Origin of the sequence: Clostridium thermobutyricum, from assembly GCF_000371465.1 — a bacterium.
In the GTDB taxonomy this organism is placed as follows: domain Bacteria; phylum Bacillota; class Clostridia; order Clostridiales; family Clostridiaceae; genus Clostridium; species Clostridium thermobutyricum.
Map to the genome: position 1 here is coordinate 2,255,884 of NZ_KB850956.1, position 57,671 is coordinate 2,313,554.

Annotated in this window: 55 protein-coding genes, 4 tRNA genes, 1 pseudogene and 1 riboswitch (2 of these 61 only partly in view); of the genes and pseudogenes, 6 read left to right on the plus strand and 54 right to left on the minus strand. The window is 27.6% G+C overall.

All coding sequences use genetic code 11. From position 1 onward, the window contains the following. The 6 genes from metK to HMPREF1092_RS10525 all read right to left on the minus strand — a co-directional run. A protein-coding gene (gene metK / locus HMPREF1092_RS10500) for a methionine adenosyltransferase (RefSeq protein ID WP_002598656.1) crosses the window boundary here: on the minus strand, nucleotides 1-813 show its 5' portion. It extends 366 nt beyond the left edge of the window; the window shows 813 of its 1,179 coding nt (coding positions 1-813); its start codon is at nucleotides 811-813; its stop codon lies beyond the left edge, outside the window. A gap of 82 nt (nucleotides 814-895) precedes the next feature. Then, a riboswitch (SAM riboswitch) is annotated at nucleotides 896-1,011 on the minus strand. Nucleotides 1,012-1,333: 322 nt separating this feature from the next. After that, nucleotides 1,334-1,418: transfer RNA gene (locus HMPREF1092_RS10505), tRNA-Tyr, on the minus strand. A gap of 5 nt (nucleotides 1,419-1,423) precedes the next feature. After that, nucleotides 1,424-1,498 (minus strand) — tRNA-Thr (locus HMPREF1092_RS10510). A gap of 23 nt (nucleotides 1,499-1,521) precedes the next feature. Beyond that, nucleotides 1,522-1,597 (minus strand) — tRNA-Val (locus tag HMPREF1092_RS10515). Between the two features lie 9 nt (nucleotides 1,598-1,606). Continuing rightward, nucleotides 1,607-1,691: transfer RNA gene (locus tag HMPREF1092_RS10520), tRNA-Tyr, on the minus strand. Between the two features lie 169 nt (nucleotides 1,692-1,860). Next, on the minus strand, nucleotides 1,861-2,367 hold the full coding sequence (locus tag HMPREF1092_RS10525; protein WP_002598657.1) for a hypothetical protein: 507 nt from the start codon (nucleotides 2,365-2,367) through the stop codon (nucleotides 1,861-1,863). A 105-nt stretch (nucleotides 2,368-2,472) separates the two neighbouring features. Here HMPREF1092_RS10525 and yyaC point away from each other — a divergent pair, with 105 nt between their 5' ends. Then, a complete protein-coding gene (yyaC, locus tag HMPREF1092_RS10530; RefSeq protein ID WP_423219191.1) occupies nucleotides 2,473-3,033 on the plus strand; it encodes a spore protease YyaC in 561 nt (186 codons plus the stop codon). 304 nt (nucleotides 3,034-3,337) lie between these two features. On the opposite strand, the gene mreB is transcribed toward yyaC, so the two are convergent. From mreB to wecB, 8 genes are all read right to left on the minus strand, one after another. After that, nucleotides 3,338-4,378: a rod shape-determining protein MreB gene (gene mreB, locus HMPREF1092_RS10535; RefSeq protein WP_002598659.1), complete on the minus strand. Its 1,041-nt coding sequence runs from the start codon at nucleotides 4,376-4,378 to the stop codon at nucleotides 3,338-3,340. Between the two features lie 91 nt (nucleotides 4,379-4,469). Next, nucleotides 4,470-4,721 (minus strand): sporulation transcriptional regulator SpoIIID, encoded by a 252-nt coding sequence (gene spoIIID / locus HMPREF1092_RS10540; protein WP_002598660.1) that lies wholly within the window; start codon nucleotides 4,719-4,721, stop codon nucleotides 4,470-4,472. 86 nt (nucleotides 4,722-4,807) lie between these two features. Further along, nucleotides 4,808-5,536 carry a M23 family metallopeptidase gene (locus tag HMPREF1092_RS10545; RefSeq protein WP_002598661.1) on the minus strand — a complete coding sequence of 243 codons (729 nt, stop codon included), beginning with the start codon at nucleotides 5,534-5,536 and terminating at the stop codon, nucleotides 4,808-4,810. Nucleotides 5,537-5,667: 131 nt separating this feature from the next. Then, on the minus strand, nucleotides 5,668-6,699 hold the full coding sequence (gene spoIID, locus HMPREF1092_RS10550) for a stage II sporulation protein D (RefSeq protein ID WP_002598662.1): 1,032 nt from the start codon (nucleotides 6,697-6,699) through the stop codon (nucleotides 5,668-5,670). A gap of 122 nt (nucleotides 6,700-6,821) precedes the next feature. Further along, complete coding sequence (murA, locus tag HMPREF1092_RS10555; protein WP_002598663.1) at nucleotides 6,822-8,081, minus strand: UDP-N-acetylglucosamine 1-carboxyvinyltransferase; 1,260 nt, start codon at nucleotides 8,079-8,081, stop codon at nucleotides 6,822-6,824. Between the two features lie 21 nt (nucleotides 8,082-8,102). Then, nucleotides 8,103-8,705 carry a hypothetical protein gene (locus HMPREF1092_RS16550; protein WP_002598664.1) on the minus strand — a complete coding sequence of 201 codons (603 nt, stop codon included), beginning with the start codon at nucleotides 8,703-8,705 and terminating at the stop codon, nucleotides 8,103-8,105. Nucleotides 8,706-8,912: 207 nt separating this feature from the next. Next, complete coding sequence (locus HMPREF1092_RS10565; RefSeq protein WP_002598665.1) at nucleotides 8,913-10,091, minus strand: acetyl-CoA C-acetyltransferase; 1,179 nt, start codon at nucleotides 10,089-10,091, stop codon at nucleotides 8,913-8,915. A 129-nt stretch (nucleotides 10,092-10,220) separates the two neighbouring features. Continuing rightward, nucleotides 10,221-11,366, minus strand: coding sequence for a non-hydrolyzing UDP-N-acetylglucosamine 2-epimerase (wecB, locus tag HMPREF1092_RS10570; protein ID WP_002598666.1), 1,146 nt, complete (start codon nucleotides 11,364-11,366; stop codon nucleotides 10,221-10,223). A gap of 141 nt (nucleotides 11,367-11,507) precedes the next feature. On the opposite strand from wecB, the gene HMPREF1092_RS10575 reads away from it, so the two are divergent. Continuing rightward, nucleotides 11,508-12,002, plus strand: coding sequence for a deoxycytidylate deaminase (locus HMPREF1092_RS10575; protein WP_002598667.1), 495 nt, complete (start codon nucleotides 11,508-11,510; stop codon nucleotides 12,000-12,002). 113 nt (nucleotides 12,003-12,115) lie between these two features. Here the strand turns inward: HMPREF1092_RS10575 and HMPREF1092_RS10580 are convergent, their stop codons facing one another. The 14 genes and pseudogenes from HMPREF1092_RS10580 to HMPREF1092_RS10645 all read right to left on the minus strand — a co-directional run bounded on the left by HMPREF1092_RS10580 (nucleotide 12,116) and on the right by HMPREF1092_RS10645 (nucleotide 25,773). Beyond that, entirely contained in the window at nucleotides 12,116-13,060 is a 945-nt protein-coding gene (locus HMPREF1092_RS10580) for an ABC transporter ATP-binding protein (protein ID WP_002598668.1), read from the minus strand. Between the two features lie 12 nt (nucleotides 13,061-13,072). Next, nucleotides 13,073-14,065: pseudogene (locus HMPREF1092_RS10585) on the minus strand (ABC transporter ATP-binding protein). An 8-nt stretch (nucleotides 14,066-14,073) separates the two neighbouring features. Beyond that, entirely contained in the window at nucleotides 14,074-14,991 is a 918-nt protein-coding gene (locus HMPREF1092_RS10590; protein WP_002598671.1) for an ABC transporter permease, read from the minus strand. An 11-nt stretch (nucleotides 14,992-15,002) separates the two neighbouring features. Further along, nucleotides 15,003-15,950: an ABC transporter permease gene (locus HMPREF1092_RS10595; RefSeq protein ID WP_002598672.1), complete on the minus strand. Its 948-nt coding sequence runs from the start codon at nucleotides 15,948-15,950 to the stop codon at nucleotides 15,003-15,005. A gap of 49 nt (nucleotides 15,951-15,999) precedes the next feature. Continuing rightward, nucleotides 16,000-17,637, minus strand: a complete 1,638-nt coding sequence (locus tag HMPREF1092_RS10600; RefSeq protein ID WP_002598673.1) for a peptide ABC transporter substrate-binding protein — start codon at nucleotides 17,635-17,637, stop codon at nucleotides 16,000-16,002. 385 nt (nucleotides 17,638-18,022) lie between these two features. After that, nucleotides 18,023-18,586: a recombinase family protein gene (locus tag HMPREF1092_RS10605; RefSeq protein WP_002598674.1), complete on the minus strand. Its 564-nt coding sequence runs from the start codon at nucleotides 18,584-18,586 to the stop codon at nucleotides 18,023-18,025. A 270-nt stretch (nucleotides 18,587-18,856) separates the two neighbouring features. Next, a complete protein-coding gene (gene upp / locus HMPREF1092_RS10610; protein ID WP_002598675.1) occupies nucleotides 18,857-19,486 on the minus strand; it encodes a uracil phosphoribosyltransferase in 630 nt (209 codons plus the stop codon). A 20-nt stretch (nucleotides 19,487-19,506) separates the two neighbouring features. Further along, entirely contained in the window at nucleotides 19,507-19,956 is a 450-nt protein-coding gene (rpiB, locus tag HMPREF1092_RS10615; RefSeq protein WP_002598676.1) for a ribose 5-phosphate isomerase B, read from the minus strand. A 62-nt stretch (nucleotides 19,957-20,018) separates the two neighbouring features. Further along, nucleotides 20,019-20,471 (minus strand): low molecular weight protein arginine phosphatase, encoded by a 453-nt coding sequence (locus HMPREF1092_RS10620; RefSeq protein ID WP_002598677.1) that lies wholly within the window; start codon nucleotides 20,469-20,471, stop codon nucleotides 20,019-20,021. 14 nt (nucleotides 20,472-20,485) lie between these two features. After that, on the minus strand, nucleotides 20,486-21,529 hold the full coding sequence (locus tag HMPREF1092_RS10625; protein ID WP_002598678.1) for an L-threonylcarbamoyladenylate synthase: 1,044 nt from the start codon (nucleotides 21,527-21,529) through the stop codon (nucleotides 20,486-20,488). Nucleotides 21,530-21,546: 17 nt separating this feature from the next. Further along, nucleotides 21,547-22,134, minus strand: a complete 588-nt coding sequence (locus HMPREF1092_RS10630; protein WP_002598679.1) for a hypothetical protein — start codon at nucleotides 22,132-22,134, stop codon at nucleotides 21,547-21,549. Nucleotides 22,135-22,263: 129 nt separating this feature from the next. Further along, entirely contained in the window at nucleotides 22,264-23,346 is a 1,083-nt protein-coding gene (prfA, locus tag HMPREF1092_RS10635) for a peptide chain release factor 1 (RefSeq protein ID WP_002598680.1), read from the minus strand. Nucleotides 23,347-23,385: 39 nt separating this feature from the next. Then, entirely contained in the window at nucleotides 23,386-25,167 is a 1,782-nt protein-coding gene (gene prmC / locus HMPREF1092_RS10640; RefSeq protein ID WP_002598681.1) for a peptide chain release factor N(5)-glutamine methyltransferase, read from the minus strand. 18 nt (nucleotides 25,168-25,185) lie between these two features. Beyond that, nucleotides 25,186-25,773, minus strand: coding sequence for a thymidine kinase (locus tag HMPREF1092_RS10645; RefSeq protein WP_002598682.1), 588 nt, complete (start codon nucleotides 25,771-25,773; stop codon nucleotides 25,186-25,188). Between the two features lie 166 nt (nucleotides 25,774-25,939). Between HMPREF1092_RS10645 and rpmE the strand changes: the two genes are divergently transcribed. Next, on the plus strand, nucleotides 25,940-26,146 hold the full coding sequence (gene rpmE, locus HMPREF1092_RS10650; RefSeq protein ID WP_002598683.1) for a 50S ribosomal protein L31: 207 nt from the start codon (nucleotides 25,940-25,942) through the stop codon (nucleotides 26,144-26,146). Nucleotides 26,147-26,261: 115 nt separating this feature from the next. Further along, nucleotides 26,262-27,359 (plus strand): MGDG synthase family glycosyltransferase, encoded by a 1,098-nt coding sequence (locus HMPREF1092_RS10655; RefSeq protein WP_002598684.1) that lies wholly within the window; start codon nucleotides 26,262-26,264, stop codon nucleotides 27,357-27,359. A 32-nt stretch (nucleotides 27,360-27,391) separates the two neighbouring features. Here HMPREF1092_RS10655 and rho read toward each other — a convergent pair whose 3' ends face one another. From rho to HMPREF1092_RS10715, 12 genes are all read right to left on the minus strand, one after another. Further along, nucleotides 27,392-28,813: a transcription termination factor Rho gene (gene rho / locus HMPREF1092_RS10660; protein ID WP_002598685.1), complete on the minus strand. Its 1,422-nt coding sequence runs from the start codon at nucleotides 28,811-28,813 to the stop codon at nucleotides 27,392-27,394. 171 nt (nucleotides 28,814-28,984) lie between these two features. After that, nucleotides 28,985-30,595: a CTP synthase gene (locus HMPREF1092_RS10665; protein ID WP_002598686.1), complete on the minus strand. Its 1,611-nt coding sequence runs from the start codon at nucleotides 30,593-30,595 to the stop codon at nucleotides 28,985-28,987. A gap of 400 nt (nucleotides 30,596-30,995) precedes the next feature. Further along, nucleotides 30,996-31,412, minus strand: a complete 417-nt coding sequence (locus tag HMPREF1092_RS10670; RefSeq protein ID WP_002598687.1) for a YwiB family protein — start codon at nucleotides 31,410-31,412, stop codon at nucleotides 30,996-30,998. An 11-nt stretch (nucleotides 31,413-31,423) separates the two neighbouring features. Then, nucleotides 31,424-32,413, minus strand: a complete 990-nt coding sequence (locus tag HMPREF1092_RS10675) for a DUF814 domain-containing protein (RefSeq protein WP_002598688.1) — start codon at nucleotides 32,411-32,413, stop codon at nucleotides 31,424-31,426. Between the two features lie 113 nt (nucleotides 32,414-32,526). Continuing rightward, nucleotides 32,527-33,156 carry a stage II sporulation protein R gene (spoIIR, locus tag HMPREF1092_RS10680; RefSeq protein WP_002598689.1) on the minus strand — a complete coding sequence of 210 codons (630 nt, stop codon included), beginning with the start codon at nucleotides 33,154-33,156 and terminating at the stop codon, nucleotides 32,527-32,529. Between the two features lie 68 nt (nucleotides 33,157-33,224). Then, nucleotides 33,225-34,067: a 4-(cytidine 5'-diphospho)-2-C-methyl-D-erythritol kinase gene (gene ispE / locus HMPREF1092_RS10685; protein WP_002598690.1), complete on the minus strand. Its 843-nt coding sequence runs from the start codon at nucleotides 34,065-34,067 to the stop codon at nucleotides 33,225-33,227. Between the two features lie 335 nt (nucleotides 34,068-34,402). After that, the gene (cphA, locus tag HMPREF1092_RS10690; RefSeq protein ID WP_002598691.1) at nucleotides 34,403-37,015 is read right to left on the minus strand and encodes a cyanophycin synthetase; all 2,613 of its coding nucleotides are present in this window, start codon (nucleotides 37,013-37,015) and stop codon (nucleotides 34,403-34,405) included. After that, on the minus strand, nucleotides 36,987-37,823 hold the full coding sequence (locus HMPREF1092_RS10695) for a cyanophycinase (protein ID WP_002598692.1): 837 nt from the start codon (nucleotides 37,821-37,823) through the stop codon (nucleotides 36,987-36,989). Before HMPREF1092_RS10695 ends, cphA begins: the two co-directional genes overlap by 29 nt. Before the next feature lie 104 nt (nucleotides 37,824-37,927). After that, nucleotides 37,928-39,490, minus strand: coding sequence for a DUF3794 and LysM peptidoglycan-binding domain-containing protein (locus HMPREF1092_RS10700; protein WP_002598693.1), 1,563 nt, complete (start codon nucleotides 39,488-39,490; stop codon nucleotides 37,928-37,930). A 317-nt stretch (nucleotides 39,491-39,807) separates the two neighbouring features. Then, on the minus strand, nucleotides 39,808-40,044 hold the full coding sequence (locus HMPREF1092_RS10705; protein WP_002598694.1) for a Veg family protein: 237 nt from the start codon (nucleotides 40,042-40,044) through the stop codon (nucleotides 39,808-39,810). Between the two features lie 163 nt (nucleotides 40,045-40,207). Next, nucleotides 40,208-41,089, minus strand: a complete 882-nt coding sequence (yabG, locus tag HMPREF1092_RS10710) for a sporulation peptidase YabG (RefSeq protein WP_002598695.1) — start codon at nucleotides 41,087-41,089, stop codon at nucleotides 40,208-40,210. A gap of 107 nt (nucleotides 41,090-41,196) precedes the next feature. Then, on the minus strand, nucleotides 41,197-42,198 hold the full coding sequence (locus tag HMPREF1092_RS10715; protein WP_002598696.1) for a CotS family spore coat protein: 1,002 nt from the start codon (nucleotides 42,196-42,198) through the stop codon (nucleotides 41,197-41,199). Nucleotides 42,199-42,304: 106 nt separating this feature from the next. On the opposite strand from HMPREF1092_RS10715, the gene HMPREF1092_RS10720 reads away from it, so the two are divergent. Further along, nucleotides 42,305-43,423 carry a glycosyltransferase family 4 protein gene (locus HMPREF1092_RS10720; RefSeq protein WP_002598697.1) on the plus strand — a complete coding sequence of 373 codons (1,119 nt, stop codon included), beginning with the start codon at nucleotides 42,305-42,307 and terminating at the stop codon, nucleotides 43,421-43,423. Nucleotides 43,424-43,452: 29 nt separating this feature from the next. On the opposite strand, the gene HMPREF1092_RS10725 is transcribed toward HMPREF1092_RS10720, so the two are convergent. The 4 genes from HMPREF1092_RS10725 to HMPREF1092_RS10740 all read right to left on the minus strand — a co-directional run bounded on the left by HMPREF1092_RS10725 (nucleotide 43,453) and on the right by HMPREF1092_RS10740 (nucleotide 46,922). Further along, the gene (locus HMPREF1092_RS10725; protein ID WP_002598698.1) at nucleotides 43,453-44,064 is read right to left on the minus strand and encodes a TetR/AcrR family transcriptional regulator; all 612 of its coding nucleotides are present in this window, start codon (nucleotides 44,062-44,064) and stop codon (nucleotides 43,453-43,455) included. Nucleotides 44,065-44,206: 142 nt separating this feature from the next. Further along, complete coding sequence (locus tag HMPREF1092_RS10730) at nucleotides 44,207-45,232, minus strand: CotS family spore coat protein (protein WP_002598699.1); 1,026 nt, start codon at nucleotides 45,230-45,232, stop codon at nucleotides 44,207-44,209. 12 nt (nucleotides 45,233-45,244) lie between these two features. Next, nucleotides 45,245-45,919, minus strand: coding sequence for a hypothetical protein (locus HMPREF1092_RS10735; RefSeq protein WP_002598700.1), 675 nt, complete (start codon nucleotides 45,917-45,919; stop codon nucleotides 45,245-45,247). Between the two features lie 10 nt (nucleotides 45,920-45,929). Further along, a complete protein-coding gene (locus HMPREF1092_RS10740; RefSeq protein WP_002598701.1) occupies nucleotides 45,930-46,922 on the minus strand; it encodes a CotS family spore coat protein in 993 nt (330 codons plus the stop codon). 125 nt (nucleotides 46,923-47,047) lie between these two features. On the opposite strand from HMPREF1092_RS10740, the gene HMPREF1092_RS10745 reads away from it, so the two are divergent. Next, complete coding sequence (locus HMPREF1092_RS10745) at nucleotides 47,048-48,172, plus strand: glycosyltransferase family 4 protein (RefSeq protein WP_002598702.1); 1,125 nt, start codon at nucleotides 47,048-47,050, stop codon at nucleotides 48,170-48,172. Here HMPREF1092_RS10745 and HMPREF1092_RS10750 read toward each other — a convergent pair. The 10 genes from HMPREF1092_RS10750 to tsaD all read right to left on the minus strand — a co-directional run. Then, nucleotides 48,153-49,304, minus strand: a complete 1,152-nt coding sequence (locus tag HMPREF1092_RS10750) for an ABC transporter substrate-binding protein (protein ID WP_081606317.1) — start codon at nucleotides 49,302-49,304, stop codon at nucleotides 48,153-48,155. The genes HMPREF1092_RS10745 and HMPREF1092_RS10750 overlap by 20 nt on opposite strands. 14 nt (nucleotides 49,305-49,318) lie before the next feature. Continuing rightward, on the minus strand, nucleotides 49,319-50,701 hold the full coding sequence (locus tag HMPREF1092_RS10755) for an MATE family efflux transporter (protein ID WP_002598704.1): 1,383 nt from the start codon (nucleotides 50,699-50,701) through the stop codon (nucleotides 49,319-49,321). Nucleotides 50,702-50,826: 125 nt separating this feature from the next. Further along, complete coding sequence (locus HMPREF1092_RS10760; RefSeq protein ID WP_002598705.1) at nucleotides 50,827-52,152, minus strand: 6-phospho-beta-glucosidase; 1,326 nt, start codon at nucleotides 52,150-52,152, stop codon at nucleotides 50,827-50,829. An 88-nt stretch (nucleotides 52,153-52,240) separates the two neighbouring features. Beyond that, complete coding sequence (locus tag HMPREF1092_RS10765; RefSeq protein ID WP_002598706.1) at nucleotides 52,241-53,332, minus strand: DUF871 domain-containing protein; 1,092 nt, start codon at nucleotides 53,330-53,332, stop codon at nucleotides 52,241-52,243. Nucleotides 53,333-53,366: 34 nt separating this feature from the next. After that, nucleotides 53,367-54,260, minus strand: a complete 894-nt coding sequence (locus tag HMPREF1092_RS10770; protein WP_002598707.1) for an N-acetylglucosamine kinase — start codon at nucleotides 54,258-54,260, stop codon at nucleotides 53,367-53,369. 63 nt (nucleotides 54,261-54,323) lie between these two features. Next, a complete protein-coding gene (locus HMPREF1092_RS10775) occupies nucleotides 54,324-54,623 on the minus strand; it encodes a PTS sugar transporter subunit IIA (RefSeq protein WP_002598708.1) in 300 nt (99 codons plus the stop codon). Nucleotides 54,624-54,659: 36 nt separating this feature from the next. Beyond that, nucleotides 54,660-54,968 (minus strand): PTS sugar transporter subunit IIB, encoded by a 309-nt coding sequence (locus HMPREF1092_RS10780; RefSeq protein ID WP_002598709.1) that lies wholly within the window; start codon nucleotides 54,966-54,968, stop codon nucleotides 54,660-54,662. Nucleotides 54,969-55,290: 322 nt separating this feature from the next. Further along, nucleotides 55,291-56,424: a S1C family serine protease gene (locus HMPREF1092_RS10785; protein WP_186003715.1), complete on the minus strand. Its 1,134-nt coding sequence runs from the start codon at nucleotides 56,422-56,424 to the stop codon at nucleotides 55,291-55,293. 148 nt (nucleotides 56,425-56,572) lie between these two features. Further along, nucleotides 56,573-57,592 carry an alpha/beta fold hydrolase gene (locus HMPREF1092_RS10790; RefSeq protein WP_002598711.1) on the minus strand — a complete coding sequence of 340 codons (1,020 nt, stop codon included), beginning with the start codon at nucleotides 57,590-57,592 and terminating at the stop codon, nucleotides 56,573-56,575. A gap of 15 nt (nucleotides 57,593-57,607) precedes the next feature. Continuing rightward, on the minus strand, nucleotides 57,608-57,671 hold the 3' portion of the coding sequence (tsaD, locus tag HMPREF1092_RS10795; protein ID WP_002598712.1) for a tRNA (adenosine(37)-N6)-threonylcarbamoyltransferase complex transferase subunit TsaD. The gene runs 950 nt beyond the window's last position; only the last 64 of its 1,014 coding nucleotides appear in the window; its start codon lies beyond the right edge, outside the window — the gene reads right to left on this strand; it ends in the stop codon at nucleotides 57,608-57,610.

Sequence of the window (57,671 nt, forward strand, 5' to 3'; positions counted from 1 at the left end):
GAAAGCTCCACCACCGTGTCTTCCCATTCCACCGTAAGTATCAACTATGATTTTTCTTCCTGTTAATCCACTATCTCCTTGTGGTCCACCAACAACAAATCTTCCAGTTGGGTTTATGAAGTATTTAGTTTCTGCATCTAATAATTCTGATGGAATTACAGCATTTATTACATGTTCTCTTATGTCAGTTTGAATTTGTTCTAAAGTTACTTTGTCACTGTGTTGAGTTGAAATAACTATAGTATCAATTCTTACAGGTTTTTCATCTTCATATTCAACAGTAACTTGAGTTTTACCATCTGGTCTTAAGTATGAAAGAGTTCCATTTTTTCTTACTTCAGTAAGTCTTCTTGAAAGTCTGTGAGCCATAGCGATTGGAGTTGGCATATATTCTTCAGTTTCGTTTGTAGCGAATCCGAACATCATTCCTTGGTCTCCAGCACCTACTGCTTCAACTTCATCTTTTTGACCTTCTTTTGATTCAAGAGCTTCATCAACTCCCATAGCGATATCAGCACTTTGTTCATCTATTGTAGTCATAACTGCACAAGTATCACAGTCAAATCCATATTTAGCTCTATCATATCCAATTTCTCTTATTGTTTCTCTTACAACCTTTGGAATATCAACGTAACAGTTAGTTGTTATTTCTCCCATTACCATTACCATTCCAGTAGTTACAGCTGTTTCGCAAGCAACTCTTGCGTTAGGATCTTTTGCTAAAATTGAATCTAATACTGAATCTGAAATTTGGTCACAGATTTTATCTGGATGCCCTTCAGTAACTGATTCTGATGTGAATAATCTTCTCATATCATTATTCTCCTTTCAAATCTATAAAAATTTTTTTATAATAAAAAAACTCTTCGATAAGAAGAGAACTAGTTGCCTATTCTTCTCATCTTGTAGATAAAATCTACAGGAATTAGCACCACACATATTAATTAAAATTAATTACTGTAGGTTGCTGGGTTTCACAGGGCCATTTCCCTCCACCTCTCTTGATAAGAGTTTAGTTATTTAATTTGCTTTATTTTCTTTGAAAATTGTAACACACTAAAATATAATAAGTCAACACATTATATATTTAATAAAATTTTATTTGAAAATATGAATTTTTTCTTAAGCAAGATAAACATAGAATATATCTTAGTAGTCAGTTTTTAACATTTATTTCATTTATATATTTTTAATGTTTTTAATATTTTCTCTTTAATATACAGTTTGTAATTTCTTAAATTTATTCACTATATCTATTATTATTACTATAATAATATTATTACATTTATTTAAAAATTCTAATAAAAAAAACGCTAAGATATTTCTTAGCGTTTGGTGGTGGGAGAAGGATTCGAACCTTCGAAGCAAGTTGCAACAGATTTACAGTCTGCCCCCTTTGGCCACTCGGGAACCCCACCTTATTTGGAGCTGGCAATAGGAATCGAACCTACAACCTGCTGATTACAAGTCAGCTGCTCTACCGTTGAGCCATGCCAGCGCACGTTTTCATTTTATTTTTAATGGTGGTCACAACAGGGATCGAACCTGTGACCCCCTGCTTGTAAGGCAGGTGCTCTCCCAGCTGAGCTATGCGACCTTAATTAAATGGTGGTGGGAGAAGGATTCGAACCTTCGAAGCAAGTTGCAACAGATTTACAGTCTGCCCCCTTTGGCCACTCGGGAACCCCACCAAAATTTATTTAATTTACGGAAGACCAACGTCCAACCGACAATAGTTAGTATATATTCATAAAGGATTATTTTCAACCTTTAAATTAGGCTATTTAACAAAATTATCATTATTTTTCTATGTTTTTCTCCAATTACTTAACTTTTATACTTATATGTGATTTATTTCCCTTATTTATATTTGCCAATGATTTCAAAAAATAACTTGCTATCCTCTAATAACAATCTTTCGCTTATTAAAGCTTTAACACTGTTTAAATCTCCACTTAATATTCCTTCTTCTATTTTCATCAAATCTATTGTAGATAATCCACTCAATAATTTATCTACATTTTTTTTATCTTCAATAGACATATTTTCATTTATCTTTTTTACAATCAATTTGTTATTTTCTTTTTCTTCTAATTTCTTAGCTCTTTCCTCTTCTGCTTTTTTGGACTCCTCTTCAATCTTTTTAGCTTTTTCTTTTTTTAAATCTTTTTCTATTTTATCTTGTTCTTTTTTAGAGTCATCTAATTCTTTTCCTACATTTGTATTATCTTTCATATTATTATCAGTTTCAATAACATTTGAAGTGTTTATTGCTTGATTATTTTTTTCAGTTGGTTGCCACCAAACTAAAAAATACATAGTTAAACTCGTCATTATAAAAATCATAAAAACTAATATCTTCTTCATTATTATATCACCTCTTATTTGAATTAATGTCCACTTTAAAGAATTTTATTCAAACATAAGCTTTTTCGTATATATACAAACTCTAGTGAATATATTATCTAGGGGGTGAAATCTTTGAAAAAAATAATTCCTTTTAATTATCCAACTGCTACTAATTTAATTGGTGAATATTTAAAAGAACATATAAAAGAAAATCTCGTTATAGTATGTATTGGAACTGACAAATTTATAGGTGATGCTTTAGGTCCTATAGTTGGAAGTATTCTTAAATTCAACAATTTCCCTTATCCAGTATATGGAACTTTACATGAACCAATACATGCCCTAAATTTAAATAAATTTCTTTCCTCAATAAATGAAAAACATCAAAGCTCTTACATAATAGCAATTGATGCATGCTTGGGTACTAATGTTGGTGATATATGTATTAGAGATCATCCAATTTATCCGGGAAAAGGTGTTGGCAAAATTTTAAAAGAAGTAGGAGATATATCTATAGTAGGTATAGTTTCTAAAGGTGATTCTAATAATTTTTTAACTTCTAATTCTATTAGACTTTCATTTATATATGATTTAGCTTGTATAATTGCTAAAGGAATTCTAAACGCATACAATTATAATCTTTCCGATATTTTAATAAAAGAATTATACTCAGATGATATATAATAATTAACATTTATATTGGTGTTATATAGTAATTAAATTTTATACTATTTAATTACTATACGCCTTATAAAAATTACTAAATGTCTAGTATAATGAATGATATTTTTCAAATAATATTATTAATAATTTAACCTAAATAATATTTCATAACCTATTTATATTTATTAATTTTAAATCAATATAAATACCTTTAATAAATTTAATCTATAAACTATGTCCTAAATAGTATTTTTATATTAAAAGATATTATAAATTTTATTTCTTCTTAATTTTTAATAAAAAAATAAGTGCTAAAAAGCACTTATTAATCAATTAATATAACTTCTCCATTATTTACTGAAGTATCTAATTTATCTATGTATCCTAAAACCATTCCGGTTCCTTCAGCAACAGCCTCAACGGAGTTTTCTGCTATTTTAACTTCTAATCCAGTTTCTTTTTGAATTAGTTTATCTAAACCATGTATTAAAGAACCACCACCAGTCATTAAAATTCCTTGCTCTATTATATCAGCAACTATTTCTGGTGGAGTTTTTTCTAATACTCCTTTGACTCCTTCAATTATAAGGTTTATTGGCTCTTTTAAAGATTCTCTTATTTCAGCCGAAGTTACAGATAAGTTATCTGGAAGTCCTGTTAACATATTTCTTCCTCTAACAACTGCTTTTGAATCATTATCATCTTCATATACTGATCCAATAGAAATCTTTAACTCTTCAGCAGTTTTCTCACCAATCATCAATTTATATTTATTTCTTATATATCTAATGATTGCCTCATCAAATTTATCTCCAGCAGACTTTATTGATGTTCTTATAACAATCCCTCCTAAGGAAATAACAGCTATATCGCATGTACCACCACCAATATCAACTATCATGCAACCATTTGGTTTTGTTATATCTAATCCAGCACCTATTGCCGCTGCTAAAGGTTCTTCTATAAGATGTACTTCTTTTGCACCTGAATTTCTTGCAGCATCTATAACAGCTCTCTTTTCTACTTCTGTTGCCATAGATGGTATACAAATCATAACTTTAGGTGTTGTAATTTTTTTATTGCCACAAACTTTATTTATAAGTTCTTGTAACATTTTTTCTGTAACATCATAATCAGATATAACTCCATCTTTTAATGGTCTAACTGCAACTATATTCCCTGGAGTTCTTCCTATCATTTTTCTAGCTTCTTCTCCAACTGCCAATACTTTACCAGTATTTTTGTTCATAGCAACTACAGAGGGCTCTTTTAATACTATTCCTTTGCCCTTCATATATACTAGAACAGTAGCAGTTCCTAAATCTATTCCTAGATCATTACCTCTATTCCATTTCCAAAACCACATCACTATTCCACCCTTTTCTTTTTTTTGAAAAAATTCTATTTTTTTCTACTTATACTTTAAATTATATATGGAATAGCTTATTCTTTCAACATTATTCAGCAGTTTTATACTTCATTTTAGTAGCTTTTCCACCTCTTATATGTCGTTCTGATTTATTAATTTCTAAAACAGTATGAGTTTGTTCAGCTATTGCAGGGTTTATCTTTGGTAGTCTTTCTGTCATATCCTTATGGATTGTACTTTTACTAACCCCAAAAACTTTTGCAGTTTTTCTTATTGTTGCTTTTGAATCAATTATATATTGTGCAACTTCTAATACCCTTTCTTCAATATAGTCTTTCATTTTGTACCTCCTTAGAGAATTCATCATTGTTATTAGTATTTTTATTAATCAGCCATTTTATTCAAATGACTGATTAATTTGATAACTTACTTTTTAAATGAAAAGTATTTTCCTGGATCAATTTCTTTATATTCTTTATCTTTAAGTTCATACATTCTTATGTGTAAAAATTCACATTTTAATGAAGCACCTAAACTTTGAGCTGTTTTACCAACTTTTCCTATAACTTGACCTTTTGTTACGTTATCACCTTTTTTTACTTTTAAGTTTGTATCTAAGTTACAGTATTCTGTTTTAACTCCATTTGTATGCTTAATTACTACAGTAGTCCCAAACATTACGTCATTATTTTTAACTTCATCAACTACTCCAGCTTCACCAGCTTTTACTTCTGTACCAATTTTTGCAGCAACAGAAATACCACCATACATTTCACTTCTCATTTTGTCTCCTGAGATTATCGCATCATCATAACCTTTGACAATCTTACCTTCAACAGGATTTATAAAAGAAAGTTTTGGTGTACTTACTGGTTTAGTAGAATCTGCTTTTTCCTTTTCAACTCTTTCTGAGTTCTCCATAGCTTGTGAGTTTGCTATATCATTTGGAACATCTAAGCTAACTTCTTTTTCTACTGGTTCTTTAGCCTCATTTCCTTTATCTGCATTTACACCTTTTAAAGCCACTATTCCTGAAATAAGAATTACACATATACCAGTAAATATAGCTATGTATAAGCCTTCTTTTTTACTGATTGAGCTATTTCTAAAGAATCCTTTTATTTTATTAGTTATTTCTTTGATTTTTTGTTTCATTAAATCAACACCTCCTAATTTAAATTGTGTCCTTTTTTTACATTTTTAATCATTTAATCTATTTTTTACATAAATTAAGCAAATAAAAAGGTGATATTTGAGTATTCTCCCAAATATCACCTTTTTATACACTATTTATATTTAATTTTTTTAATTTCTACTCCACTATAATAATGCTTTAGTATTTCATCATATTTTTTTCCTTCTTTAGCCATTACATTAGCTCCCCATTGGCTCATTCCAACTCCATGCCCACTTCCTTTTGTTTTTATTTTTACTTTATCTTTAAAAAATTCTAGTTCACAATTTGCTGAACTTAAATCATATAATTTTCTGAATTCAGTCCCTTTTATAATCGCTTGTCCTATTTGTATTTTTTCTATAGATCCACCTTCTGTTCTTCCTAACACTTTTACATTAGATTGTACATTTGATGAACTAATATTAGCTCCATAAGTTTTATTAGCTAAACTTGCAAATTGTAAATTTGTAATTTCTTTTTCTCCTGTAAACTTAGGAGAAATCTCTTCTCCTTTACTTTCTATAGATTTTAAATAAGGAACAGCTGAAACAAAAACATCCTCAGAATTTTCTGTTTTTCCAGAGCTAGTTGAGAAAAATTGTGGATACTTTATTATTTCGCCATTATAAGCTAATACTTTTCCTTCTGTTTCTTTAACTGCTTTTTCTATTTTTTTATAATTACTATCTGCTACTTTTTTGTCCCATTGAGACTTCCTCTCTTTTTTATTCATGTAAACTTGGCAATGTATTGTATCACATATATCTCCATTTTTAGCTATATCACACTTTTCTTCTCTTTTAGTAAAATAATAGGTTCTCGCTGCTACAGCTTGTGCTTTTAAAGCTTCCTCTTCAAAACTTATTGGCATCTCTCCTGAAACTACTCCTATTATATAATCCTCTAAATCTATTTTTTCTGTTTTTCCTGTATTGCTTCTATATACTTCTAGTTTTTTATTACCTTCTACTGTTATATAAGGATTAGTCTTTTGTGAAATAGTAGTTCCTTCTTCATTTAAATTATCTATGTCTATACTTTTTCCTAGCAGTAATTTAGGTAATATTATTAAACAAACTACTATAACTAAAGTTGTTACTCCTATAGTCATTAAATTTTCTCTAAGGTCTTTACTATTCATAAAACCACCTCCAAACTTCATACATCTATATATATGTCCTTTTTAATTATTTATTCTTACCTTTGATAATTTTATGTAAAGCAAAAAAAACTAGTACAGCTTATAAACAGCTGTACTAGGCTTTATATAGTAACTCTTTCTATATTAACTCCAAGCTTTCTAAATTTTTCTTCTATATTTTTATATCCTCTATCAATGTGATGTATTTCTCCAACTCTAGTTTCTCCTTCTGCCACTAATCCTGCTAATATAAGAGCTGCACCTGCTCTTAAATCAGTTGAATTAACATCACATCCTGTTAATTTAGTGCATCCTTCTATAACAGCAGTTCTTCCATCAATCTTTATGTTTGCACCCATTCTTAATAGCTCTGGTACATGCATAAATCTATTTTCAAATACTGTTTCTGTTATTAAACTTGTTCCTTTTATAGTTGATAATAATGCCATCATTTGTGGTTGCATATCTGTTGGAAATCCTGGATGTGGTAGGGTTTTTATATCCGCTGTAGATTTGTCATATCGACCATCTACTATTATTCCATTTTCTTCTTCTGTAACTACAACTCCACATTCTTTTAATTTTTCTATTATAGGCATTAGATGTTCTTCATTTACATCATTAATTTTTATCATACTATTTGTAATGGCTGCTGCAACCATGAAAGTTCCAGCTTCTATCCTATCATAAATAGGTTGATGAGTAATTCCATGTAAATTTTGAACTCCTTTTATTATAATTTTTCTTGCTCCACCACCATAAATATCAGCTCCCATTTTATTTAAGAAATTAATTAAATCCCAAATTTCTGGTTCATCTGCTGCATTTTCTATTATTGTAGTTCCTTTTGCTAAAACTGATGCCATAATTATATTTTCTGTAGCTCCCACTGATGGAAAGTCTAAATAAATTCTATTTCCTATAAGTTTTTTAGCAGTTGCTTCTATATAACCATGACCTTGTTTTATATTTGCTCCTAGAGCCTTAAATCCTTTTAAATGAAGCTCTATTGGTCTACTCCCTATGTTACATCCACCTGGAAGAGATATTTTACATCTTCCAAATCTAGCAAGCATAGGTCCCATTATAAGAAATGAAGCTCTCATCTTTCTAACTAATTCATTAGTTTCTTCTAACGGATTTATATTATAAGAATTTATAACTAGATCATTTGTTATTTCTGAATATTCAACTTCACTGTTTAATTCTCTTAATAAGCTAGTTATAACTTGAACATCTTCAAGCATTTTTACATTTTTCAAAACTATCTTTTCAGGACACAATATGCATCCAGCTATAATTGGTAAAACTGAATTTTTAGCTGAACTTATATCTACTTCACCTTTTAATTCCTTTGTTTCTTTTACAATTATTTTTTCCATATTTTCCTCCATAATAAATTTTTAGTATGTTGTAAATATTACTGGAGTTCCAATTATAAGTTGTAGCCCTGTATCATAATTGACTAACCCAAAATTCACATTTTCTTTACCTAACTTTATATTTCCTGTATACCCATTTTCAATTTTTAAAATTTTTGCATTTTTAGATTCTATTTTTTTTAGTATATCATCAATATTTCCGTTAAAGCTTCCTTTATAAAACTCAAAATATTCATATTTACTTGAATGTTTATCTATTATTTTATTAAGTTCTTCTTTTATATCTTCTGTTAGAATACTTTTATCTTTATTTATAACTGTAGAACATACATAAACCATTGAACCCTCTTGCCAAACTCTAATTTCTATATGAATCTTTCCATATAAATATAAGTTGTTATTTTGTTCATCAATATTATAATTACTACCTAAAATTTCTTTAATTTTTTCTTTTTCTTCTTCTACAGTTAAATTAGAAATATATTCTAGTCTAACCCCATTTTCTATAAATTCTGTTCCATTCATTGTTTCTTTCTTAACTATATAATATGAATCTTCTTTATAACCACCTAAGCCTATAATACTAAGGACAACTAAAAGAAGAATTATAACTTTTTTAAACATTATATTCCCCTACCTTTCCTCTTAATTATTGTCCTTTTTGTATTTTTTATACATTTTTTACATTGTTTTTATATTTTAATATATCCTTATTTTTATTATTTTGTTACTATTTAAATCTACTTCACAAAATTCTATATTTTATTTTTTACATAAAAAAAGATGCATTGTAAAAATACAATGCATCTTAAAATTTATATATTTTAATTATTATCTTTCAACTATTACAGCAGTTCCTAGTCCACCACCAATACATAAAGTAGCTAGACCTCTCTTAGAATCTCTTTTTTCCATTTCATGTAATAATGTTACTAATATTCTAGCTCCTGATGCTCCAACTGGGTGTCCTAAAGCTATAGCTCCACCATTTACGTTAACTTTGCTCATATCGAATTTTAAATCTCTAGCAACAGCTATACTTTGAGCTGCGAATGCTTCATTAGCTTCGATTAAGTCTAAGTCTTTAACTTCTAAGTTAGCTTTTTCTAAAGCAACTTTAGTTGCATGGAATGGTCCGTATCCCATTATTGCTGGATCTAATCCTTTTGAACCATATGAAGTAATTTTAGCCATTACTTTTATTCCTAATTCTTCAGCTTTTTCAGCGCTCATGATTACGAAAGCAGCAGCTCCATCATTGATTCCTGAAGCATTACCAGCAGTAACTGTACCATCTTTTTTGAATGCAGGTCTTAATTTTCCTAATCCTTCTAAAGTTGAACCGAATCTTGGGAATTCATCAGTATCAAATACTTTTGGTTCACCTTTTCTTTGTGGAATTACAACTGGTACTATTTCATCTTTAAATCTTCCTGATTTTATAGCAGCTTCTGCTTTGTTTTGAGAATTTACTGCGAAGTTATCTTGATCTTCTCTAGTTATTCCCCATCTTTCAGCAATGTTTTCAGCTGTTATACCCATATGGTAATTGTTAAATGCATCCCATAATGCATCATTTATCATAGAGTCAACCATTTTTCCGTCTCCCATTCTTTGACCCCATCTTGAACTTTTTAATACATATGGAGCTTGAGACATGCTTTCCATACCACCAGCTACGATTATATCAGAATCTCCAGCTTTGATCATTTGAGCTGCTAAACTAACTGCTCTTAATCCTGAACCACAAACTTTGTTTATTGTCATTGCAGAAGTTTCAACTGGTAAACCAGCTTTTAGAGTTGCTTGTCTAGCTGTGTTTTGTCCTAATCCAGCTTGGATTACATTTCCCATTATTACTTCTTCTACTAATTCAGGTTTTATTCCAGCTTTTTCAACTGCAGCTTTTATAACAGTTGCTCCTAAATCAACAGCTGGAACATCTTTTAATGAACCTCCAAATGAACCTAATGCTGTTCTTACAGCACTAACTATTACTACGTCTCTCATCTTAATAACCTCCAATTTATATATAATAAAATATTTTTGCTTTTAAACCTTTGTTAAACTCTTAACATACTTTTATTATAACCATTCTTGGAAGATTAATCAATAGTTTTTTGTTAAAACTTAGACAAACTATTTAATATATTCGTTAACTTTTTTATCACTTAATCCAAAATATACCTCTATTGCATCACAAATTCTTTTTGAAGCTAATCCATCACCATAAGGATTTACAGCTTTACTCATGATTTCATAAGCTTTTTCATCTCTTATTAATAAATTTGCTTCACTTGTTATTTTAGTAACATCTGTTCCAACTAATTTAACAGTTCCATGTGATACAGCTTCTGGTCTTTCTGTAACATCTCTTAAAACTAAAACTGGTTTTCCTAAGTGTGGAGCTTCTTCTTGTAATCCACCTGAATCTGTCATTACCATAAAGCATTTGTTCATTAAATTGTGAGTTTCTTTAGTATCTAATGGATCTAAAAGATGAACTCTTTCTTTTCCACCTAATCTTTCATAAACAACTTCTTTAACTATTGGGTTTAAATGTACAAGATAAACTAATTCAACATCTTCATTTTCTTCTACAATTTTGTTTAAAGCTTCACAAATATTTTCTATTCCAGCACCCCAGTTTTCTCTTCTATGTGCAGTTATCATTATTACTTTTTTGTTTTCAAAGTCTATTTTATTTAATTCTTCTGTTTCAAATATAAAATCTTGCTCTACTGTATGCTCCATAGCATCAATAACAGTATTTCCTGTTATAAATATATCTTCCTCTTTAATACCTTCTCTTAAAAGGTTATTTTTTGAACCTTGAGTTGGTGCAAAATGTATATCTGCTAAAGCTCCTGTAAGCTTTCTATTCATTTCTTCTGGGAATGGAAAATATTTGTCAAAAGTTCTAAGTCCAGCTTCTACATGCCCAACTTTTATTTGTTGATAAAAAGCTGCAAGTCCTCCTGCAAAAGTAGTTGTAGTATCCCCATGAACTAATATCATATCAGGTTTTTCTTCTGCAAAAACTTCTTCTAATCCCTCTAAAACTCTATTTGTTATGCCAGTTAAAGTTTGTTTGCTTTTCATAATGTTTAAATCATAATCTGGCGTTATATCAAATTGTTCTAGAACTTGATCTAACATTTCTCTATGTTGAGCAGTAACGCAGACTTTAGATTGAATTCTTTCTCTTTTTTCTAGTTCTTTAACTAAAGGTGCCATTTTTATTGCTTCTGGTCTAGTTCCAAATATAGTTATTATTTTTTTCAATTTAGTTTCCTCCTGGTTATCTATAGTTAATTTATTTTTTATTTAAACTTAATATAAATTATTTCGCTTTTTCCTCTATTTTATTATAATGTACTTATAACCTAAAAACAATTAAAGCAATAATATTTAAGGAGTGATTTTATGAAAAGATCTGACTTCATATCTTGGGATGAATATTTTATGGGGCTCGCTCTTTTATCTGCAAAAAGAAGTAAAGATCCAAGTACTCAAGTTGGTGCATGTATAGTTAGTCAAACTAACAGAGTTTTATCAGTTGGATATAATGGATTTGCTTTTGGGTGTTCAGATGATGAGTTCTCTTGGGAAAGAGAAGGAGAATTTTTAGAAACTAAATATCCATACGTAGTTCACGCTGAATTAAATGCTATTTTAAATAATAGAGGTGTTTCTTTAGAAGGAGCAAAATTATATGTTGCATTATTTCCATGCAATGAGTGTGCAAAAGCCATAATTCAAAGTGGAATAAAGCAAGTTATATATTTAAGTGATAAGTATGCTGATACAGATATAGTTAAAGCTTCTAAAAAAATGTTTACTGCTGCTGGAGTTAGATTAACTCAATTAAAACCATCAATTGAAAAAATAGAACTTTCTTTTAATGTAGATGATATTTAATTTAAATAGACCTCATATATTTAACTATATGAGGTCATAATTATATATTATTGATATTTAACTCAAATTTTAAGTAACATAATATTTTAATAAAATTTATACTATCTATTTTTTTAATATAAATGACAAGCTACAAATTGTTTGTTCCCTACTTCTTTTAATCTTGGAATTTCTTTAAGACATTTATCCATACAATAAGAGCATCTATTTGCAAATTTACATCCTTTATAATCTTCCATTGGATTACCTACTTCACCTTCTATTTTAACTTTATTTCTTTTCTCTCCTCTCATTGAAGGAATTGCTGATAAAAGCAATTTAGAATATGGATGAAGTGGATTTTTATATAATTCATCACTTGGTGATAATTCTATAAGATTTCCTAAATACATAACTCCAACTCTATCTGAAATATGTCTAACCATTGATAAATCATGAGCAATAAAAAGATATGTTAATCCTAATTTATTTTGTAAATCTATTAATAAATTCACAACCTGAGCTTGTATAGATACATCTAACGCTGAAATAGGTTCATCACAAACTATAAATTGTGGTTCAACTGCTAATGCTCTTGCTATTCCAATCCTTTGTCTTTGTCCCCCAGAAAATTCATGTGGAAATCTTGAAGCATGACTTTTATTTAAACCTACTAAATTCAGTAATTCATAAACTCTTTCTTCTCTCTCTTTTTCTTTGTAAAGTTTATGTATATCTATTCCTTCTGCAATTATATCCCCAACAGTCATTCTAGTATTTAATGATGCATAAGGATCTTGAAATATCATTTGTGCTATTCTCGCTTTTTCTTTTCTATCTTTTAAACTTTTATTTTTTAATGGCTTTCCATTTAAATATATTTCTCCATCTGTTTTTTCATATAATCCTATAACAGTTCTTCCACAAGTAGTCTTTCCACACCCAGATTCCCCAACTAATCCTAATGTTTCTCCTTTTTCTATATAAAAGCTTACATCATCTACAGCTTTTAAAACTTTATTTTTTCCTACATTAAAATGTTTCTTTAAATTTTTAACCTCTAATATTTTTTCTGCCATTCTTATCCCCCCTTATTCCACACTTTCAGCATACTCATGTGTTAACCAACAACATGTAAAATGTGTAGTTGATAAATCTGTTCTTTCAGGCATTTTTTCCTTGCATATTTCCATAGCATATTCGCATCTTGCACAAAACGGACATCCTATTGGCGGTTCTAATAAATCAGGTGGAGTTCCTCCAAGTGAATATAGTTCACTTTTTATATCACTATCTAAAGTTGGCATTGATTTTAGTAAAGCCCATGTGTAAGGATGTTTTGATTTTTTAAAAACTTCCTCTACTGTTCCACCTTCTATTATTTTTCCTGCATACATTACATTTATTCTATCTGCAAATTCTCTAACTACTCCTAAATCATGAGTAATTAAAATAATTGATGTTTCCATTTCCTCTTTTAATTCATGAATAAGTTCCATAATTTGAGCTTGTATAGTTACATCTAAAGCTGTTGTTGGCTCATCAGCTATTATAATTTTTGGATTACAAGCAATTGCCATAGCTATAATAACTCTTTGTCTCATTCCTCCTGATAACTCAAAAGGATATTGATTTATTCTTTGCTCAGGATTAGTTATATGAACTGCTTTAAATAATCTTATTGCTTCTTCTTTTGCTTCTTTACTATTCATATTTCTATGAATTTTTAAAACTTCTGAAATTTGTTTTCCCAATTTCATTGTTGGATTAAGAGAAGTCATAGGATCTTGAAATATCATGCTTATCTCTTTTCCTCTAAGGCCTCTTAATTCTTTATTAGAATATTTTAATATATTTTTCCCTTAAAAAAGTATTTTTGAATTTTTATCTATAGATGCAATTTTTTCTGGTAAAAGGCTCATTAAAGATTTAGCTGTTACACTTTTTCCTGAACCTGATTCACCTACAATTGCTAACATTTCTCCTTTATCTAATTCAAAATTTACTCCTCTTACAGCTTTAACTACTCCTGCATAAGTATTAAAATTTATATTTAAGTTTTTAACATCTAATAATTTTTCCATAAGAACACCTACTTTCTTAATCTTGGATCTAATGCATCTCTCAACCCATCACCAAATAAATTGAAAGTTAGCATTGTTAATGCTATAAACATAGCTGGGAATATTAATTGACTTGGATAAAATAACATTACTTGTTGCCCTGCTGATGCCATTGCTCCCCAACTAGTTTCTGGTGGCTGAATTCCTAAACCTATAAAGCTTAAAAATGCTTCTGCAAATATATAACTAGGTATATCAAAAGTTATATATACAATAATTATTCCTATTGTATTTGGTAGCATATGCTTTAGTATTATTCTAAAAGAACTTCCACCTAAAGCTTTAGAAGCCATTACATATTCTGAATTTTTAAGCTTCATTACTTCTCCACGAACCATTCTTGCAATACCAGTCCATCCAGTAAGAACTAAAGCAATTATTAATGGAATTATTCCAGTTCCTAACCTTACTGAAATTAATATAACTATTATTAAGTAAGGAATACTATTTAAAATTTCTACAATTCTCATCATTATAGAATCTAATTTTCCACCAAAATATCCACTTATTCCACCATATAATATTCCAAATGTACACTCTATTAAAGTTCCAACAAAAGCTATTAAAAGTGATACTCTTCCACCAATCCAAATTCTATCAAATAAATCTCTTCCTAAACTATCTGTTCCAAATAGATGTTTTAAAGAAGGCCCTAAATTCATTTCATCTAAATTTTGTATTTTATAATTGTCTCCTGCAATCATAGGTTGTACTATACACATTAAAACTAAAATTAAAAGTACAATTAAAGAAGCCATAGCTACTTTATTCTTTTTTAATCTTCTAAAAGCATCTTGAAAATAAGTTAAATTAGGTCTATTTATTTCTTCACTACTATTTTTATCTATTCCAATTCTTTTAAACTTTTCTCTAGTTATTTCTGCCATAATACCCCTCCTTATGATTTTCCAAGTTTTATACGAGGATCTATTAAGCTATATAAAATATCAACTATTAATATAGATAATATAAATAACGCTGAAAAGAATATTGTTAATCCCATTATTACGTTATAATCCTTTGTATAAATTGCATCTATTAAAGCATTACCTATTCCAGGTACAGCAAATATTCTTTCAATTACTACTGTTCCAGTAATTATTGTTGCTATTTGTGGCCCAAGTATAGTTACTATTGGTAATATTGAATTTCTTAAAATATGTTTTAAAGAAATATCTCTAAAAGATAATCCTTTAGCTTTTGCAGTTAAAATATAATCTTGTCCAATAACATCTAAAACTGAAGCTCTCATATATCTTGCATAAGTTGCAATTCCACCAAAGCTAAGAGCAATAGTTGGAAGTATTGCAAATTTAAATCTTTCTAAAAACGGGGTTGAGCTATCATACCAACCTGCAATTGGAATTCCAGCTGTTCCTCCAAAAAATGATTGAATTAATGTAGCTAATACAAAACTTGGTATCGAAACTCCTAAAATTGCAATTATCATAACACCAAAATCAATTGGTGTATCTCTTTTAAATCCTGCAATTATTCCTAGAAATACTCCTACAACTAATCCAACTGCTACAGCTCCAAGACCAATTCTAACTGAAGCTGGAAAATTATCTTTAATTTTATCGTTAACTGTTACACCTGGAGTTACAAAAGATTCTCCTAAATCTCCTTTTAAAAGATTTTTTAAATATAAAATATATCTTTCAGTAATAGGTTTATCTAATCCATATTTTTGTTCCATAGCTTTTGCTACATCTTTTGGTAATTTTTTAGCTTGAGAACTAACTGGATTTCCTGGCATACTATTCATTAAAAAGAAAGTTGCAGTAATGACTACAAACAAAGTTATAATCATTAAAGCTATTCTTCTACCAAAGTATCTAAACATTATTATTCACTCCCCTAAAATTTATTTATATCCAATTGATAAGTCTCCTTTAAGAAATTGAAGTCCATCTTAATTGATAAGTTCCCCCAAACCTAGGTAATTCTAATCCTTTTACATATTTCTTTTGGAATGAATATATTTCTTTAAAATAATTTGGCGCTACTGCTGGATTATCTACCACTTCAATTCTTTCAACTTCTTTATATATCTTTAATTTTTCATTATCATCTGTCATTGTTTTTATTTTTGATAAAAGTTCATTTACTCTTTCATCATTATATTTACCATAGTTACTTCCATTTTCAGGAGTAAATAAATCTAAGAATGTCATAGGGTCATTATAATCTGCTCCCCATCCTGAGCTTGACATATCAAATTCCCCCTTATCAACTTTACTTAAAAAGTCTGAAAAATCTGCTGAAGTAACTAATTTAACATTTACCCCTATAACTTGTTTCCAAGTATTTTGCATATATTCTCCTTGCATTTTACTAACTGCATCACTATTTTGTAGTAAATAGTTTATTTCATACTTACTTGGATCTGGATCAAGTCCAAGTTCTTTTAATCCCTTTATAAATAAATTTTTAGGATCTTCATTCATTACCTCTTTTAAAGGTTCACTAACCTCACTTCTATAATTTATATTTCCAACTTGAATCCCCTCTGGAACTAATCCATAAGCTGGTATATTTCTTCTCATTACTTTTTCAGTTAATCCTTCTCTATTAATTGCAATTGATAAGGCTAATCTTATATTCTTATTTTTAAGTAATTTATTACTAGAATCTAAATTATATAGTGTATAGAATACTGAAGAACCTACCTCATTTATTTCATTCCACTTTCCTTCTTTAACACCATCTTTAAGTGGTTTTAAATATTCTCCAGCACCTGCAATTACATCTAATTGATTACTAACAAACATTTTATAAGCTGTATTTGATTCTTTTATTTCAGTAAATTTAACTTTATCAAGTTTTACTTCTTTTGCATTCCAATAATTTGGATTTCTTACTAATTCAATTTTTCCACCTTTTTGCCACTCTGAAACCATAAATGGTCCACTATATACTTGTGTATTTAAATTAGAACCATACTTACTTCCATATCTATTGACTACATCTTCTCTTTGAGGTGCTAAAGCTGGAAATGCTACTATTTGTGTAAAATATGATATTGGTTCTGATAATTTAACTATTATAGTACTATCATCAGGTGTTTCTATTCCAACTTCTGATGCTGGAACTTCATTTTTAAAATATTTTTCTCCATTAACAACCCCAAATAAGAAGAATGAATATGGTGCTCCTGATTTTGAATTTAATAATCTCATCCATGCATATTTATAATCTTTTGAAGTTAATGCTTTTCCATCACTCCATTTTAAATTTTTCCTTAACTTAAATGTATAAGTTTTTTTATCACCACTTACTGTATAACTCTCTGCTGCTCCAGGTATTATTTTATTATCTTTAAAAATCAATAAATTTTCCTGTGTATTTTGTATTATATTAAAAGAAACCTCATCACTACCTTTAACAGAATCTAAAGTTTTTACTGCTCCTGTAACTAATCTTAGAGTTTTCTTATCTTTCGTCTCTTTTTTGCTGCTGTCCCCACAAGCTGCTAATGCAAATGAAACTACTGATACTAAAAAAGCTAGCATTATTATTTTTTTCTTCATATAGAAAGCCCCCTTCCGAACTGCTTAAGAAAGATATTATCAAAATTTACACTAATTTGTTATTTATAATTTGAAAATAATATATTAATTTTGAATTTTTATTAAATTTGACTTTCTATAATTATTCTTATTTTAATATTATTTATTTCACATTATTAATTTAATACACTTGTATTTCATACAAACACAACTGTGTTTAGAATATAGCTTTTGGAACTAACCTTATAAAACATTAAAAATAAAATAATTAAACTTTTATACCTATATTAATTTTTAATTTATATTTTAAATTTAGATATTTAATAAAAAACTAATTTAATAATTAATATAAGTATTATATTTATCTAATAAAAAAATCTAAGAGTTAAAATAAACTCTTAGATTTCTATCTACTTTTCTTTACTTCTCTAATTAAAGTACTTTTACTTATTTTAGTTAATTGACTTACCTCATTATAGCTTAAATCTCCACCATTTACTGCTAATAAACTCAATGCATGATCTAGCTGCTTTTTTGTATACTTTTTTGGCCTTCCATCTTTAAAGTCTTTATTTTTCTTAGCTATAATTTTTCCTATTGTAGCATTTTCAATTAAAGCATCTTTTTTAAATTGAACCATACATCTAAACGTATCTATTATTTTTTTATTTTCTATTTTATTATCAATAATTCCTAAATCTAATACTTTTACACTTCCACCTTTTTTAAGTATTTCCTCAACTATATTTCCACAATCTATTATCTCTCTAGAAAAATTTATCAAACTCTCAACTACAATAGTATCTCCTTCTTCTATTAATGATAATAAATTTCTTAAATTTGGCCTTTTATTTGAGTATGTACTAGAAGAATCATAAAGTATTTTATCGCATTTTTCTTTTTCTAAAATATTTATTTTTTCTAATAATTGCCCTTTTTCTTCATTAATTCTGATATATCCATATAACATAGAATTGCCCCCTAAACTATATTTTGATACCAACTTATGAACCGAAATTTTATGTAAATTTTTTACACTAAAAAATTTTTTAATATAAAGTTGTTACGAAATTAATAATTATATTTAAACATAGTTTTAATATATTTCTTTCTATTATACGCCACATATTTTATGAATTTTATTCATTTTTTGTATCTAAATAATTAAATTTATGTAAATAAAAGCTGTAAGAATCTAAAATATTTAGAATCTTACAGCTTTTAAAATTATTTTAATTAATTATTTAGTTCCAAATAATCTATCTCCAGCATCTCCTAGTCCAGGTACTATATATCCATGCTCATTTAATTTTTCATCAATTTGAGCTACAAATATATCTACATCTGGGTGTGCTTCTTTAACCATTTTTATTCCTTCTGGTGAAGCTATTAAACACATAAGTTTTAAGTATTTAGCTCCTCTATTTTTAAGCATTGTTAATGCATCAGCAGCTGAACCTCCAGTTGCAAGCATTGGATCAACAACAATAACCTCTCTTTCAGCTATATCTTGTGGTAATTTACAGAAATACTCTACTGGTTGTAAAGTTTCTTCATCTCTATATAATCCTACATGCCCTACTTTAGCTGCTGGTATAAGATTTAAGATACCATCAACCATTCCAAGACCTGCTCTTAAAATTGGAACTACAGCAAGCTTCTTACCAGCAAGCATTTTACATGTAGCAGTACATATTGGTGTTTCAATTTGTACATTTTCTGTTGGTAAATCTCTAGTAACTTCATAAGCCATTAACATTGCTACTTCTGAAACTAATTGTCTGAAATCTTTTGACCCAGTTTCTTTATTTCTTATAAATGCTAATTTGTGTAGAATTAGCGGATGATTAATTTCTGTTACTTTACTCATAATTTAATTCCTCCAAAAAACTATTTATTGTATTTTTCTTCTATTTTTGAAATTTTATCAAGTCTTTTTTGGTGTCTTCCACCTTCAAATTCTGAATTGATAAAAGTATCAACTATATCTAATGCTAATCCAGGTCCAACCACTCTTTGTCCCATAGCAAGAATATTAGCATTATTATGTTGTCTTGTTGCATGAGCACTAAATGTATCTGAACATAAAGCTGCTCTTACTCCTGGTACTTTATTAGCTGAAATACTTATTCCAATTCCTGTACCACATACTAATATTCCTATTTCAAATTCTTTATTAGCTACTGCTTCTGCTACTGGAAGTGCATAGTCTGGATAATCACATGAATCATTTGTCATAGGACCAAAATCCTTAATTTCATGCCCTTTTTCTTTTAAATGCTTAATTATTTCATTTTTTAACTCAAATCCACCATGATCTGAACCTAATGCAATTTTCATAACTTTACCTCCAAATTTACTTTAATCTATAAAAAAAGAAAGTAGTAGAACATAAATAAAATTTATGCTCTTCCTTCTTCCTTTATTTTATCTAAAACAATAGGCATTAATCCCTTTAGTTTTCTATATATTTTTTCATAAACACTAATTGAGCTACCATAAGGGTCTAAAATTTCGCCACTTACGCCAGCATATTCGCATATTGAAAATATTTTTTCTTTATATTTTGGAAAATTCTCTTTTATAAATTCTCTTGAATAATTAGTCATAGTTAAAACTAAATCAGAATCTCTTAATTTATCTTCATTAATAGAAATAGCTTCCCTACCTCTTATATCAATGTTTAAATCATTTAAAATTTCCATAGCAGCATTTTCCGTAACAACACTACCTTTAATTATTGATATTCCTGCTGATTTTGCAATTATTAAATTTTCAGATTCTATTTTATTAAATATTGCTTCTGCCATAACACTTCTACAAGTATTTACAGTGCAAACAAAGAGAATATTCATAAAAACCTCCAAAATTAAACTGTTATAATATCATATCCTGCTGCTTTATTAAGCCTATTCATAATAGCAATACCAAGTCCTTTTTCTTCAAATCCCTCTGCTAATATAATATCAACTCCAAGTTCATTGAATTGTCTAAGAGCTTCAAAAAGATTGCTTGCAACCTCGTCTAATCTCTTATAACTTCCTATTACTATCTTTTCTCCTAATTTATAGCTGTCTTTTGATTCTTCTGTTGCCAAAATTCCAACTTTTCCTCCAGCATCTATATAATTGTGTACCATTTCGTTTATTTTTTCAATAGTTTTTTCTCGATTTCCAAGAATTATTTTTAATTTAGCGTTTGGTGCATAGTGTCTATACTTCATTCCTGGAGCTTTAGGCTTAAAGTTACTATCATTTCTTAATAAACCTTTATCTATCTCTATATCTTCTCTAATAGTTCTAAGCATTTCTAAAGTAATTCCACCTGGTCTTAAAACTAATGGTGGCTCAACTGTACAATCAACTATTGTTGACTCTAAACCAACATCACATTTTTCCCCACCTATAATGTAATCAACTTTTCCTTTTAAATCTTCCACACATACATCTATAGTTGTTGGACTTGGTCTTCCACTTATATTAGCAGATGGTGCTGCTATAGGAACTCCTGATTCTTTTATAAGTTCTAATGCAACTTTATTATTTGGCATTCTTATTCCTATTGTATTTAAATTTGCACTTGTTTGCATTGGTACAATATCTCTTTTTTCTAATATTAAAGTAAGTGGACCTGGCCAAAATTTTTCCATTAATTTTTTAGCTACTTCCGGAACATTTTTAACATATTCATCAATATCTTTTGATGCTACATGTATTATTAAAGGATTATCTTGAGGTCTTCCCTTAGCTTCAAATATTTTTTTTACACAATCTGCTTTTAGTGCATTTGCACCTAGTCCATATACTGTTTCTGTAGGAAATGCTACTATTCCATCTTTTTTTATACATTCTGCTGCTTCTTTTATAAACTTACTATCTTCTTTTCCATCTAAAACATAGACTCTTGTTTCCATGTTAATGCCCTTCCTTCTTAATCTATAGTATATCCTCTTGATATTTTTATATTTTGTATAGCCTCATCTGTGTAACTTGATCTAGCACAATATGTAAATAAATCTCCTAACATTGTATATTTTTTTAATCCGCCTTTTTTTAATATAAGATAATAAAAAACCTTATCGGGATTCACATTCTTAATCTTTTTATATTCATCTCTCATTTTAGGATATTTTCTTAAAAGCCCCTCTACTACTGGTTTAAATCTAGAATTTCTAAATTTTATTGTACTTATTACTATAACCTTCATATCTTCTTCTATACCTTGTGTATGAATTAAAGCTACTTGATCACATAAAATAAGATTCTTCTTATTAAATAAACCAGTTTTAAATGTTAGTTTATTATTTAAATATTTATATTCTAATTTGAAGCTATCTATCCTTTTTAGAATTACTAATATTATTAATAATTCCATAATTATTGCATAACCTATGAAAAAGCCATCTATAATACTTGTTGCCCATAATGACCCAGGTATTATTATAGCTAAAATACACATGTAAATATAAAACCTTATATTTTTCTTCTTCTCTACTCTTAATGCTTTATTTATATCCATACAAGAGCCCTCTCCCTTAAGTACTTCTAATAGATAAATCTAAAGGTGAATAAAAACAATAATTAAACATTAATTTTTTGTTTTATTATTGTTCATTCACCTTATAAAAAATTTTCAATTATTTAAAAATTAATTAGCAGTATTACCCATTAATTTCATTTTTTCTGCTTGGTCAGCAGTAATAAGTGCATTTATTACTTCTTCGATATCTCCATTTAAGAAAGTATCTAATTTATATAATGTTAAACCAATTCTGTGGTCTGTTATTCTTCCTTGTGGATAGTTGTAAGTTCTTATTCTTTCACTTCTATCTCCAGTACCAACTTGTGATTTTCTATCTTCAGCAATTCCTGCTCTTCTTTCTTCTTCAGCTAATTCATATAATCTAGCTCTTAAAACTTTCATAGCTTTTTCTTTGTTTTTAAGCTGTGATTTTTCATCTTGACATGAAATAACTATTCCTGTTGGAAGGTGAGTAAGTCTAACTGCTGAGTCAGTTGTATTTACACATTGTCCTCCATTACCTGATGCTCTAAATACATCAAATTTAATATCTTTTTCATTGATTTCAACTTCTACATCATCAACCTCTGGTAATACGGCAACTGTAGCTGTTGAAGTATGAATTCTACCACTTGATTCTGTATCAGGAACTCTTTGTACTCTATGTACTCCACTTTCATATTTAAGTTTTGAATAAGCTCCTTGACCTTTTATCATGAATACAACTTCTTTAAATCCACCAATTCCAGTTTCATTCGCATCCATTAGCTCAACTGCCCATCTGTTACTTTCTGCATATCTTGTATACATTCTGAAAAGATTAGCTGCGAATAAAGCTGCTTCATCTCCACCAGCACCTGCTCTTATTTCGACAAATACGTTTTTATCATCATTAGGATCTTTTGGTAATAAAAGAATTTGAATTTCATGCTCTAATTTGTCTCTTTTTTCAGTTAAATCATTGATTTCTTCATGAAGCATTTCTCTCATTTCTTTATCTGATTCTTCTTCTAACATCATTTTATTAGCTTCTAAATCTTCTAAAGTAGTTTTGTAATCTCTATAAACACCAACTAGTATTTCTAGTTCAGCATGTTCTTTACATAACTTTCTCCATTCAGCTTGATTTGCCATTATAGATGGATCACTGATTTTTACTGAAAGTTCGTCATATTTATTTTCTGTAAATGCTAATTTATCTAATAACATATTATCTCACTCCGTACTAAATTTTTTCATATTCTATAATTATATCATAGTCTTTCTCTCATTTTCAACAATATACCTTCCAATAACCACTCTATCAAGCTCTGCTAAATCTTTAATAACCTCTATATCTTTATAACCTGCCTTTTCCATTAATTCTTTAACATCATCACCTTGGTCAAATCCAATTTCAAAAGCTAATACTCCATTTTCTTCTAAAGCTTCTAAACTATGTTCAACTATATTTCTATAAAATACTAGTCCATCAGCTCCACCATTTAAAGCAGTATGAGGTTCATATTCTTTTACATCATTCATTAATTCTTTTATATCTTCTTCCTTTATATAAGGAGGATTAGATACTATTATTTTATATTTCTTAGAATTTTTTATTATTTCATCTAATAAATTACTCTTAATAAAATTAACTCTGTCTTCTAAACCATGTTTTATTATATTTTCCTTTGTAACCTCTTCTGGTATAGGAAAATAATCTATTGAATCAACAGTTATATTCTTCCTAAAATGAGCTAATGCTATTCCAATTGCTCCACTTCCACAACATAAGTCACATACTTTTATTTCATCATCTTCTTTTATCTCTTTTAAAACTCTCTCTACTAATACTTCTGTATCTCCTCTTGGAATTAAAACTCCTTCTCTTACATTTAAGTCTAATCCCATAAACTCGCAAGTTCCTAAAATATATTTTATTGGTTTATTTTTCATTCTTTCCTCAATTAATGAAAAATACTCTTTTTCATCTTCTAAGCTAACTTCTTCATTTCCATTAGTTAACATATATAGTCTATCTTTATTTATAACTTTTCCTAAAAGAAGTGTAGCATCTAATCTTGGTGTTTCAATTTTATTTTCTTCTAATTTTTTAGTTCCTAAGTTTATTAAATCCAGAATCATTTTTTTATCCTCCGGTATTCCTTCTGCTGTTTTTAATGCGACTATAGCAACCTCTAATTGGCTATCATCTGGTTCTCTAGTTGTTAAATTTTGAAGTTTTAATCCTGGTGCAGATATAATCTTTGCTAATTTGCTATTGTTTTTTCCTAGCCATCTTATTATTTCGTAACTTATTCCTGATACCAATGGAATAAGTAATATTCTTAAAATTAGCCTCTCGAAAAATCCACCCCATCCTGTAAAAGTAAAAAGAAGTATGCTGACAAGCATAACTAAAAATAAGAAATTAGTTCCGCATCTTGGATGAAATCTTGAATATTTTCTTACATTTTCAACAGTTAACTTTTCTCCTGCTTCATAACAAAATATTGTCTTATGTTCAGCTCCATGATATTGAAATAATCTGTATATATCCTCTAATTTACTTATTCCATACATATATAATATAAGTATACTAATTCTAATAATAGCTTCTATTATATTTAATCCTATATCTCCTAATCCGAAATATTTAAATAAAGATGCTATTGCTGTTGGAATAGCTAAAAATATAATTGCTGATAATAAAAGTGATAATCCTATTGTGAAGTATATTATTGCATCATTTGCTTTTTCCCCTAACTTTCTTCTAAGAAAATCTTCAAATTTAGACTCTTCACAATCTTCAAAAAAACTAGAAGAATAATTTAAAGCTTTTATTCCTTGTCTAAGAGAATCAACAAGTACAAATACCCCCCTTATAAACGGTATATTTAAATATTTATGTTTTTTAGTAACAGGAATAGTTCTTTGCATATCAATTTCAATTTTACCTTTTTCGGTTCTAACAGCTGTTGCGATTCCTTTAGAGCCTCGCATCATAACTCCTTCTATAACCGCTTGCCCACCAACATCACTTCTCTTCATTCAATACCCTCCAAAAATTTATTTATTTTCTTTAAATCTAAAAAAGCATTCCCCACATAAAGATTCATATTGAACATCATCTGTATTATCAATAGCTACTTGCTCTCCTTCAAAAACAAACTTTCCATTTACTTTTCTTGCATTAACTATTGCTTTATTTCCACATTTACATATAGTTTTCATTTCTTCTATACTATGTGCTATTAATAATAGTCTCTCACTACCTTCAAAACCATTCATTTTAAAATCAGTTCTAAGTCCATAGCAAATTATAGGAATTCCATTTTTAACTGCTATTTTAAATAATTCATCTATTTGATAGCTTTTTAAGAATTGTACTTCATCTACTAAAATACAGTTAAGTTTCCCTTTTTGTTCTACATCTTTTTCTATAATTTCTACTATATTATCTTTCTCTTCAATTAAATAATCAACTTCTCTTATTACTCCTAATCTTGAAACTAAATTATTTCCACCTTTTTTATCAGTAAAAGGCTTTAGTAAGACTACTCTCATTCCTCTTTCTTCGTAATTATGTGCAACTTGCATTAAGTGTGTTGATTTTCCTGAGTTCATAGCCCCATATCTAAAGTATAATTTGCTCAATTTTTTATCTCTCCCTCTTCTTTAAACTTTTATAATTGATTATATCATTTATATAAATTTATAAAAAGATATTTTTCCAAATAGCACTTGTTGACTGCCCTATATACATATGTTATACTCTAGTAGTTATTTGAAAAATAAAATTTTTTATAAAGAGGTGAAATAAATGAAACAAGGCATACATCCAGAATACCATCACGATGCTGTGGTTAAGTGTGCATGTGGAAACACTTTTACAACTGGTTCTGTTAAAGAAGAGTTAAAAGTTGAAATATGTTCTAAATGCCACCCATTCTTCACTGGTAAGCAAAAAATTGTTGACGTTGGTGGAAGAGTTGATAAATTCAACAAAAGATTCAACCTTAACAAATAGAAATTTAGGGGAAAGACATCGTCTTTCCCATTTTTCTTATAAAAAATTGTATTTTATTTAGTAAAAATAAATGTTAGACTATATTTATCAATTTTAAATAAAGAGAGTGAATTTAATGAAAAAGGTTTTAATTTTATCAGCTTCAACTGGACAAGGTCATAACCAAGCTGCTGATTCCCTAAATGTTGCCTTTAAAAAGAGAGGATTTGAAACATCTAGACGTGACTTCTTAGAAGGAAGTAGTAAACTTCTACTAGCATTATTTGTTGGGTCTTATGAAGTTTCTGCTATGAATTTCCCTGAAATGTATGGATTATTTTATAAATTAACTAATAATCCTACAATTAATACATTATCAACTATTCCATTTTATCTTGTTAGAAAAAGAGTTTTTAATATGATAAAAGAGGAAAATCCTGATTTAATTGTCACAACACATCCTCTTAGTATTTGTTTAATTTCAGGACTAAAAAGAATGGGAGTTAAAGTTCCATTTATATCAATAGTAACTGATTTTAAGGCACATTATACATATGTTAGCAAATCTACTGACCTTTATATAACTGGAAGCAAATTTACTAAGAATTGGCTCATAAAAAAAGGAATAAATGAAGATAAAATATACCCTCTTGGTATTCCTATAAAGGAAGATTTCTTTTTAAGAGATCCTAATATAGATGACATTAAACAAGATGGTTATTTCAATGTCCTATTAATGAGTGGCAGTATGGGATTAAGAAATATTTCTTTTGTATTAGAAGAACTTTTAAAAAATCCTAATAAACTTAGGATAACTGTAATATGTGGGAATAATAAAGAACTTAAGAATAACTTAGATCATCATCTAAGTGAAAATTATAAAGATAAAAAACTTCATATATTAGGCTTTTCAAATGATATAGTTTCATTTATGGAGTATTCTGATGTTTTAATTTCAAAACCAGGTGGACTTACTGTTACTGAATCAGTAGCAAAAAATTTACCATTAATAATTCCATTCTCTATTCCTGGACAAGAAAGCGAAAATACAGAATTTTTAACTTCTAACGGCTTAGCTCTTAGTGTAGATAAAATTTCAGATATAAATACTCTTATTAATGATTTAATAGAAAATCCTAGTAAGCTTTCTGAAATAAAATTTAGAATAAAAGCTCTATCAGATACTTATTCTATTGAAAAAATAATAGATTTATCTGAAAAGCTAATAAAGTGATACAGAATTTAACCTCTGTATCACTTTATTTTTTATAATTTTGTCATCTTTTCAAATACTCTTATAAAATCATCATTATTTTTTGTTTTTGATAAAATCTTTATAAGATTTTCAGTTACATTATCTCCATTTCCATCAGAATACATTGTTTTTCTAATGTTGTATGCAACTTCTTTTTCTTCTTCTGATAATAATAAATCCTCTTTTCTTGTTCCAGATTTATAAATATCTATAGCTGGGAATATTCTTCTTTCTTGAAGTCTTCTATCTAAATGAACTTCCATATTTCCTGTTCCCTTAAATTCTTCAAAAATCATATCATCCATTCTTGACCCTGTATCAACTAAAGCTGTTGCAAGAATAGTTAAACTTCCGCCTTCTTCAATATTTCTAGCTGCTCCAAAGAATTTTTTTGGCATAATTAAAGCTCCTGGATCTAATCCACCTGAAAGAGTTCTACCTGTTGGAGTTATTGTTAAGTTATATGCTCTTGAAAGTCTTGTTAAACTATCTAATAATATAACTACATCCTGTCCTTGTTCAACCATTCTTTTCCCTCTTTCAAGAACCATTTGTGAAACTTTAGCATGATTTTGAGGTTCTTCATCAAATGTTGAATATATAACTTCTCCATTTATTGAACGTTGCATATCAGTAACTTCCTCTGGTCTTTCATCAATTAAAAGAACTATTATCTTTATATCAGGACAATTAATAGATATATTTCTAGCAATTGTTTTTAAAAGTGTTGTTTTACCTGCTTTTGGAGGTGCTACAATAAGCCCTCTTTGTCCCTTTCCTATTGGACAAATAATATCCATAAGTCTTGTTGATAATTCATTATTATCTTTTCCCTCAAGTCTTATTCTTTCTTTTGGATATATAGGTGTTAATTTTTCGAATCTAGTTCTTCTTATAGCTTTTTCTGGAGATTCATCATTTACTGTATCAACATAAATTAATGCCTTAAATTTTTCTCCTTCTTTTGCTTCTCTAGCTTTACCTTGAAGTTTATCTCCAGTAGAAAGATTAAATCTTCTTATTTGTGCTGGTGAAACATATATATCTGCACTACTACTTAAATAGTTTTCTCCTCTTAAGAATCCAAAACTATTACTCTCTTGTATCTCTAATATTCCTGAAACAGTTTGAACATTTGATGAGAAACCTGTTTCTGTACTTCTATTATTATTTGAATAATTATTATTAGAATAATTTGAATTTTGATTTTCTAATTGTTTATTTTCTCTTGTTTTTGGTGATATTTTTTCTTGTAATATAACACCATCTTTATTTATTTTATTTTCTACAGTATTTGTTTTATTTTCTTTATATTTTAATATTTCATTTACTAAATCATCTTTTTTAAACTTTGATATATTTTTTATTTCTAGCTCTTTAGCTACTTCTCTTAACTTAACTAAAGTCATGCTTGAATATAATTCTTTTGACAAAGCTACACCTCCATATTTATATGTAATTTTATAATCAATTGGGATTTTTAACTAAGAATATTAGAATTACAAGACTTTTATTATATTATCCTTTATGATTTAAAATTTTGCAAGATTAAATATTTAAATAAAAAAAGAATACTCTATTTTAAAGAGTATCCTTTTTTATTATTATTTATTCTTATTTTCCATAGCTGCTTTAATAAATCCTGCAAATAATGGATGTGGTCTATTTGGTCTTGATTTTAATTCTGGATGGAATTGAGCTGCAACAAACCATGGATGATCTTTTATTTCTATTATTTCAACAAGTCTTGAATCTGGGCTTGTTCCTGCTATTGTCATTCCAGCTTCTTCTATTCTTGTTCTGAATTCATTATTAAACTCATATCTATGTCTATGTCTTTCGTATATAACTTCATCTTTGTATAATTCATATGATTTAGTATTTTCATCTAATCTACAAGGATATAATCCAAGTCTCATAGTTCCACCTAAATCTTCTATATCTTTTTGGTCTGACATTAAATCTATTACTGGATATTTAGTTTCTGGATTTAATTCTGAACTGTGAGCTCCTTCTAATCCTAAAACATTTCTTGCAAACTCTATAACAGCACATTGCATTCCTAAACAGATTCCTAAGAATGGTACTTTATTTTCTCTTGCCCATCTTATAGCTTCAATTTTACCTTCTACTCCTCTATCACCAAATCCACCTGGAACTAATATACCATCTACTCCTTTTAGCGCTTCATTAGTATCCATATTTTCTAATTCTTCTGAATTAATCCATTTTATATTTACTTTAGAGTTATTATCTAATCCACCGTGACTTAATGCTTCAACTACTGAAATATAAGCATCATGTAATTCAACATATTTTCCGACTAAAGCTATGTTAACTTCTTCTTTTAAATTCTTTATTTTTTGAACCATATTTATCCACTCAGTATTATCTATATCTCTGCATCCTAAGTGTAATTTTTCGCATACAAGATTATCTAATCCTTCATCATGTAATAATAATGGTACTTCATATAAATGTTCCGCATCTAAGTTTTGAATAACTGATTTTCCATCTATGTTACAGAATAAACCTATTTTATTTTTTATATCTTCTGATAATTCTTTTTCTGATCTACAAACTATTATATCTGGTTGGATACCTATACTTCTTAATTCTTTAACTGAATGTTGAGTTGGTTTAGTTTTTAGTTCTCCTGCTTTTCCTAAGAAAGGAACTAAAGTTACGTGTATGAAACAAACATTTTCTCCTCCAACTTCGCTTCTTACTTGTCTTATTGCTTCTAAGAATGGTTGTGATTCAATATCTCCAACAGTTCCCCCGATTTCTGTAATAACTACATCTACATCTCTTTCTTTTGACACTCTATAAACTTTTTCTTTTATAGCATTTGTTATGTGAGGTATAACTTGAACTGTTCCTCCAAGATATTCTCCTCTTCTTTCTTTTGAGATTACTGACCAATAAATTCTTCCTGTAGTAATATTACTATTTTGACTTAAGTTTTCATCTATAAATCTTTCATAATGTCCTAGGTCTAAGTCTGTTTCTGCTCCATCATCTGTTACGAATACTTCCCCATGTTGATATGGACTCATAGTTCCTGGGTCTACATTTAAATATGGGTCAAATTTTTGTATTGAAACTTTAACTCCTCTATTTTTTAATAATCTTCCTAATGAAGCTGCAGTTATCCCTTTTCCTAATGCAGATACTACTCCACCTGTTACGAATACATATTTTGTTTGTTTCATTTTATATCCTCCCTTAATTTTTATCTTTTTTGTTGACATTCACGTTTTAACTCTGTATAATAGATATTACCCCATAAAAATAAATTGTGGGGTTATTTGCGCTTGTGCAAATCTTAACAACATAGATATTATACTATCACAATCAAAATTCAATTTCTAGTCTTATTTTGTTCATATTATTGGAATTTTTTTACTTAATCATATTATTATCTTACCTATTTCCTTTTATACTAATTAAACACTTATATATCTTTGTTCATTATTATAAAAAAATATTTTATATTTAATTTAAAAATATAACTATTTATATTGTAAAACTAATTATGTTTTTTATAAATATGTTTAAAAATATATAAAAATTATGCCTTAAAAGGAATTCCTTTTAAGGCATTATGTTCTTTTATTTAGTTTGTATGTCTAAACTTATTTGTGTTTTAAAAGGTGCTTGATCTAAAACTTTCATATCATATTCGATAAAAACTTTACCACCATTTTCTGTAACATCAATGTTTAATTTATGTGTATTTATTGTAAGCTCTAACATACCATAAGGAGTATTATATAAAGATACAGTAGATTCACCTTTTCTAAAATCCATTTTAGTACTTGTACTTCCTTCTCTTTCAAGTACTACATAATCTTTATTTACTCTTAAAGTAGTATTAGTACCAGCCATTCCTGATATTTCTGTTTCCTTATATTTGGCAACAAATTCATCTTCAGTAATTATAAATTTTCCTGGTGATAGAACTTCAATAAGTTCATTGTTTTCCATAGTAGCATTACTTAATATTTTTATAACTGCGTCTTTTTCCATAAAAATACCTCCTACTTCATTTGAACTATATATTTTTCTATCTCTTCATCAGTTGCAGGTTTAATAGATAATGTACCATCAAATTTACATCCAAATTTACCATATGATACTTCTACAGCTTCCTCATCTTTTCCTTTGCTATATCTACCTGCAATTTTAGCTCCTAATTTAATATCTTCTTCACTAGCATCTCCACTAATTATAACCATAGCTCCATTATGGCTTACAGGATACATTACTGTATCTTCTTTAGATAAAAGACTTTTTATAGCATCTCCTTCTTCTTTTGTTCTTGTTACTATAATAGTCTTACCAGCTTCACTTACAAAGTGTCTACCATATCTTAAAAGCTCAATTTCTTTTGGTGTTGCATCACCTTGTCTTTGAAGTGTTTCTTTTAATCTTAATGAGAAGTTTGGTTCTGTTAATCTACATCCACCTGCTGGTGATGGATAATCTTTTATTCCCCATTCTTCTGCAAGAGCCATTTGTGGTTTTCTACTTCTTCCTGAAATTTTAAGTAATTTTGATCTATCTACTAAACCACTTTTCTCCATTTCAGTTTCTTCTAAGTTTTGTGCACATAAAGGTCTTAAGATTTTGTCTGCAAATCCAGATTCAGCTTTTACTTTTCCTAATGCTTGTTTATTTTGTGACATTGGTCTTTGATTTAAAACTTCACCAGTTATTATAAAGTCTGCATCAAATTTTTTTAATAATTCTCCTGAATATCTCATCATCATTGCGTGACAATCTATGCATGGATTCATATTTTTTCCCCAACCATGCTTTGGATTTTTAACCATTTGGAAGTGTTCATTTGAAAAATCAACTACTTCTAATGGAATATCTATTTGCTTTGTCATTCTTCTCGCATTCTCTTCATTAAAGAAATAAGATCTAAAGCAAACTCCTATAACTTCAATACCTTGATCTTTTATTAATTTTGCTGCTAGTATACTGTCTAATCCACCAGATACCATTGCTAATGCTCTAGTCATAAATTTTCCTCCTAATTTATATATATAAATAAAAATCCCTAACTTCTTTTTTATTTAAGCTACAAATTAAAGTTTATGATTATTAAGACTTTTTATCAAGTATTTTTTGAATTTTAAAACAATTCTTTTATTACTTCAAAAATTTTAACTTTAACTTTTACATCTTCTTCCTCTTCATATGCTACATTCCCATCTATCATGCTATCCATAGTCTTTTCCGTTTCTTCATAAGATAACTCACCTTTAGTTACATCAGTAAAACATAATGGTGGAAACATAACACACCACCAATTTTCACCTTTATAATCACCTATTAATATTCTAAAAGCTTCATATTCTCCTTGAGGAAGAATTATATTCCCATAAATTTTCTCTGGAAAATTTTCTTTTTTAAGTTCAATTGAAACTTTATAATCATAACCTTCTTCTTTTATTATTTTTTCTGCGATAGCTTGTACTTTGTCCTTATTTTCTTTTAACAAATCTCTAGTCATTTCTAAGCTTTCAGATTTCTTTAAAATTGGTTCCATATATTTTATAACATTATCTTTTACTTTCAATTTTAAAGCTTGATCTTCATCACTATTACTATTAGCTAATACATGAAATCTTATTAGCTTGTCCTTAACATCTTCATAAGAATAAGTTACTCCTCTATCTGATTCTACCTTTTTTATATTTCCTGCACACCCTGTAAGTGCAAATAAATTTATAATTAATACTATTCCTAATAATTTTCTCATAAATAAAACCCCCTTAATAGTAATGATTATTACCAATCAAGAGAGTTTTATACAAAAGTTATATATTTTTAAATTGTTCTAGTTAAAAATACATCTTTATATCTTTTTTTCATATTGTCATAACAATATTGAGCTTTTAACATATCATCAAAAAACGCAAAAACTGTTGGGCCACTTCCACTCATCATTGCACCTAAAGCCCCCATTTTAATCATCGAATCTTTTATTTGAATAATTTCTTTATGTTTTCTTAGAGTTACATTTTCAAGTAAATTTTTCATGTTTTTAGATACAAATTTCAAATCATCTTTATCCATTGCATCTATGATATCTTCTGTGTTTGGATGAAATATTACTCTATCTAAATCAAACTCTTCATATACTGCTTTTGTTGAAACACCAAAAGCTGGCTTTACTAAAACTACTATTTTATTTTTAAACCCCTTTAGTTCAGTAACCTCTTCTCCGATTCCTTCACAAAGAGCTGTTCCCCCTTTTATACAATAAGGTACATCTGCTCCCAATTTTAAACCAAGTTCCATTAATTTTTCTTCACTGGCATTTATATTAAATAATTTATTCATTATCTTTAATACAGCTGCACCATCAGTACTTCCACCTGCAAGTCCTGCACATACTGGAATATTCTTTTTAATTTTTATGTTAACACCTGAGTTAATATTATAATTTTCCATAAAAAGCTTTGCGGCTTTATAAGCTAAATTTCTCTCATCATTCGGAACATAAGGCTTATTACAATTTATATTTATTCCACTTTTACATTTATCAATTATGATTTCATCATATAAGTCAATAGCTTGCATTATCATTTTTAATAAATGATATCCATTTTCTTTTTTTCCCACTATATCAAGTGAAATATTAATTTTGGCATGTGCCTTTATCTTCATACGATTCCCCTTCTCTTAATAAATATTAATCATAATTTTAACATAGGAAAAACTATGTGTCTATTTAATGATTAAAAATAAGCAAGATAGTGTTTTTGTTTACTTAATATAAAAATTTATATTTTTATAAAAAAATAAGAACTAAAGTAAATTAGTTTATATCTATTACTTTAGTTCTTATCATAAATTTATACTATTTTTAAAATACAATAAATAATTTTCTCCTTAAAATATTAAATAAATAATTTAATTATTTTAAATTTCATTTTTGTTCTAATTTATTTATAAATTACTTTATTTAATTAATTATTGAAAAACAATCAAATTTTAACTTCTTATTGCAAATTATTTTTAACATTATTTTCAACTAAATTATCATTTTTACATTTTTCAATTACACTTAAGACTTTTTCTCTATCCTCATAGAAAACTATTATTAAATCTCCCTCTTCACTTATTTCTAAAGCTCTCTTCATAGCGTCTCTTTCATCAATAAAAAGTTCCTTTTGGCTATTTTTAATATTTCTAAATATTAAACTTGCCATTTCTCCTGGAGCTCTTCCTCTTCTATCATAATCTTCTTTTACTATTATCATATCTAAGAAGTCACTACATAATCTACCTATTTCAGCAGCCATTTCATCACTTCTATCTCCAGCTATTCCAACTACTCCAATAACTCTATTTTTTTCTAATTTATCTATTGCAGCGAATACTCCTTTATAGCCTTCTCCATTATGTCCATAATCAAGAATCACAGTTCTACCAGAGACATCATATATATTAAATCTTCCAGCATTACATTTGCTGTCTAACGCAAAAGTTTTAAAGCCTCTTGAAATCATACAATAATCTATTCCCATTCCAACTAAAGCAGCACATGCAGCTAAGGAATTTTCAATATTAAAATCTATTTTTCCATCTAAAGTTATTGGAACATCTGATACTTTTATAACATCATATTTTCTATTGTTATTTACAACACTTATATAATCATTATCTATAAATACCCCTATTCCACCAGTTAATATCTTCTCTTTTAATAGTTCATTTTCTTTATTTTTTGTAAAATAAATCGTATTACCTTTAACTCTATCTAATATTTTTACACTCCAAGGGTCATCAATATTAATTACGGAATAACCATCTTCTTTTACTTCTTCTAATACAAGGGATTTTACAAAAGCTAAATCTTCCATTGTATAAATCTCATCTAAACCTAAGTGATCTTCTGTTATATTAGTTAAAACTCCAACATCAGCTAAATCATATGCTAATCCTTTTCTTATCATTCCGCCTCTAGCAGTCTCTAAAACAGCTACATCAACATCATTATTCATAAGAATGCTTTTAGCACTTTCATAACCTGTATCATCACCTAAATCAATACATTTATCATCTATAAATATACCTTCAGTTGAAGTCATACCAACAACATTTCCCATCATTTTCAAAACATGTGATATCATTCTAGTTGTTGTAGTTTTTCCGTTAGTTCCTGTTATAGCTACTAAAGGAATATTTTTAGGATTTCCTTTATATAAATAATTTACTATCTCCTGTCCAACATCTTTTACTTCTCCATAAGATGGATGATGATGCATTCTTATTCCAGGTGCAGCATTTACTTCTACTATTATTCCTCTTCCTTTTAAAGGTAAGCTTATATCATCTGTACAAACATCTATTCCACAGATATCTAATCCTATAGCTTTAGCAGCTCTTACTAATAGTTCTTTATTTTCATCACATATTTTATCTGTAACATCCTCTGCAGTTCCTCCAGTTGATATATTAGCATTTCTTCTAAGAATTATCTCTTTTCCATTTTCTAAAATATCTTCTTTTGAATATCCTGCTTCTTTTATTTTGCTTAAAACTTCATTATCTATTTTTATTTTTGTTAATGGTTTTTCATGATCTTCTCCTCTTAAAGGATCTTCATTAACTTTTTCTATTAGTTGTAATATTGTATCTTTTCCATTTCCAACTATTCTTGGTGGTCTTCTTAAAGATACTGCTACTACTTTGTTATTTACTATACATACTCGATAATCATTTCCTACAATATATTTTTCAATTATTATTTCATCAGAAATTTTAGAAACTTCCTTATAAGCTTTTAAAAGTTCTTTTTCATTTTTTATATTTAGAATAACTCCATTTCCTTTATTCCCATATTGCGGTTTTATTACTAATGGATATCCTATAACTTCGCCTTCTTTTAGTAATTCAATAACATTTCTAACTTTACTTATCTTACCTACTGGTATGTTTTGTATATCTAATATTTGTTTAGTAAGAAATTTATCACAAGCAATATCTGAACTTAAGCAACTTGTAAAATTACTTATAGTTGAACATATTATTCTTCTTTGTTTTCCATAACCTATTTGATAATAACCTGAATTATCTATCTCAAATACTGGTAATCCTTTTTTAACAGCTGAATCAATAATAGCTTTAGTACTTGGGCCAACTTCTTCGTTATTTTTTATTTCTTTTATTATTTCAATTCTTTTTTCAACATCAACTTCTTGACCTTTTATTATTCCATTTATAATGTCAATTGCTAAATTTGATATCTCTAAAGCTGTTCTTTCATACCAATATTGAAATATTATATAATAATGCTCACCTTTTACTTCTCTTGCTTTACCATAAGATATTTCTATTCCTAATCTATTTTGTAATCCAATTATTATGTGCTCACAGATATGTGAAAGATATGTTCCTTCTTTTAATCTTATTAAAAATCCACCATCTACATCTATACCACATCTATGTTTTTTAAGCTCAGGTACATATTCAACAATTTTTTCGTTAAATCCTTCAATATCTTTACTTGGAATTTCAGCATATCCTTCTAGGTCTAAATCAAGTCTTATACATTTTTTTCTTGAGTAAATATTTTTCCCTCTATATACTCTTTTGCTTATTATTTTCATTACCTATTTCTTCCTCCTCAAAAGGTATCTTACTCTTAAGATCAAAGCTATTTCCACTTATTAGCACATGTAATTTAACATTAAATATACTTAATACTTTATCCATATCTTGTGCTGATATATTAGTGTAGTTTATTCCATCTCCATCTATTACATATACACTACCATTACCAATAACTTTTATTAAGTTACCTGTAACTACAATAGCAGTATTTTCATCAATTCCTATACCTAATATTCCTGGATGTTCTGCAACAGCTGTAAGAAGCCTTCCTATTCTACCTCGTTGTGCAAAATGTTGATCTATAACTACATTATTTAAAAATCCCAATCCTGGAGACATATTTACTATACTTTTCTTTGGAGATTCTTCATCTTCTCCATCGATTATCATAGTCCCACTCATTACAGATGCTCCTGCTGAAGTTCCTACAAAAATCTTATCTTTACTACTTAAAATTTCATCACTTATTTCTGTCCCACCTAAAATACTAGTAATCCTTAATTGATCTCCACCTGTAAAGAAGATGAGTTTTGATTTTTTTACAAACTCTATATTTTCTTTTAAATTAGCTTCTTCTCTGCTATTAATATTTAATATTTTTATATTTTTTACCCCTAATGATTTAAATACCTTTAGATAGTCTTCTCCAATTAATAAAGGAACTTCTGATGCTACTGTCATTACTACTAATAAATCTTTTTCATTATTAATTTCTTTACAGATTTCCTTAAGAATTGTTTTATTTCCTTTTTTATCTTCAGCCCCACCAATTATTATCAATTTATTATTTGGTATTTTATCCATTATCACTCACCTCGCTTTACGCGTTTATTATTATCTCCTAATTTTTTAATATTTATACAAAAAAGTCCCACTAAAAATTTAGTGAGACTTAAAACCAAAATTTATTAACTTATTCTACCTGGAATTAGAAGTTTTTCACCTGGAATTAATAAATTTTCATCTTCTAATTCATTCATTTCTTTTATTTTTTCAATTGTTGTTTTATATTTTTTAGCTAAATTCCAAAGAGTATCTCCTTTTCCTATAACATAAATAGTTATACTAGCTTTTTTAGGTTGTTGTTCCTCTTCTTCTGATTCTTTTATATCACTTACAATTTCTTTATTAACAGCAAATAAAACTTTTGCATTAATTTGAATATTTGCTTTAACTGCTATAGTATTAGCTTCTATACTTAAATCTAAATCTTCTATACTTGCATTTATAATACCTTGCATATTTTGCTTTGAACCTAATGTTTCTATAGCTGCAGTAAATGGAATATCTCCATCAACTCTAGCTAAATATTTTTCTGCATCTCCTGTTTTATAAACAACACTTAATTTTATATATCCTTCAACAGTTAATCTATCATCTTCAACTGCTTTATCTGTAATTATAATATTTCCTGACCATGCTATGATACTCTCTGGTCTAGCATCCTCTTCTTTTATATAAATATTATCTTTTACAAGAATATCATTGTTATATATACCATGAATCATTCCCATTTCACAATTTTCTTTTTGGATTTCAACTGGGAATTTAGGTGAATAAGCATCTGTTATAACTTCTAAACTTTCTCTTGATAAAACTTTTATTGCACAAGCAACCTTAAATTCAACATTTAATATTCTTACTTCGCCTAAATCATCTTCTTCTACATTTACATCCTTATTCATTAACTCCATTTTTGAGCTTATATTCATATCAGGATTTACATCTGGTGCAGCAATCTCTTTTGAAATATATACATTATCAGTTAAGCGATATATTTCTTTACTTTCATTTCCTAAGTAAAGTATGTTTATTTTACAGTAACATCCACAATATACTTTTTCATCTCCAATTTTTATTTCTTTCTTTTGAAGAGATATATCTGATTTTAATATTTTTGCTATTTGAGGCTTATCCATGCTTACTCTTATTACAGATTTACCAACTATTTCTTCTAAGTCATCAAGCTTAGTTTTATTTACAGTTTCAGTTTTCTTAAGCATTTCTACTTCATCTTCTGATTCTACATCTTTTATAAGTTCTATTTCTTTTTCTTTATATTTTTCCCAGTTAATATTTAATACTCCGTTTATAGCTACTTTTCTTTCATTTATAATTTTTGCTTCAATATGTTCCATTTTGCAATCTATTTCACAAATTACTTTATGTTCTCCATCTTCTAAATCTAATGTATTAGAAAATTTTTGTGAATAATTTACTGAGCATACTATAAGTCCATCTTCTCTAGCAAGGTAAAGTACATTATAATCTACTTTTCCTTCTATGTTTACTTTATCTCCTGCAGTATCTTTTGAAGTAATTATAGGTTTAGCATCTACCATTAATATCTCTTCTACATCTGGGTGAGTATCAGGTATTAAGTATTCTTCATTTAGCATTGCTGTAGTATTGCTCTCATTTAATAACTGTTCAAATTGAATATTTTCTTTTATAACATCTATTCTTGACATTTTACCCCTCCTACATAAGTATCTACTAACATATATATACGAATATTACTAATAAAATTACTATATTAGTAATACAAATTTCGACACAAAAACTTTTCTTTTATTTTTTTTTTATTTATTTTAAATTTTTTTCTCTAAATATGTTGACAAGATTTATTTTTTGTCGTAACATAGTAATTGGTTATTGACCATATAACCTCTCATAAATTCTCAATACCCTTTTATACCATAGTTGAAAGATGGAAACCCACCATCTTTCTTTTTTTTATAATTAATTATAAAAAAAATAAAACTTCGAATAAATCGAAGTTTTATTTTTATCCTGGAAAGTGTAATTGAACTGTTCTAGTTAAAACATCTGAATAACTATAAGTTACAGTTCTTTGTGTTTCATCTTCTAATCTAACAACAAATATACTAGGATAAACACTCTCTATAATTCCATCATTTACTAGAATTTTTTTTCTTCCGCCGTTCGCTTTTAGGGTAACTTTCTCACCAATATGACCTTCAATACTTTTTTTAATTGAAGCGATTGTTCTGATTCCATTCATATATACACCCTCTTTCATATTTTATATTATACCAGTAATTTGAAAATAAGTCAAACAAAATATTTTATTTTATCATTTACTTACCATAATGTCAATAAATTTGTTTAATATATATTATTATTTTCTTATTTTTTTAGAATTTTATACATAAAAAGTATCTTTTTTATAAATAAGGTGATTTTGGATATCCTTTTCTATATTTTCCCCTAGTTTGAAGTCCTCCTATTCCTTTACTTCCTGTTATTGTATTTTCAATTATATCCTTTATAGGAATAACTTCGTCTATATTTGAATAAGCTATTTTTTCACAAACAAACACAGGATCTAAGCAATGTATTAATACTCTACTTGGAGAAGATGCAAAATTGGCTCCTGCATCTAAAATACATTCATAACAACTTTGACATGCGCCTGCAAATATAATTAATTCATCATAGTTGTTATTATACTCTCTAAGAGCTTTTACTGATTCTATATAATATTTTGTATTTCTATAATTATTTAAATTTAAATAATCATTTGTATTTCTCACAACACTATCATGCCCTGTTAATACAACTATATCAGGATTATTTTTTTTTACTAATTCAACTACTCTTTCAGGTTGTTTGCTCTCTGGGACTGCTTCTCCCACAGCTTCTAAAGATAATTGTTTATATACTTTAAGACATGTATCTAAATATTCACTATCTCCATCTATGTGAAGTATTTTTCCTGGTCTCCCAAAAAAAAGTTCATCTTTCTCAGGAGCAGGAGCTTTTTTTGCTTTACTAGATGATTTATCCCCTTTTCTCTCTTTAAGATCTCTATATATCATTATATTTTTTAAAGCTTTATTTACCCTACTATTTAAAATTTTATCTTTTTCCCCACTAAAACTATCTCCAACAGTTTCTAGATCATTCTCTTTAGCATCTGCTACTATTCTTATATTTATACCTTTTAATATATAAACTTTTTTCCCATCTACTTCTTTTATGTCAACAATTTTAAATGTTACATCTTTATTATAAGATTTTCTAACAACAACATCTCCTATACGCATAATATCCTCTTCTTAAAAAATGCTTTATATTAATTTATTCGATAGAAAAAAAATAGTTACAAAAAAACCTTAAGTCTAACTAAAAGTTAGACTTAAGGTTTTAATGTTTAATCTAAATTGTATAAACTTTTGAATTCTTTTAAGAAATTTAAATATTTTTCTTGCTCATCTATAATACCTTGAATTTTTTTAGCAAAAGTATTAGCTCCCCAAGTAACTTCATTATAATAATATCTATTAGCTAGTCTCCAATATCTTTGTGGGAATTGAAGATATGCTAAAAGAACTTTATATTCTGAATCTTCTAATGGACTAACTTCATTATATGAATCGATTATTTCTTTTGCAAATTGTATATCCCAGTCAACTCGCTTAAGTACTTTAATCATAAAATTAGATATGTCAAAAGCTCTTATCTCTCTTTTACAATAATCAAAATCTATTATATTTACTTCATCATTATCATCTATAATTATGTTATGATATGTGAAGTCATGATGACATAAAATCTTTTCCTTTTCTGCAATTTCACACAATCTTTCATAATCTGATGTCATTAACACCTTACTTGCTTCTTTAGCTAACTCTTTATAAAATTCAACTGATTTTATATATAGAAGGTCAAAGTCACTTTTATTGTTTTTCTTTCTAGCCATTTCCTTCATTTTATCTAAGGCTTTTAGTCTTTTTTTCATAAGGCCTGGCCATCTTCCTAAGTCGCTTTTAAGTTTTGAATTTTCTGGTGGATCATATCCTTTAGATGCAATATGCAATTTTGCAAGTGTGTTTGCTGCTAGTTTAACTTCATCAATTTTATGAAAATCACACTCTCTTCCTTTTAACCACATTGATAAAGTATATAAATCTTCATTTACTAATGCATAAGGATATCCATCTATGTTTAAAAAATATCTATCAACCTTATCAAATCCATTTTTTATTAGGTGTTCTTTAGCACCACATACAAACAATAATTTTTGAGGTCCGTAATTTATCTTTTTTAAACATCTTTCTCCTTTGTTAGTATTCAAATAATATACACCTTTATTAGCCTTTATTGACTCAATTTTGATATTAAATTGTCTTTCGATTTCAAACTCTCTCATCATTGTAATCACCCCCTCTATATCTATATGTTAACTATGTCAAATTTATTAACACTTTTAATATAACTTAATATAATAATATTAGCAATATTTGGGAAGGGATAACAAAATGAAAATTGGCATAGATGGACGTGCAGCTAAATGGTACAGAGGCACTGGAATAGGAACATATACTTATCAGTTAATAACAAATTTAAATAAAATAGATACTTTAAATGAATATTTATTATTTTCTCCTGAAGGTTTAGATATAAAAAATCTAAATAATAATTTTACCTTAAAAAAAGTAGATGATAATACAACAGAAAATTTTTGGGAAAATGTTAGAGTTCCAAATATTCTCACAGATAAAAATATGGAATTATATCATATTCCTCAAAATGGCGTTGGATTATCTGAAAATATATACTGTAAAAAAATTATTACGCTTCATGATATAATTCCTCTTAAAATGCCAGATACAGTAAGTGATAGATATCTGAAAATATTTAATGAGGAAATGCCCAAAATTATAGATAGCTGTGATGGAATAATCACTGTATCTGAATTTTCAAAAGAAGATATTGCAAAAGAATTTAATTATCCTAAAGATAAGATATTTGTAACTCACTTAGCAGCTGAAGATATTTATAGACCACTTGGTAAATCAAGCTGTCAAAAAATAATAAAAGAAAAATATAAAATAGATAAAAATTTTATATTATATGTTGGAGGGCTTAGTCCTAGAAAAAATATAAAAGGTTTAATTGAAGCCTATTCTTTACTACCTGCGGAAACAAGAGAAAAAACTAAATTAGTTATAACAGGAAAAAAAGGGCTTTCCTATGATTCCTATCTTAAAAGAGCTAGAGATTTAAAAATTTCAGATGATGTTATATTTACAGATTTTATTCCTTTAGAAGATCTTCCTATTTTTTATAATGCTTGTGAAATGCTAGTATATCCCTCTTTTTATGAAGGTTTTGGTCTACCACCTTTAGAAGCTATGGCTTGTGGTACTCCTGTAATTGCATCAAATAGAACTTCAATTCCTGAAATATGTGAAAATACTGCTATTTTAATAGATCCTGAAGATATAAATCAACTAGCTGAAAGAATTTTTTTAGTTTTAAATGATAGTTTATTAAAATTATCTATGGTAAATAACTCTATAAAAACTAGTAGAAAATTTTCATTTGAAAAAACTGCTTTAAAAACTTTAAATGCATACAAAAAAACAATAGGATAAAACAAAGGAATATCAAAAGATATTCCTTTTTATTTTATATCACTTATTCCTTTTTCTATAATAAAAAATAAATCATTCAATTTATTCTCTATATTTTCTTTATTTAGCTTCTCTTCTTTTTCTATCATTAAATCAAATAATAATCTAAAAGGTGCAATTAAATTTATAGCTATTATTTCTGATTTCATATCTGATAAATTAAGCCTTGTATCTTTTTTTAAAGCATCAGCTAATTTATCCTCGTAATTTTTCCACATAATCAAAAGACGTGATTTAATACTTGGTGTATTAGAAATCATTTTTATTAATGAGTTCTCTTCTAATTTAACTATATCCTCTTCATCTTTAATTAATTTAGATATTAACTTCTTCTCTACTTCTATTAAACTCTCTTTATCTTTTCTATTTTTAAAATAATATATTATTTTATTAATTAGCTCATCTTCTCCTGCAAAAACGATATCTTCCTTTGAATTAAAATATGTAAATAAAGTCTTTACAGATATATTAGCCATATCCGCTATTTCTGCTACTTTAACTTTATCAAATCCTTTTTCATTAAATAATTCCCATGCATTTTTTATTATATCGTTATGAGTTTGTATCTTTTTTCTTTCACGTAAACCTAATTTCTTCTCCATATTTAGAGTTACCTCCATATTATCTATATAGAAATGGTAACTTAGATTTTTTATAAATTCAATATAAAACTAAAGTTAATTGCCGTTTTATAATATAATCTCGCTTTAAAATATAAATAAGGAATATAAAAATATTCCTTATTTATATTTTTTCATTATACTCTTTTAAAAAACTTTTTCTATATATATCATTTTCTAATTTCACTTTAAATTTATTTAAATAGCTTTCATATTCCCAACTCTTTTCTTTATGATAATAAACTCTTATTATTGAATATATATCTCTTGGGAAAGCTAATAAAATTTTTATAAGTTCTAATTCATCTTTTCTTATAGGATTTACTTCATCATAACTATCAATTATAAATTTTGCTTTATCTATATCAAAGGCACTATTTTTTATCCATTTTAATATTAAATCACTTAAGTCTACACACCTTAAATTTATACTTGAATAATCAAAATCTATAATATTTACTTCTCCATTTTCTATTAAAAAATTATGATGCGCCAAATCATTATGACAAAGAGCTAAAATATCTTCATCATTTTTCATATTATTATAATTGCTTTTTGAAAGTAATCTTTCACATTCTTCTATTTCTTTTACATATCTATCTACATTTTCAATAAATAAATTATCAAATTCATTTTTATATTTATAACTGCAAACAAATCTCTTTATTTCTAATAAATCTTCTCTTGCTTCACTATATAATTTAGCTAAGTCCTCTCCCATTATTACTATGCTATTTTCTTTTTCTAGGATATTTTTTAGTCCTTTAGAGGCTTTATGAAGCTTAGCAATAGACTTAGCACAAATTTCTAAATCTATTGGATTTGTACAAGATGCTTCTATTCCTGTAATTTTATCCATTACTATATAAAATTCACCTTTCCATTTTATATAGTTTTCTTCATTAGAAAATTTATTTAATCTCATTGTATTTGGATAAGTCTTATTTATATATTTTAATGATTTCTCTATAAAATTTATTTTATTTTGGTCGTAATCAACCTTTTTAAGTATTTTATCTCCCTCTTCTGTTTTTAAAACAAATACTTTTCTCAATGGTTGTACATCTTTAACCTTTACTCCTATATTATTGAAAAAACCAATACTTAAGTCATAACTACATAAAAAATCTTTTTCTAAATATCTGCTCATCAAACTCTCCTTTTAAATTAATTTATCATTTATCATTAAATTCTTGAGAACTTCTTTATTTATTTCGCTTTTAAACTTATTTATATATCTTATGCTTTCCCAAGGAGCTAAAGCCATTACATTTATATAATTAAAACTTTCCTCTCCTAACTTAGATTTTAATGTATATTCTCCTATTATCTTTTCCAAATTTAAATGAGCATCATTTTTTCTTATCCTAACAATATATTTAATAAAATCCTCTTCTATTAAGTTATAATTTATTTTTTTTATTTTCCCTATTTCTATCTCATCTAATATTCTAATATTTTTCTCATCTAATCTTCCTATAGAGATTTCTTTTCTAATTGAGCTGCGTTTTATTAAACTTTTAATATCTATTTTTTTTAAATCTATTAGTAAATTATTTAATCTATTTTTTATAATATTATAAATTTCATCATCTTCTAAATTTTTTAAAACAATATAAGAAATTTTTATTTTTTCTAAATCTCTCCCTATTGAACTATTAATTCCGCCAACCTTGCTTGAATTAAAGCTATAAAGAATTTTTTGAAACTCCACAATTAATCTTACATGAGCTAAAATTTCATCTTCACTTTTTAATTCATTAGAATTAAAATACTCATTTCTTATATAAATATTTTTATAAAAAAGATAGTCTTCTAATGCCTTATTTACATTCATATTCTCCCCCTTAAATCTTAATTGATTCAATCATATTTACTTTTCCTTCTATAATTTTTAAATAATTTTCTAATTTATTTATCATAAACTCTTCTCCCCAAGGTTGCTGTTCCCAATAAACTTGAAGTCCAATTTGCCAAAACTCTTGTGGAAAGCTTAAAAATGATTTCATTATTTCAACTTCATCTTTATCTACAGAAACATTCTTTGTATATCCCTTTAAAATTTTATTTGTCTTTTCTATTGATGGAGTAGAAAATTTATTTACTCTCCAAAGAAGTGAAGCTAAATCATGTAAATTACTATCTAAAATACAATAATCAAAATCTATGAAATTAATATTATTTTCTTTATCTAAAATAATATTATGATTAGCTAAATCATGATGACAAAATCCCATCTTCATAACTTGCTTTTCCATCACATTTAAATAATTACTTTTCTTTAGTGCCTCTATCGCTCTATCACATCTTTTTATTTCAGAATCAAAATTTTCTAAATACAACTTATCAAAATCATTTTTATAAGCTTTTTGATATATTCTATTTTTAAAATCATATATTTCATTTTTTCTTGTTTCAAAAACTTTTATCCAAGACATCCATCCTATCCTTGGCTTACTAAATTGAGGTATACTAAAATTTCTACTTTTAACATGAAGTTCTCCAACGGCTTCCCCAATTCTATCTAATTGATTTAATACATCAAAATTACTTTCTTCTCCATTAATCCACTTTGTTAAATATGCATTTTTATTTCCAAGTCTTATATACTTCTTATCACTTTTAGTTTTTAAAAGTGGAAGAACACTTCTTAATCCATTCTCAACAAGATGATTCATTGCCTCTATAATAAATAAAAAATGAGGGTAGTCATATTTTATAATTTTTAAACAATATCCCTCATTTCCATTTATCCTATAAGTACTCTTAAATTTTTCAATTGATTTAACTTCTATGTTATATTCACTTTCTATACTTTTTTTTATTAATTTATTTTCCATACTTCTCTCCCTAAAACCTTTCTCTATTTTTCATTATATGTTTTTACTAACCTTTGGTGATTTTTTATTCACCTTTTTATATATTTTTAATACTTTATATTATAAGAATAGAAAGAGGTGTTAAAATGAAAATTGCTATTGATTCAAGAAGTGTTAATCTTCATAGCGGAACAGGTATTGGAACATATACGGAAAATGTTATTTCAGAAATGATTAATATAAATAAAGATGATAATTTCACCTTAATTTGGACTGGTGAAATCGCTGAAAAATTTAAAAATGATAATGTTGATTTTTTATACTCTTCAGGAAGACATGGTAGATTTTTTGAAAATATTTACATTCCTAACAAATTAAATAACAAGTCTATTGATTTATATCATATTCCTCAAAATGGCATTGGTTTTCCTTTCGAACAAAATATAGATACAATTGTAACTATTCATGATTTAATTCCTTACACCATGCCTGAAACTGTTGGAACAGGATATTTAAATAGATTTTTAAAAGATATGCCAAGAATAATTGAACAATCTAAAGGAATATTAACTGTATCTGAATTTTCTAAAAGAGATATTTTAAGATTTTTTAAAGGATATCCTGAAGATAAAATATTTGTAACTCCGCTTGCAACTAGTTCAGTTTATAAACCTTTAGATAAAAAATTATGTAGAAAAAAAATTTGTGATAAATATAATTTTAACACTCCATACATTCTTTATATTGGAGGTTTTAGCAGCAGAAAAAATGTTAGAGCTTTAATAGACTCTTTTATAGAAATAGAAAATAATCTTTCAAAAGAATATAAACTTCTTATTGTTGGTCCTTTAAAAGATGAAGGTGAAGAATTATTTAATTATGTAAAAAATAAAGATAAATTATCATCTATAATTTTTAGTGGATTTGTAGATAATGATTTATTACCTATTTTATATAATGGAGCAGATCTTTTTGTATATCCATCATTTTATGAAGGATTTGGTCTTCCTCCATTAGAGGCAATGAGCTGTATGACACCAGTAATAACTTCAAATGTAACTTCAATCCCAGAAGTTACAGGTGATTCAGCATTGCTAATTAATCCAAATAGCAAAGATGAACTTAGTAATGCTATATTCAAAGTATTAGAAGATGAGAATTTAAAGAATTCTCTTATAAAAAAAGGATATGAGAAAAGCCTCCAATTCTCATGGAGGCAAACTGCAAAATTAACTTTAAAAGCTTATAAATCTATTTATGACCATCTATAATATAGTTTCTTAATTTTAAATATTCATTATAGTTTTGTATTTCAAAAGCCTTCTCAGTTATGTTACTCATAACTATGAGTGGGCTTTTTCCACTGAAGTTATTTATTTGATTTTCTACTTTTACATTTTTATAAGTGTATAAATAGCTTGAAAACACATCACCTGATAAAGTATATTCTAGTGAAGTTTTAGTATCATTAGTCACAAAAGATATAAAAGCTTCACTTAAATTTTCTTTTTCTTTATTTAATGAAACTAAGTTTTCTCCCCCAGCTTCATAAAATTTATTTCCCCCTACAACTAATGCTGGAGGATTATTAGCAGTCCAAGTACATTTCTCTTTAGTTTCAGCTATAGCCTTCATTTGAACTATAGAACCAATCTTAGCTGCATATTCTGAATTTGGTTCAGTTGCTATTATATTTTCTTTCTTTAAAGTATTTAACATATCTTCTGTATTTTTTAATATATCTTGCTCATCATTTCCTGAGCCCATATTTTCCATTAAAATTAAATCCACTAAATCAACATAATCTTCGCCAACTGCATTTATAAGTCTAACTTTTCCATTACTCTTCTTATAAATATCTTTTCCAATTCTGATTGCATCATTCCAAGTATTTATATCTGTATTATTATAACCATATTTATTAAGCAAATCATTTCTTACATATAAAACTAATGGTGTGCTTGTAAATGGAACTCCATAATAGTTTCCATTTATATATACTGATTGCACTCTTGAATTACTAAAATTCATATTATAAGTGCTTATAACATTTCCAATACTAATAGGTATAATATTTTCTTTTAGAATTAAACTATTTAATTGTTCTCCATTTAATAATGCTATATCTGGTTCTTTACCCTCTTTATAGCTTTTAACTACTTCATTAAAATAACTTTTACTATCTAAATTTTTAATATCTATAACTACATGTTTATTTTGGGCCTCAAAATTCTCTGCAACTGTCTCCATATATTTATAATTACTATTTGTAGTCCATATAGTAAGCTTCCCTGAAAGATCTGGTTTCTGCGATTTTTCTACAAAACTTATTATTCCTAAAGAAATTAAAGCTATAATTACAACTGCTATTAGTATTTTTATTTTTTCTCTCAATTTAATCATTCCTTCACTAAAGATTAAGATTGAATTACTTCTACCATTTTTTCTTCTACTAAGCTATTAATCCATTTTCGGCCTCTTATTCTCTTTACACATAATATCATTTTAACTATCTCTTCTAAGCCACATAAAGCATAAACCATATATACTGGAAGTCCTAATAAAAATGCGCCAATTAAAGCTGCTGGAACTCCAATAAACCACATTGTAGATGCTTCTATATAAAATGATACCTTTGCATCTCCTCCACCTCTTAAAACACCTACAATAGCTATAATGTTATAAACTCTTACAACCATAACTATAGAGGTTACATAAAGGATTGCTTTAGTCCATTCTTTTACCTCATTTGATATATTATATATATCAACTATTTTTCCAGCTAGTAAAATTATAAGAATAGATAATAATATACCTATTATACAACCTAGATTTAAAGAATTCTTACCATATTCAATAGCTTTTTCTACTTTATTTTTTCCTACTTCTTTTCCAACTATAACTAATGATGCACTAGCTATACCAAAAATAACTACTAAAAATAAGTTAGTAACAGTTGTTGCTATTTGAACTGCTGCTATTGCACTTGTTCCTATTCTTCCATATATAATATTGTACATTATTGATCCAAATCCCCAACATGCCTCATTTAAAAGAACTGGCATTACCGTAATCCAAACTTTTTTAACAAAGCTAAACTCAAAGCTCTTAAACTCTTTAAAACTACCTGCAATTATATTTTTTGTGTAATATAAATATGCAATTATTATTATACATTCAATTATTCTTGCAATAAGAGTTGCTATAGCTGCACCCCTTACTCCCATTGCTGAAAAACCAAATTTTCCAAAAATAAGACTATAATTAAGAACAGTGTTTATACATAAAGCTATTGCACTAGCAATCATAGGTACAGTTGTTTTTTCTACACATCTTGATGCTATTCCAAAATTAAAGCTTATTGCAGTAAAAATATAGCTTAGACAAACTGTTGATAAATATTCTACTCCTATAGCTATAACATTTGAATCAGTATTAAATAAACCTATTATTCCATTTGGAATTGCAAGTGCAAAAACAGTAAATAATCCACCTACTATAAAACTTGCAAATAAGCCCATTCCAACTAATTTTCTAATACTCTCTTTATCATTTTTTCCAAAATATTGTGAAATAAAAATTCCTATTCCACTAAAGAGTCCCATCATAACTATGTTCATTAAAAAAAAGTATTGATTTCCAATACCAACAGCTGCTATTTCTTTTTCACCTAAACTTCCTATCATTATTGTGTCTACAATATTTAAAGAAGATGTTATAAAGTTTTGTATTACTATAGGTAGAGCTATAATAAATACTTTCTTATAAAATTTTTTATCCCCTCTTAATAAATTCCCCATTTATTCCTCCTGTTTTTTAATTTAACATTTACCATTATATCATATTTTTAATATTAATATATTCTACAATTTTTATAAAAAAAGAGTTATCTATTAAAATAGATAACTCTTAATAAAAATATTCATTATTCAAAATGATCTTTAAATTGTGGTAAATAATCTTTGTGAGCTTCTAATAACTCATCTAAAAGAGTTTTCGCCATTTTTTCTGATGGAATTAATGGATTAAGTGCTAAAGCCATTAAAGCTTTATGATAATCTCCTTCTACTGCTGCTTCAACAACAAGTGTTTCAAAAGATTTTATTATTTGTATTAATCCGTTAACTGAAGCTGGAATTTTACCCATTGCTATTGGTTTAGGTCCATCTTTAGTTATAATACATGAAATCTCTACTGCTGAATCATTATCAATTCCTGTAATAGCTCCATTATTTCTAACATCAACTGGTTGAATATCACCTTTATCATTATAAATTGAATAAATTAATCTACAAGCAGCATCTGAATAATAAGCTCCACCTCTTTTTTCTAATTGTGGTGGTTTTACATCTAAGCTTTCATCTTTGTATAATTCAAATAAATCTTTTTCAAGTCTCTTAACTACTTCAGCTCTTGTTTCACCTTTTGAGAATTCTTTTAATTCATCTTCTAACATTTCTGAAGTTTGGAAATAATATCTGTGATATGGACATGGCATCATTCCTAATGCTTTTATAAAATCTCTATCCCATTCAAAGTCTTTTATATTTTTAACTATTGAACCTAGTTTACCATCAGCCATAGCTTCCATAACTGTATCAGTTACATTGTTACCATCTAGATAAATTTCTTTACCAAATACCATGTGATTTAAACCAAAGAAATCTAGTCTTATTCTACTATGATCAACTCCTAACATATTAGCAGCTGCTTTTTCCATACCAATTGGAACATTGCAAAGCCCTATAACTTTTTTATTTATTCCATATTTAAGTAAAGCTTCCGTAACCATTCCCGCTGGATTAGAGAAGTTTATTAACCAAGCATTTGGACATAATTCAGCCATATCTTTATCAATATCTAATATAACTGGTATAGTTCTAAATGCTTTAAACATTCCTCCAGCACCATTTGTTTCTTGACCTATAACCCCATGACTTAATGGAATTCTTTCATCTTTAATTCTTGCATCTAAAAGCCCAACTCTAATTTGTGTAGTTACAAAATCAGCATCTTTTAAAGCTTCTCTTCTGTCTAAAGTTAAATGAACTTCCATTGGAATTCCAGCTTTTTTAACCATTCTTTTTGCTAAGTTTCCAACTATCTCAAGTTTTTCTTTTCCATCTTCAATATCAACTAACCAAAGTTCTCTTACTGGAAGCTCATTATATCTTTTTATAAATCCCTCTACTAATTCTGGTGTATAGCTTGAGCCTCCACCAATAGTAACAATTTTTATCCCTTTTTTCATAAGCTTTACCTTCTTTCCTGTTAACTTATTGATTAAATTTATACAGTAAAAGACTATGGTCTAAAGCCCATAGCCTTTTAAATATGGGCTATTTTTTTAATTTAAATCCAAATTTTCCCCATGGTTCTATTAAGTCTATTAAAAATTTTTCTTCTTCAACTACTCTTGCAACAACATTTGTTTTACCACTATTTTTCATTTCTTTTCTTGCAAGTTGTAATTCACCTGCATATCTAGTATAAAGATCTGATTCAATCATTACATCACCTTTTTCCATATCTGGAGTATATGCTGGTGGGAAACTTTCTCCCTTATATTTAACTCTTGATTGAGTTGATCTTATAACATAATCTGAACAATCTCCTCTATTAAAGTGGAATTCCTCTAAAATTATTTTCTTTTGAATTTCTGGAAGATTATCTACTAACTCAACTGTAAGTTCTAACATTTCTCTATTAACTTCACTTAATGCTTTTAATTCTTCTTCACTAGCAAAACAATTTGCTATTATTACATCATCAACTAATCCAGTTGCAAATAAATGTTTAGCTTGTACATCTATAGGTAAATTTCTATGTTCTTCTAAAGTACATAAACCTTCTGATACAGGCCATGGTCCATTTTCAGCAGTTGGTGAATTAACAAATGCTGCTACTTTTATTCCATAATCCTTAAATTGTTTGCTACATTTTATAAAATGATCATATCCAAGTCCTGTATAAACATGTGGATAGAAATTATGACATCCATAAAGATTTTCTGTATTTGGATGATATGACATTACATTATCAATATATTTTGTTCCATTACTTACATTTAACTCAATTTTTAAACCATATTTATTGAAAGTCATTATTGCTTCTTCATTTCCTGCAAATCCCATATCAAGTCTGATTCCGCTTAATCCCATATCTTTAAACATTTTAAGATCTGTTATTGATGCCCCAAGTCCATTAAATACAGTGGGATCTAAATCAGCTATAACTTCCATTCCATGTTTATTAGCTGCATCTAACATTACTTTAAATTCTTTTACTATTTTGTCAACTGACTTTCCTTCAGCTGATAAAAGGCAAGTAAATATTCTGCTGAATCCGTATTTAGCTGCTAAATCAATATATTCTACTATTTTATCCATATCACAGTGATTTGGATATATTGAAATTCCTAATCTTTTCATTTATACATATCCTCCATTCTTAAAAACAAAACTTTTAGTTATTATTTTTTTTATAAATATAGTAAGCTCCCTTTGCAGCTGAAACTTCTTCATCAACAAATGAATTTACTTTTATATTATTATTTAAATATTCTTCAAAGGCTTCTCTAAGTATTTTTGATTTTCTTAAAACTCCACCAACTAATCCAATACTACATGATTGGAAATCTAAGTATTTAAATACTCTTTCAGCTGCTTTAGCTATTTCTATACCTTCATTAACTAATATAGCTTTAACTTCTTCATCACCATTTTCAGCATGCTTTGAAACAAGACCTGCCATTTGAGCTATTTCGTCTTTAGTAGAAGAATAAATAAAATCTATTATATTTGAAACTTCTTTTATGTTTAATTTATTTAATATGTCTTTAGAAAGTTCACTTCTCTCTAAACCAAAATCTTCTTCTCTTATCATCTTTTTGAAAGCTTCTATAGATATTTTATAAGCACTACCTTCATCTCCTAGAAGATGTCCCCATCCTCCACATCTTTTTTCTTTATCTCCATTAATTCCAAAAGCAATTGACCCAGTACCCGCAATAACTAAAATACCATCTTCACCTTTTAATAACGCTTTTAGGGCTAAATCACCATCATTCATAACTAGGGAGTCAAAACCTATTTTCTCTTTTATTTCATTTCTTATAGCCTCAGCATGATCTCCTACTTCAGAACCTGCAATTCCTAAATATAAACCTTTTAAACCTGCTTTACCTAATTTATTAACTATTCCCTCTATAGAATCTGTAATATTTTTCAATGCCTCTTCTCTACCATTTACCAAGTTTCCAAATCCTGTTAGTGTTGTGTCTAAAACTTGTCCTTCTAAGCTATATGCTACTGCTTCTGTTTTAGTTCCTCCACCATCTACACCTATTACATAATTCATAGTCTTCTACTCTCCTTAAAATATAGTCAATGAACTCTAATGCTACCATTAGAGTTCATAATTTCAATTTATCTTTAAATATAAACTTATCAATTCTTTTGCAACATCAATTAAAAACATACTTGTCATTAATTGATCTTGCGCTTGTACTGATAATAATGAGATTTTAAGACTGCTGTCATTTTTCTCATTTTGCATTAAAGTTGATTGTGAAAGTTGTGCATAGGCAAGCTCTTCATTAGCTTTTTGAAGTAAGTACTCTGATTTTTCAAATCTATTATTTTTAGAAGCATTTATAGCTTCCATTGCATAACTTTTGGCTTCACCACTATGAGCCATAAGATTCAATATAACTTCCTCCATACTATGCACTCTCCCAATCAAGTAATATAAATTTTATTATTTTTCTAATAATTTTAATGCGTGAGCTAAAACTTTTGCTCCATTCATTGTTCCATAATCAACTGTGTTTATTACATCTACTGGTATTCCAGCTGGCTCATATTTTTCTCTCATTTTGTTAAATAAGAATCTAACTTGTGGTCCTAATAATAAAACATCCATTTCGTCTTCATGATTTTTTACATCTGCTTCTGAATATGCTGCTATTTGACATTCAATTCCTTGTTCTCTTGCAGCTGCTTCCATTTTTGTTACTAAAAGACTTGTTGACATTCCTGCTGAACAACATAATAATATTTTTTTCATAATAGTATCCCCCTCATATTCTGGTAATTTTTATTTTATATTTTAAAACCCTTTTATCAGTTATCACACTATTATATATAGCAAGTTGTATGCCAAATTATGAATTCTTTTTTAATATACTTTATTTGTAGTAAAATGTAGCCGTTTTCCTAACTATTTTTCTCTCTATATAGTGTGTATTTATTAAGCACACTATTTTTTCTTTTACACACTTGTTAATTTTTTGTAAAAGGGCATAAAAATAAAGCTAATCCCTTAAGACTAGCTTTATTTTTAAATTTAACTTACTAAAAATATATTTATTTTTTAATAAGTTTTTATTTTAATTTTCCATTGTAAGAGTTAAATCTACCTTTTTACCATCACGTTCTACTACTACAGGTACTTTATCTCCAACATTTTTAGTTTCTTTTATTTTATTTAATTCTTCTGCAGTTTTTACTCTCTTTCCATCAAATGAGATAATTACATCTCCTGGTTTCATTCCACCTTTTTGAGCTGATGAGAAATTATTTACTCCTGCAACATATATACCTTCTGGCAATCCTTTTTCTTCAGATAATTTCTTATCTATTGGAACTATTTCTATTCCAAGCATTATTGCTGGCTTTGATAAAACGTCAAGTTTTGATTTAACTTCATTTATTGGAATTGCAAATCCTAAACCTTCTGCTCCTCCACTAACTTTTAATGTATTAATTCCTATTACTTGACCTTCAGCATTAACAAGTGGTCCTCCACTATTTCCAGGATTTATTGCTGCATCAGTTTGAATAAGATTTATTTGTTTTCCAGTTTTAGTATCAACAGTTCTTCCAACTGCACTTATTATCCCTTGTGTTATTGTACTTGCAAATTCTTTTGAAAGAGGAGTTCCTATAGCAACAACTGTTTGACCTGGTTGAAGATTATCTGAATTTCCAAGCTCTGCAACTGCTGGAACTTTAATTTTTTCTTTAAGTTTTAATAAAGCTATATCTTGTGCTTCATCATAATTCACAACTTCAGCAGGTACTTCTTTTCCTGTACTTAAAGTTACATGAACTTCTTTTGCTCCTTTTACTACATGGTAGTTAGTTAAAATTTCACCATTTTCATTTATTATAAATCCTGACCCGATTCCTTCTACTTCTTCTGGGAATATTCCATTTGTCAGTGCAACACTTTTAGTTGAAACTATTACTACTGCTGGTGCTACTTTTTTATATACTTCTTGAATTGTCATTGGTGATGTAGTTTTAAAATCTGGCGAACTTTGCGTAGTAATATTATTATTCTTCTTTAAGAAATAATAAGTTATTCCCCCTCCAACTATTCCAGATATAAAAGAAATTAAAATTACTACTATTACGCCTATAAATATTTTTCCTTTTCCTCGTTTTTTCTTTTTATCAGGCGAAAAATTATTTGTTTCTTCTATATTTTCATGTTCATTTCTAAATTCATTGCTCTCCATTATTATTTCTCCCTCCATTTTATTTCCTATTATATACAATATTATATTAAATTTTTGTGTCATTTTTATGTCATTTCGTAAAAAAAATAATACCTAGCATTCCACTAGGTATTATTCACCAAAAATATAAATTTAATACTTTTTATATTTATTTATTGTTTTCTTTTTCTCTTGCATTTATTCTAATTGCTTGATCAACTACTCTAGTAATAGCTGATGAAACATCTTTAGGATTTTCACTTGCAAAGGAATGTCCTGAATAATCTGTATAAAATTCAGTTGTATAATCTTTACTTCCTAAATCTTTCAAAGGATTATCTTTTATATTGCTTATTATATATAATGGAATATTATTAAACATTCCTTTTGTTTCGCTATTACTACTCATATCATATAGATTTTTTGATTCATTATATATAGCTTTTCTATATGGAGCTTTATTCTTTAACCAATCATATTGATCTTTTTCTTTTTCATTAGTAAGATTCTTTTCAAAATCTGGATAATTTGTCGCAAGCCCAATCTTATCTAACAACCAAGTTAAAGTAAAATTAGCTCCTATTGCTTGTATTTTTTTCCCTCCAAGAGACATTAAATTCTTAAAATTATGATACTCTGATTTATTAGCCTCATTTATTGGATTTATTAAAACTACTCCCTTTACATTATTAGGATGCTCTTTTGCAAAATTAGTTAAAACTAAACTTCCGTAACCTTCTCCAACTAATATATAATTTCCTGTTATAGCAGCTTTCTTTAGAACTTTTTCTAATTGCTCTGCTTGTTCTTTAGGAGTCATTTTTTCACTTCCATCACTTAATCCATAACCATTTCTATTATATACAAAAGTCCTAACTCCTAATTTATCTAGGCTTTCTATAGCTTTATTCCATTCATACATATTAGTACCTATAGGATTACTAAAAATAACTGTATAATCTCCTGCTCCAGCTGCATGATAATATACTTTTTTTGTATCTATAGTTACATATGTATTCTTTGTCTTAATCATTTCACCTGAAACAAAATTGTATACTAATTGAATTCCAAATCCAATAGCAAATATAGCTATTATTATATAAATAATTCTCTTTATTTTTACTGTCATTGGAACTTTTTCTCTCATATTAATTTTTTTCAAACTGTTTGATTCTGCTAATAAACTCATTAATCTCTTTTAAGTCTATAATTTTAGATTTGGTTTTGCATTTAAATCTAAACTTGACTCCTCTCCTTTTATAAATCTA

What these genes read in the sequence shown, in the direction of transcription:
- HMPREF1092_RS10525 (WP_002598657.1), bottom strand. Translation starts at nt 2,367, where the DNA reads ATGAAGAAGATATTAGTTTTTATGATTTTTATAATGACGAGTTTAACT.
- mreB (WP_002598659.1), bottom strand. Translation starts at nt 4,378, where the DNA reads ATGTGGTTTTGGAAATGGAATAGAGGTAATGATCTAGGAATAGATTTA.
- spoIIID (WP_002598660.1), bottom strand. Translation starts at nt 4,721, where the DNA reads ATGAAAGACTATATTGAAGAAAGGGTATTAGAAGTTGCACAATATATA.
- HMPREF1092_RS10545 (WP_002598661.1), bottom strand. Translation starts at nt 5,536, where the DNA reads ATGAAACAAAAAATCAAAGAAATAACTAATAAAATAAAAGGATTCTTT.
- spoIID (WP_002598662.1), bottom strand. Translation starts at nt 6,699, where the DNA reads ATGAATAGTAAAGACCTTAGAGAAAATTTAATGACTATAGGAGTAACA.
- murA (WP_002598663.1), bottom strand. Translation starts at nt 8,081, where the DNA reads ATGGAAAAAATAATTGTAAAAGAAACAAAGGAATTAAAAGGTGAAGTA.
- HMPREF1092_RS16550 (WP_002598664.1), bottom strand. Translation starts at nt 8,705, where the DNA reads ATGTTTAAAAAAGTTATAATTCTTCTTTTAGTTGTCCTTAGTATTATA.
- HMPREF1092_RS10565 (WP_002598665.1), bottom strand. Translation starts at nt 10,091, where the DNA reads ATGAGAGACGTAGTAATAGTTAGTGCTGTAAGAACAGCATTAGGTTCA.
- HMPREF1092_RS10575 (WP_002598667.1), top strand. Translation starts at nt 11,508, where the DNA reads ATGAAAAGATCTGACTTCATATCTTGGGATGAATATTTTATGGGGCTC.
- HMPREF1092_RS10580 (WP_002598668.1), bottom strand. Translation starts at nt 13,060, where the DNA reads ATGGCAGAAAAAATATTAGAGGTTAAAAATTTAAAGAAACATTTTAAT.
- HMPREF1092_RS10590 (WP_002598671.1), bottom strand. Translation starts at nt 14,991, where the DNA reads ATGGCAGAAATAACTAGAGAAAAGTTTAAAAGAATTGGAATAGATAAA.
- HMPREF1092_RS10595 (WP_002598672.1), bottom strand. Translation starts at nt 15,950, where the DNA reads ATGTTTAGATACTTTGGTAGAAGAATAGCTTTAATGATTATAACTTTG.
- HMPREF1092_RS10600 (WP_002598673.1), bottom strand. Translation starts at nt 17,637, where the DNA reads ATGAAGAAAAAAATAATAATGCTAGCTTTTTTAGTATCAGTAGTTTCA.
- HMPREF1092_RS10605 (WP_002598674.1), bottom strand. Translation starts at nt 18,586, where the DNA reads ATGTTATATGGATATATCAGAATTAATGAAGAAAAAGGGCAATTATTA.
- upp (WP_002598675.1), bottom strand. Translation starts at nt 19,486, where the DNA reads ATGAGTAAAGTAACAGAAATTAATCATCCGCTAATTCTACACAAATTA.
- rpiB (WP_002598676.1), bottom strand. Translation starts at nt 19,956, where the DNA reads ATGAAAATTGCATTAGGTTCAGATCATGGTGGATTTGAGTTAAAAAAT.
- HMPREF1092_RS10620 (WP_002598677.1), bottom strand. Translation starts at nt 20,471, where the DNA reads ATGAATATTCTCTTTGTTTGCACTGTAAATACTTGTAGAAGTGTTATG.
- HMPREF1092_RS10625 (WP_002598678.1), bottom strand. Translation starts at nt 21,529, where the DNA reads ATGGAAACAAGAGTCTATGTTTTAGATGGAAAAGAAGATAGTAAGTTT.
- HMPREF1092_RS10630 (WP_002598679.1), bottom strand. Translation starts at nt 22,134, where the DNA reads ATGGATATAAATAAAGCATTAAGAGTAGAGAAGAAGAAAAATATAAGG.
- prfA (WP_002598680.1), bottom strand. Translation starts at nt 23,346, where the DNA reads ATGTTATTAGATAAATTAGCATTTACAGAAAATAAATATGACGAACTT.
- prmC (WP_002598681.1), bottom strand. Translation starts at nt 25,167, where the DNA reads ATGAAGAGAAGTGATGTTGGTGGGCAAGCGGTTATAGAAGGAGTTATG.
- rpmE (WP_002598683.1), top strand. Translation starts at nt 25,940, where the DNA reads ATGAAACAAGGCATACATCCAGAATACCATCACGATGCTGTGGTTAAG.
- HMPREF1092_RS10655 (WP_002598684.1), top strand. Translation starts at nt 26,262, where the DNA reads ATGAAAAAGGTTTTAATTTTATCAGCTTCAACTGGACAAGGTCATAAC.
- HMPREF1092_RS10665 (WP_002598686.1), bottom strand. Translation starts at nt 30,595, where the DNA reads ATGAAACAAACAAAATATGTATTCGTAACAGGTGGAGTAGTATCTGCA.
- HMPREF1092_RS10670 (WP_002598687.1), bottom strand. Translation starts at nt 31,412, where the DNA reads ATGGAAAAAGACGCAGTTATAAAAATATTAAGTAATGCTACTATGGAA.
- HMPREF1092_RS10675 (WP_002598688.1), bottom strand. Translation starts at nt 32,413, where the DNA reads ATGACTAGAGCATTAGCAATGGTATCTGGTGGATTAGACAGTATACTA.
- spoIIR (WP_002598689.1), bottom strand. Translation starts at nt 33,156, where the DNA reads ATGAGAAAATTATTAGGAATAGTATTAATTATAAATTTATTTGCACTT.
- ispE (WP_002598690.1), bottom strand. Translation starts at nt 34,067, where the DNA reads ATGAAGATAAAGGCACATGCCAAAATTAATATTTCACTTGATATAGTG.
- cphA (WP_002598691.1), bottom strand. Translation starts at nt 37,015, where the DNA reads ATGAAAATAATAAGCAAAAGAGTATATAGAGGGAAAAATATTTACTCA.
- HMPREF1092_RS10695 (WP_002598692.1), bottom strand. Translation starts at nt 37,823, where the DNA reads ATGGATAAAATACCAAATAATAAATTGATAATAATTGGTGGGGCTGAA.
- HMPREF1092_RS10700 (WP_002598693.1), bottom strand. Translation starts at nt 39,490, where the DNA reads ATGTCAAGAATAGATGTTATAAAAGAAAATATTCAATTTGAACAGTTA.
- HMPREF1092_RS10705 (WP_002598694.1), bottom strand. Translation starts at nt 40,044, where the DNA reads ATGAATGGAATCAGAACAATCGCTTCAATTAAAAAAAGTATTGAAGGT.
- yabG (WP_002598695.1), bottom strand. Translation starts at nt 41,089, where the DNA reads ATGCGTATAGGAGATGTTGTTGTTAGAAAATCTTATAATAAAGATGTA.
- HMPREF1092_RS10715 (WP_002598696.1), bottom strand. Translation starts at nt 42,198, where the DNA reads ATGATGAGAGAGTTTGAAATCGAAAGACAATTTAATATCAAAATTGAG.
- HMPREF1092_RS10720 (WP_002598697.1), top strand. Translation starts at nt 42,305, where the DNA reads ATGAAAATTGGCATAGATGGACGTGCAGCTAAATGGTACAGAGGCACT.
- HMPREF1092_RS10725 (WP_002598698.1), bottom strand. Translation starts at nt 44,064, where the DNA reads ATGGAGAAGAAATTAGGTTTACGTGAAAGAAAAAAGATACAAACTCAT.
- HMPREF1092_RS10730 (WP_002598699.1), bottom strand. Translation starts at nt 45,232, where the DNA reads ATGAGCAGATATTTAGAAAAAGATTTTTTATGTAGTTATGACTTAAGT.
- HMPREF1092_RS10735 (WP_002598700.1), bottom strand. Translation starts at nt 45,919, where the DNA reads ATGAATGTAAATAAGGCATTAGAAGACTATCTTTTTTATAAAAATATT.
- HMPREF1092_RS10740 (WP_002598701.1), bottom strand. Translation starts at nt 46,922, where the DNA reads ATGGAAAATAAATTAATAAAAAAAAGTATAGAAAGTGAATATAACATA.
- HMPREF1092_RS10745 (WP_002598702.1), top strand. Translation starts at nt 47,048, where the DNA reads ATGAAAATTGCTATTGATTCAAGAAGTGTTAATCTTCATAGCGGAACA.
- HMPREF1092_RS10750 (WP_081606317.1), bottom strand. Translation starts at nt 49,304, where the DNA reads ATGATTAAATTGAGAGAAAAAATAAAAATACTAATAGCAGTTGTAATT.
- HMPREF1092_RS10755 (WP_002598704.1), bottom strand. Translation starts at nt 50,701, where the DNA reads ATGGGGAATTTATTAAGAGGGGATAAAAAATTTTATAAGAAAGTATTT.
- HMPREF1092_RS10760 (WP_002598705.1), bottom strand. Translation starts at nt 52,152, where the DNA reads ATGAAAAAAGGGATAAAAATTGTTACTATTGGTGGAGGCTCAAGCTAT.
- HMPREF1092_RS10765 (WP_002598706.1), bottom strand. Translation starts at nt 53,332, where the DNA reads ATGAAAAGATTAGGAATTTCAATATATCCAAATCACTGTGATATGGAT.
- HMPREF1092_RS10770 (WP_002598707.1), bottom strand. Translation starts at nt 54,260, where the DNA reads ATGAATTATGTAATAGGTGTAGATGGTGGAGGAACTAAAACAGAAGCA.
- HMPREF1092_RS10775 (WP_002598708.1), bottom strand. Translation starts at nt 54,623, where the DNA reads ATGGAGGAAGTTATATTGAATCTTATGGCTCATAGTGGTGAAGCCAAA.
- HMPREF1092_RS10780 (WP_002598709.1), bottom strand. Translation starts at nt 54,968, where the DNA reads ATGAAAAAAATATTATTATGTTGTTCAGCAGGAATGTCAACAAGTCTT.
- HMPREF1092_RS10785 (WP_186003715.1), bottom strand. Translation starts at nt 56,424, where the DNA reads ATGGAGAGCAATGAATTTAGAAATGAACATGAAAATATAGAAGAAACA.
- HMPREF1092_RS10790 (WP_002598711.1), bottom strand. Translation starts at nt 57,592, where the DNA reads ATGAGTTTATTAGCAGAATCAAACAGTTTGAAAAAAATTAATATGAGA.